This is a genomic window from Lachnospira pectinoschiza (assembly GCF_900103815.1).
Classification (GTDB): Bacteria; Bacillota; Clostridia; order Lachnospirales; family Lachnospiraceae; genus Lachnospira; species Lachnospira pectinoschiza_B.
Genome location: NZ_FNHZ01000004.1, coordinates 1 through 57,671, shown reverse-complemented (window position 1 = coordinate 57,671; position 57,671 = coordinate 1). Strand labels below are relative to the sequence as shown.

The window sequence follows — 57,671 nt, the reverse complement described above, 5'->3', positions numbered from 1 at the left end:
GCGGCTAAGGTTCTTTCAGAACATCTTAAAGGATTTATTAACCTTTCAGAGAACGCAGTTAAGGCTGAGATCATGGTTGAACCACAGGAAGACGAGTCTTCTAAGGTTCTTTCAATGAGCATCGAAGACCTTGAATTATCAGTTCGTTCTTCTAATTGTCTTAGAAGAGCTGGTATCAATACAGTTGAAGAATTATGTAATAAGACTTCAGATGATATGATGAAGGTTAGAAATCTTGGTAAGAAGTCATTAGACGAAGTATTACTTAAGCTTAAGGAATTAAACTTACATCTTAAGCCAAGTGATGATTAATTTTGATTAGTACATTTATGTATTAATATATCGCCAATTGCAGTAAGACCTAATGCGCGTGCGAGAGGTGGAACAGTGGGTTTTCCACTGCGTAACTAATAATTTGTAGTAGAAACATTGGTGCTATAAGACCTATGCGCGTGTGCTGATGTTACAAATGGAGGATTTTAAAATGGCAAAGTACAGAAAGCTCGGCAGAACATCTAGCCAGAGAAAGGCATTATTAAGAAACCAGGTTACAGCTCTTATCGAGAATGGTAAGATCGTAACAACAGAGGCTAGAGCTAAGGAAGTTAGCAAGATCGCTGAACACCTTATCACATTAGCTGTTAAGGAAAAGGATAACTTCGAAACTGTTACAGTTCAGGCTAAGGTAGCTAAGAAGGACGCTAACGGTAAGAGAGTTAAGGAAGTTGTAGACGGTAAGAAGGTTACAGTTTACGAAACAGTTGATAAGGAAATCAAGAAGGATATGCCTTCAAGACTTCATGCTAGAAAGCAGATGGACAAGGTTCTTTACACAGTAACAGAAGTTCCTACAGCTGCAGCTGGTAAGAAGAAGAACACAAAGAAGGTTGATCTTACTAATAAGCTTTTTGATGAAATCGCACCTAAGTATGCTGACCGTAAGGGTGGCTACACAAGAATCGTAAAGATCGGTTTAAGAAAGGGCGATGCAGCTATGGAAGTTATTCTTGAATTAGTTTAATTTAAGAACCATAGTATGATATAGCTAACAAGCGGATATGTTTTACATATCCGCTTTTTTATATTTCTAAAATTTTTATAGCCGTATTGAATAGAAATGATAAATCATATAAAATGTGATAAACTAAAAGGGATTGTAGTTAATGAGGAAATTAGTTACACATTAATTAGAAACGAGGAAAATAATTTGAATATAGTTAAGGCAGAAAACCTAACATTTGAATATATAAGACGTGACGAAGAAGGCAACGTTGAAAGCATTAATAAAGCTATCGATAACGTAAATATAGATATAAAAGAAGGGGATTTTGTTGCGGTTTTAGGACATAATGGTTCCGGCAAGTCTACATTTGCAAAACACCTAAATGCACTAGTAAGTCCAACAGAAGGAAGCGTTTGGGTAGACAGAATGAATACCCTAGAACATGAGAATACCCTAAGAATTCGTCAGACTGCAGGAATGGTATTCCAAAATCCAGATAACCAGATCATCTGCACACTAGTAGATGAAGAAGTAGGCTTTGGCCCAGAGAATATCGGTGTTCCAGAAGATGAAATCTGGGAACGTGTGGAAAAAAGCTTAAAGGCAGTAGGCATGTATGACTTCAGATTAGCTAATCCAACTAAGCTCTCAGGTGGACAAAAGCAGAGAGTTGCAATTGCAGGAATTGTAGCAATGAAGCCAAAGTGTATAGTCCTTGACGAGCCAACAGCTATGCTTGATCCAAACGGACGAAAAGAAGTAATAGAAGTTCTACACGAACTCAATAAAAAGGAAAATGTAACAATAATCCTAATTACACATTACATGGAAGAAGTAATCGACGCCGATGAAGTCTATGTAATGAATGAAGGCAAACTTGTGATGCAAGGAAAACCAAGAGATATATTTTCACAGGTAGAAAAATTAAAAGAACTACGCTTAGACGTGCCACAGGTTACAGAGTTAGCCCACGAATTACGCAAAGAAGGTCTCGATATCAAAGAAGGCATTCTGACAACTAAAGAGCTAATAACTGAGCTAGAAAGAATTAGAGGACTTAAAAATGTCAATAATAGTAGATAAGATAAATTACATATATGAAGCTGGCACAAGCTTTGAACGACATGCCCTAAAAGACGTTAGCTGCGTAATTGAAAAAGGCGAATTTATTGGCCTAATCGGACACACAGGGTCAGGAAAGTCAACCTTTATACAGCATCTAAACGGACTAAATAAGGCAACATCAGGTCACATTTATTATGATGGGCAAGATATTTATGAAAAAGGCTACAATATGAAAGAGCTAAGAAGCAAGGTAGGACTAGTATTCCAGTACCCAGAGCATCAGCTCTTTGAAAGCACCATCTTTAAAGATGTATGCTTCGGCCCTAAAAATCAAGGCCTATCAAAGCAAGAATGCGAACTAAGAGCCTTTGAAAGCTTGAAGCTAGTAGGACTAGATGAAAAATTTTACTACAATTCACCATTTGATTTATCCGGTGGACAAAAAAGAAGAGTAGCAATCGCAGGCGTCTTAGCCATGAAACCAGAAGTACTAATACTAGACGAACCAACAGCGGGCCTAGATCCAAAAGGCCGCGACGAAATATTTTCAGTATTAGAAAATCTACGAAAGACAGGCATCACAATCATACTCGTGTCCCACAGCATGGAAGATGTAGCCACACACGTAGACCGAATCATGGTAATGAACGACGGAATACTTAAATATGATGACACACCTAAGAATGTATTTAGACATCATAAAGAATTAGAAGAAATTGGCCTAGCAGCACCAAAAGTAACATATATTATGAACGATTTGAAAAATGCAGGATTTGACGTAGACACAGACGCCATCACTATAGAAGAGGCCAAGAAAAGCATATTGGAGATATTATGATAAGAGACATAACAATAGGACAATACTATCAAACAAATTCGGTGATACATAGCCTAGATCCAAGAGTAAAACTCATGGGGACACTTATTTTTATCATATCCCTGTTCCTCGGCATGAACATTCTCGTGTACATCGTGGCAACCCTAGCCCTAGCAGGCCTAATAATCGCCTCAAAAGTACCCTTTAAGTTCATCGTAAGAGGCCTAAAGGCAATCCTGATTTTGATACTAATAAGCGCGGCATTTAACCTATTTTTAACACCAGGAACCGTAATTTTTAAAGTGTGGAAAATAACCATCACAGACAGAGGCCTAAAAACCGCTATCTTTATGGTAATCAGACTTGTATATTTAATCATGGGCTCATCCCTAATGACCCTAACTACCACACCAAACAACCTAACAGACGGACTAGAAAAAGGATTATCCTTTTTAAAATATATCAAAGTCCCAGTACACGAAATCGCCATGATGATGTCCATCGCACTAAGATTCATCCCAATCCTAATTGATGAAACCGACAAAATCATGCGCGCGCAGCAAGCAAGAGGCGCCGACTTTGAAACAGGAAACTTCATAAAGCGAGCAAAAGCCATGGTGCCAATTTTAGTACCACTATTCATCTCCGCCTTTAGACGAGCAGACGACCTAGCAATGGCCATGGAAGCAAGATGCTATCACGGGTCTAATGGCAGAACCAAGATGAAACCATTAAAATATAGCAAAAAAGACTATTTAGCCTACCTAATACTCATCCTATACTTAGGAATCTGTATTAGCCTAAATATCATATTTTAAGAGGTAAGAATGAAAAGAATAAAGCTTACAGTAAGCTACGACGGAACCAACTATAGCGGCTGGCAGATACAGCCAAACGCTCCAACAATCGAGGCAGAACTAGACAAAGCCATAGCAAGTCTTACTGGTGAAAATGTGCACGTAATCGGAGCAAGTAGAACTGATGCGGGAGTGCACGGCAAAGGAAATGTAGCAGTATTTGACACAAGTTCCACAATACCAGCAGATAGATTTAGCTATGCCCTCAATAGATATTTGCCAGAAGATATACAGATACAAAAATCAGAAGAAGTAGATAAAGACTTTCATCCAAGACACTGTGACACAAAAAAGACCTACGAATACAAGATCTCAAACACAGAATTTTATCTACCACAAGAAAGAAGATATAGCTGGCACGTACAGGCAAAGCTAGACTTAGAAAAAATGCAAGAAGCCGCAAACTACCTAATAGGAGAACACGATTTTAAAAGTTTTGCAAGCGTGCATACACAGGCAGAAACAACCATTAGAACAATTTACTCAATAGAATTAATAGCTAAAGATAAAAAAGAAGGCAAAGACTATCAAGGCGAGATAATAATAAGAGTAAAAGGAAATGGCTTTCTATATAATATGGTAAGAATAATAGCAGGAACATTAGTAGGAGTTGGCAAAGGCCGATTTGAGTCACAATACGTCAAAGAAATGCTAGAAGCCCTTGATAGAACTAAAGCAGGGGAAACTGCTCCGCCACAAGGCTTAACCCTAGTAGAAATCCAGTATTAGGGCTTAAAAAAGTGGAACTTAATAATCTAAACTAAAGCGAAAAAATCATTGACACCATAAGCGCCGTGATATATAATTCTTAAATGTGGCGTGTAATACGCTGACATTAATTATGATTATGAATACTTAGCCAATGCCCCGGAGAAGTATTTGATAATAATTATGAAACATTAAAGTGCATTAAAGCAATTTAGGAGGAAACCATGAGTAACAAGACATTTATGGCTAGTGCATCTAATATCGAAAGAAAATGGTATGTTGTAGATGCTGCAGATTATACATTAGGTCGTTTATCATCACAGGTTGCTGCTGTACTTAGAGGTAAGAATAAGCCTGAGTACACACCATTCCTTGACTGTGGTGACAACGTAATCGTTATCAACGCTTCTAAGGTAAAGACAACTGGTAAGAAGTTAGATCAGAAGATTTATTACAATCACTCAGACTACGTAGGTGGTATGAAGGAAACAACACTTAAGGAAATGATGGCTAAGAAGCCTGAAAGAGTTATTGAATTAGCTGTTAAGGGAATGCTTCCAAAGGGACCTTTAGGACGTCAGATGTACACAAAGCTTCACGTATATGCAGGCCCAGAACATGAGCAGGCAGCACAGAAGCCAGAAGTATTAAAGTTTTAATAGGCATAATATAAGGAGGAAATAACAGTGGCAAAGAAAGCTAATGGAAAGTTCTACGGAACAGGTAGAAGAAAAAGCAGTATTGCTAGAGTATATTTAGTACCTGGTACAGGTAATATTACAATAAATAAGAGATCACTTGATGAATATTTTGGTCTTGAGACACTTAAGGTTGTTGTAAAGCAGCCATTAGTTCTCACAGAAACAACAGAGAAGTACGATGTAATCGTTAACGTTCATGGCGGTGGAACAACAGGTCAGGCAGGCGCTATCAGACATGGTATTTCAAGAGCACTTCTTCAGGTTGATTCAGACGAATATCGTCCATCACTTAAGAAGGCAGGTTTCTTAACAAGAGATCCACGTATGAAGGAAAGAAAGAAGTACGGCTTAAAGGCAGCTCGTCGTGCTCCACAGTTCTCAAAGAGATAATATTATTTTTATCACAAATATTATTGATAAAATTAGCAGACAATGGCGTCCACACATTAGCTGTGGACGCTGTTTTGCTATAAACAGATAGTTTTAAATACAAAATTAAAAATTAACAACCTTTGATGTAGAGAAGGATGGAAAATGATGATCAATGTTCTAAAACCTATGGAACAGAGATAAGAATCCTAAACTTTTAAAGGTTAGGGGTTGTATAAAAATGAAAAAAGGGAATTTATGCAAAGATGCAAAGCATCCTTGCATTGTTTTACATCAAAGCACTTTAACCGATTAAAGCGTTAAATGCATGAAACAAAACACACATTTGACTATTTTTAAACAAAATTACAAAACAACACATTTACTTGCACATTCACAAATTAATATCTATGGCTAAATTAATGAGTAAATAACCAATGTTATTTTGAAATTGATTTTTAAATAGTGAATGGCGTGCTATAGCTTTTGGTCCAACTCGTGGATTTTTAGAATAGCACAATAAAAAAATCGGAAAGGCAGTTGTTAATTATGAATTCAAAGACATTACTGTACATTTTAAAGAGACTGCTATTAGCAGTAGTAACTGTATGGGTAGTAATCACAGTTACATTTTTCGTAATGCATGCTGTACCAGGTGGCCCATTCCAGGGAGAGAAGTCCATGACAGAAGCAGCTCAAGCAGCACTTGAGGCTAAGTATGGATTAGACAAGCCACTTGCAACTCAGTATGTAACTTATCTAAAGGACGTTGTTACAAAGTTCGATTTCGGTCCTTCTTTAAAGCAGAAGGGTAGAGAAGTTGTTGATATCATTTCAGATGGCTTAAAGACATCAGCAAGATTAGGACTTGAAGCAGCATTCATCGCACTTATTATTGGCGTTGTATTAGGATCAGTGGCAGCGCTTAAAAGAAATAGTATATTTGATAGAATCATCATGGTAATTACTACGGCATTTGTATCTATGCCATCATTTATCATGGGTACATTACTCCTAACTATTTTCTCAATTAAGTTAGGATTATTCCCAGCTAATGGTGCAGCAACAAACGGCCTTGTTTTACCAGTCGTGACATTATCACTTTATCCAATGGCTTATATTACAAGACTTACTAGATCATCAATGCTTGACGTATTAGGTCAGGACTATATTAGAACAGCAAGAGCTAAGGGTGTATCCGGCGTTAAGATTATTTTCGGACACGCATTAAAGAATTCCCTTATTCCTGTAATTACTTACTTTGGACCAATGCTTGCAGGTATTGTAACAGGTTCCCTAGTAGTAGAACAGATCTTTGCAGTTCCTGGTATCGGTAGAGCATTCGTAAGCTCAATCACTAACAGAGATTATACAATGATTATGGGTACAACAATTGTACTTGCAACATTAATCGTTATTATGAACTTAGTAAGTGATATCTTATACAAGATCGTAGATCCAAGAATTAACTTAGATTAATTAGTAAGTTATAGTTTATAAAATTGGAATAAGGAGTGAAATTATGTCGAAGAACCCATTTAACAATCAGATTGACATGGAAAACTACATGGCAGACGATTTCGAAACAGCGACAGAAGACGAGAAGTCTTATATCGTTCAGATGAGACCAGCTTCAACATTCTTTAAAGATGGTGTAAAGAGACTCTTAAAGAATAAAGTCGCAACAGTCTGTTTTTTTATAATAGTAATAATAACATTAGCAGCAATTTTCTTACCAATGGTATGGCCATATTCATATGATACAATGCTTGGTAACACACCAGGACAGGCAGTAGATTCATCATATAATAACCTAAAGCCATTCGAATACGGAAAGACAGAATTAGCAAGAATTGACGCAGGCGAAAAGATTTTCCCACACATCTTTGGTACAGATTCTCAGGGTAGAGATTACTTCATCAGAGTTGTATACGGAACAAGAATCTCACTTGCAGTAGGTTTCTTTGCAAGTATTATCGTATTAATCATTGGTTTAACAATTGGCTCAATTTCAGGATATTTTGGTGGAAAGATAGATATGATTATCATGCGAATAGTTGATATCATCTACTCACTTCCAGATACACTTATGGTAATTTTATTATCATCAGTATTAAAAGTAACATTATCCACAGCATTAGAAGGAACACCGCTTGAAAAGCTCGGTTCCAACATGATAAGTTTATTTATCGTTTTCGGTTTACTTTATTGGGTATCAATGGCCAGATTAATTAGAGGTCAGATTTTATCTCTTAGAGAGCAAGAATACGTACTAGCATCTAAGGCTGCAGGCGCTAAGGGTAAGTGGGTAATCCTAAAGCATTTATTACCTAACTGCATCAGCTTAGTAATTATCTCAACAGCCCTTCAGATTCCAAGTGCTATCTTTACAGAGAGTTACCTTTCATTCTTAGGACTCGGTGTAAATGCACCTATGCCATCGCTAGGTTCACTTGCATCAGATGCCTTAAATGGTATTTCATCATATGCATATAGAATGGTTATTCCAGCAGTGGTTATTTCCTTAATCGTTCTATCATTAAACCTCTTTGGTGATGGTTTAAGAGATGCATTTGATCCAAAGTTAAATAAGTAAATAGGAGGCGTTTTGAGATGAGTTTATTAGAAGTAAAAGATTTACATACATCATTTTTTACAGACGCCGGTGAAGTTAAGGCAGTAAACGGAGTATCATTTAACCTTGACGAAGGCAAAGTACTTGGTATCGTAGGTGAATCAGGTTCCGGAAAGTCTGTAACAGCATATTCAATTATGCAGATTTTAGCAGGTGCAGGAAAGATTGTATCTGGATCAATAAAGTTTAGAGGACAAGAATTAGTTAATTCTGGTGAGTCCGTAATGAAGACAATTAGAGGTAATAAGATCTCAATCATCTTCCAGGATCCAATGACAAGCTTGAATCCAACATACACAATTGGAAAGCAGCTTATGGAAGCAATCCTTCTTCATACTGACCGTAATAAAGAACAGGCAAGAGAAAGAGCAATCGAGATGCTTACTCTTGTAAATGTAAACGAGCCAGAGAAGAGAATGAAGCAGTATCCACATGAATTCTCAGGTGGTATGAGACAGAGAGTAATGATCGCTATGGCGCTTGCCTGCGAACCAGATATTCTTATTGCCGATGAACCAACAACAGCCCTTGATGTTACAATTCAGGCACAGATCCTTGAATTAATGCAGAACATCCAGAAGAAGTTAGGCATGGCAATCATCATGATTACTCACGACTTAGGTGTTGTAGCACAGATGTGTGACGAAGTAATCGTAATGTATGCAGGTTCAATATGTGAACAGGGAACAGCAGATGCAATCTTCTATAACCCATGTCACGAATACACTAAAGGCTTAATTCGTTCAATCCCAACTGATGCAAACTCAGGGGAAAGATTAAAGCCAATTTCAGGAACACCAATCGACCTTCTTAATATGCCTAAGGGATGTGCATTTGCACCTAGATGTGAACAGGCATTAAAGATTTGTTTACGTGAGAAATGTCAAAGAATGCAGATTGATGCTGATCATCAGGCTGCATGTTGGATGAACGTTAAGAAGTTAAAGGAAGGCGGTGCTGTTAATGAGTAATGATAATGCAAAGACACTCGTTGAGGTAAAGCACCTTAAAGAGTACTTTAATATAAATGTTGGCGCTTTTAAGACAAAGCCTCTAAAGGCTGTAGATGATGTATCATTTACTATTAAAGAAGGCGAGACATTAGGTTTAGTAGGTGAGTCAGGTTGCGGTAAGACAACAGTTGGACGTACACTTTTAAATCTCTATAAGCCAACATCCGGAGAAATCTGGTTTGATGGTAAGGAAGTTAAGACAAAGAAGGATATTAAGGAATTCAGAAAGAAAGCAACAATGGTATTCCAGGATCCATATTCTTCACTTAACCCAAGAATGACAGTATCAGATATTATTGCTGAGCCTTTAGACATTCACAAGATGTATAAGACAAAGCAGGAAAGACAAGATAGAATTCTTGAGTTAATGAGCTATGTAGGCTTAAACAGTGAGCACGCATCAAGATATGCCCATGAATTCTCAGGTGGTCAGAGACAGCGTATCGGTATTGCAAGATCCCTAGCTGTAGATCCTAAGTTCATCGTATGTGATGAGCCTGTATCAGCCCTCGATGTATCAATCCAGGCACAGGTAATCAATATGTTTGAAGAATTACAGGATAAGTTAAATCTTACATACCTCTTCATCGCTCACGACCTCTTAGTCGTAAGACATATAAGTGATAGAATTGCCGTAATGTATCTAGGAAAGATGGTAGAATTAGCAGACGCTGATGAAATCTATAAGAGACCATTACACCCATATTCAAAGTCACTCATGAGTGCGGTTCCAATTCCAGATCCAAAGATTGCAAGAGAGAATCAGCGAATCGTATTATCAGGCGACATCCCAAGTCCACTAAATGCACCATCAGGTTGTCCATTTAGAACAAGATGTCCACATGCCACAGCAGCTTGTGCTGAAAGCATGCCAGAGTTTAAGGAAGTATCAAAAGGACATTTCGTAGCTTGTCATAGAGTTGGCGAAATTAACTAATAATAATACATAGTCTTGTTGTGTTAGCGAAAGCTAGCATAACAAGATTATGAAAATGCATAAAAACCTATATGCAAAAACTAACAATCAAGACATAAAAACCGATATGTCAGATTGTTATGAAAATGTATCACAACCGCAAATTTGACACATTTTCAAAAAGCATACAAAAGATATTAGAATCATAAATATTGAAGATAGAAATATTATTTTTGATATACAATTAAAAAGATGATATAATATCATTAATTTAAAAAAAGTTTGGGGAAACTTATCAATTAGGTCATACAATTCATAGTTGATTAATCTGCTGTAGACTATGGATTTTTATGATACACACATTTACAACCTTAAGGAGGAAAAGATTTATGAAGAAGAGACTTATGTCACTTATGCTTGTAGTCGGCTTAGTAGCAACAACAGTACTTTCTGGTTGCTCAGGCGCAAGCAAGAGTTCCGTAACAAACAAAGATGAAATCAATGTTTGCCTCGGATCAGAACCACAGACACTTGATCCAGCACTTAACTCTGCTGTGGATAGTGGTACAGTATTAGCACACCTTTTCTCAGGTCTTGCAAAATGGGAGCAGGACGATTCAGGAAAGGCAGTTCTTGTAGCTGATGCAGCTGAAGAATTAGTAGACGGCGTTGAGAACGCTGATGGTACAGTAACTTACACATACACATTAAAAGATGGCTTAACATGGTCTGATGGTGTTGCTGTAACAGCTAAGGATTTTGAATTTGCTTGGAACAGAGCTGCTTCAGTAGCACTTGCTGCTGATTATGGTTACATGTTTGATGTAATCGACGGTTACGATGAAGTTTGGGCAGACGATGCAACAGGAAGCGAAAAGCTTAATGTTAAGGCTACTGATGATAAGACATTAGTAGTAACACTTTCAAATGCAGTTCCTTACTGGAACGAATTACTTGCTTTCCCTTGCTACTACCCAGTAAGAGAAGATGTTGTAGCTAACGAAAGTTGGGCAACAGATCCTAGCACATATGTAAGTAATGGTGCTTACACATTAACAGACTGGAGTCACAACTCACTCATCACAGTTACAAAGAATGATAACTATGTTGATGCTAGCGAAGTTACAATGAAGACAATCAACTTCTATTTATCAGATGATGCTAACAACCAGTTAACAAACTTCCAGAACGGAAGCTGGCAGTTAATCGATGACGTTCCAACAAACGAAATCGAAAACTTAAAGACAAACTACGCTGATGAATTTGTAGTTGCAGGTCAGCTTGGTACATACTATGTATGCTGGAACATTAACGAAGAGTTACTTCCATCAACAAGCACATTAACAGGAACAGAAAAGACAGAAGCAGAAGCTGAAATCAGAAATGCATTCTCACTCTTACTTGATAGAAACTATGTAGTAGAAGGTATCGCTCAGGGCGGTCAGGTTCCTGCTTCATCATTCGTAGCTATGGGTATCACAGAAGCTGATGGTTCTGAGTTCTATGAGAACGCAGGTGATTCAGATTCTTACGATGGTTACTTTGATACATCAGCAGATGCATATGCAGATAACTGCACAGCAGCTGTTGAAACATTAAAGAAGTACTACACATACGACGAGTCAACAAAGAAGTTCACTGACGTACCAACACTTACATACCTTTACAATACATCAGAAGGTCATAAGGCAATTGGTGAATACGTTCAGAGTACACTCGCTAACTACGGTGTAAATATTCAGCTTGAAAACCAGGAATGGGCAACATTCTTAACAACACGTAAGTCAGGTGATTACTCAATCGCTCGTAACGGTTGGTTAGCTGATTACAACGACCCTATCACATTCCTTGATATGTGGACAACAGCATCAGGTAACAATGATGTTCAGTTTGGTAAGGGCGACAACGCAGATGTTAAGGCTTACTCATTAGACCTTACATCATACGGTTATGACTTAAATGTAACAAATGGTACATGGGCAGAAACTTATGACAAGCTCATCTCAATCATCAAGTCTTGTACAGATGATACAGTTCGTTATGAATTAATGCACAAGGCAGAAGATATGTTAATGTCTACAGGATGTATCACACCATTATACTTCTATACAGATCTTTACATGGTTGATGATTCAGTAGAAGGCTTCTTCTCAACACCACTTGGCTTCAAGTACTTTATGTACGTAACATACGCAGATTAATTTAATATTTAAGCCAATAAATAAAAAAGGCCTAGCTAGTGTAAACTAGCTAGGTTTTTTTCTTATTATGAAAATGTCACAAGCCCCGCAAACTCAAAATCCTTCGAAATTCATTCAGGTCTCACAACATCTATTCACCAAGACCTCTCTTAGCCCCTATAAACAACCTTACCATTACAAATAGTAAAGAATACCTTACCCGGCAATTCCCAGCCTATAAAAGGTGAATTAGAAGCCTTAGATGCAAATTCCTCCTCCTTAACAGTCCAAAGAGCATCCTCGCCAAAGATAACAATATCAGCAATCGCTCCAACACTAATAGAAGCAGGAGTCATACGATAGAACTTGTAAGGATTTGTACTCATAAGCTCAATAAGCTTCATCATAGAAATCTCACCAGTCTTAACCAAAGACTTCACACCAAGAGAAAGACTAGTCTCAAGACCAGTGATACCACTAGGCGCCTTAGCAAGCTCTCTTGCCTTCTCCTCCTTAGAATGAGGAGCATGATCAGTAACAATCATATCAATAGTGCCATCCTTAAGACCCTCAATAATTCTACGTCTGTCCTCCTCAGTACGAAGTGGAGGATTCATACGAGCATTAGTGCCATATTTAAGCACAGCCTCTTCAGTCAAAGTAAAATGATGAGGAGTAGCCTCTGCGTGAACATCAGCCCCCATTTTCTTAAAAGCACGAACAATATCCACAGAATTACCAGAACTAATATGCTGAATGCAGACACTAGCTCCAGTATCAAGAGCAAGCACGCAGTCCCTTGAAACCATAATATCCTCGGCAGTTCTAGAAGCCCCACCGTAGTTAAGCTTTTTTGAAACCTCACCCATATTTACACCAGGATGCTTAATAAAGAAAGGATCTTCCTCGTGAAGAGAAACCGGTAAATCAAGCTCGTAAGCCTTCTTTAAAGCCTCATAAAGCACCTTCTCATCCATAAGTGGAAGACCGTCATCAGTAAAACCACAAGCTCCGTTTTTAGCCAGTAAGTCCATATCCACTAGCTCCTTGCCCATCATGCCGCAAGTAACATTAGCAGTTTGTAAAATGTGTATATCAGTCTGCTCCCCCTTCTTGATACAATAGTTGAGAGTCTCTAAATTATCCACACTAGGCTTAGTGTTAGCCATAAGGATAACAGTTGTAAAACCGCCCCTTGCAGCTGCCTTAGCCCCAGACTCGATATCCTCCTTATAAGTAAAACCAGGATCTCTAAAATGTACATGAGCATCACAAAGGCCCGGAGCCACCACAAGACCAGTGGCATCGATGACCTCAAGCCCAGCACTAGCCCCGCTATTTTCACAAGCCCCGTAAACTCCAGCCTTTACATCCTCTTCCTTGATTTCCTTAGCCAGCTTCACAATTTTCTTGCCCTCAACTAAGACATCCATCACTTCATCAGTATTTGTAACAGGGTCCACGACCCTACCATTTTTAATTAAAATCATAATAACATCCTCCTGTTAAAGAAATAATACCATAAGCCACTGAATAAAGGTATAAAAATAATGATAAATAAAGCTCAAAAAATCTCAACTAAACAAGGAAAATCTCCGCTGATATATATTTGTAAAATATATAAATTAATGGTATAATATATACACTATGAATCGTGAATATACAAAGTGATAGGGGCAGATTATGAACAGTGAGGATATGAGAACGTTTGTATTGGACAACTTCGATGATGCCTTAAAGCAGGGGAAACTAAGGCTATATTATCAGCCGATAATTAGGGCACTCACAGGAGAAATATGCGCAATGGAAGGTCTAGCTCGTTGGCAAGATGACGAACTAGGACTAATTTCACCCGCCAATTTCATTCCAGTACTAGAAGAGGAAGGATTAATTTATAAGCTAGATAGCTATTTAATTAGGCAAATGTGTATCGAATATGATAAAGCATATAAAAACGGAGAGATATTGTTGCCAGTATCTCTTAATTTCTCGCGCAAAGATTTCGAAATGACAGACATTTTCAAAGTTCTCGAAGAAAATACTAAAGAATTTAAAGTCCCTAGAGACATGATAAATATAGAAATCACAGAATCCACAGCCGGAAGAAGTAAGGAATTTATTCAAAATAAGATAAAGAGACTCAGAAGCGAAGGCTATGAAGTTTGGATGGATGACTTTGGAAGCGAGTACTCATCCCTAAATGTTTTAAAAGACTTCGACTTAGATTTAGTTAAGATTGATATGTGCTTCCTTGAACTAAACACAGTAAAGGCAAAGCAAATCGTCCGCTTCATGATAGATATGCTAAAAACCATAGGTGTAAAAACTCTAGCGGAAGGTGTAGAAACTAAGGAACAGTACGATTTCCTAAGAGAAATAGGCTGCGATAAAATCCAAGGCTTCTATATTGGAAAACCAATGCCAGGGGTAGATGTAAAAGACTATTTGCGATTACGTGGTTTTAAATGTGAAGAGCACATAAATCTAAAGTATTATGATGATATTGCTAGGTTAAACATTTTAAGCCAGACTCCAGCCCACGACTTTATTAATGCTAAGAAGGGAAAAGTAGAAGCCACAGATAACATAGAATCCCTTGCAATTATTGAAGTAGATGACGGAGCCCTAGCCATTAAATACTACAATAAAAAATATCTTGAAGAGCTACAAAGCGTTGGGATTAGTAGTGTTGACGAGCTTGAAGGCATTTTATCAAACGACAATAACCTACTTAGAAAAAAGATAAAATTCATGCTAAATACAGTAGAGGAAGGCAACGAAGAATGCGTGGTAGACCACATTTTCAGAGAAAATTTCTGTATCATTCGAATCTGTAAAATCGCCGAGGAGAATAAAAGACGAAGCTATGCCACTAAATTTATTAACGTCAGCAACAACAAAGACATGCTTCGCCTCTACAACAGAAGTATCGATATTAGCGCCATTTACAATGCCTTTTCAAATGTGGACATTATAGATATTGAAAAAAAGAGAATCAAGAATATTTACACGAATATTCAAAATGTTGATCGAAATGATGATTCTGATTGTAGCAAGGATCTACTTCTCTTTATGAATAAACACGTATATCCTATGGATAGAGAGCAATTCCTTGATTTTTATGATGTTAGCACCATGTATGAAAGACTTATAAAAGCCCCAAACAACAAGCTAGAACTATTCTATAGAACTAGGGATATTGAAGGAGAGTACAAGTGGTGCAAGGGCGTGCTGATTCTTGCTAGTACCAATAACAAGAAGCGCGTCATTTCCTGCATTTACATAATCGAGAGAAACGACCTTCTTAATGTGCCTTTGGAGAAAATGCTACACGGCCTTGAAATCAAGAATGAGACCTTTACAGATGCCAACCTATGGCAGAATTTCATTTCAAACACAGATATTGGCATGTTCTGGAAGGACAAGGACAGACGCTTTGTAGGTGTTAACAGAGCCTTTCTTGATTACTATGGCTTTAAGTCCCAGGATAATGTCATAGGAAAAAATGACGAGGACATGGGCTGGCACATTGACCCAGAGAAATTTAAAAACGACGAAGAAGACATTTTAAAGCAAGGCATCCAAACCCATTCGGTTACAGGAACCTGCCTTAATAATGGCTCCATTAGAAATATTAAAGCAAGTAAAATGCCATACTATAGAGATGGTAAAATCGAAGGCTTAATTGGCTATTTCCTTGAAGTAGGAGACAGGGCAAAAGGCCTAGGAGACCAGGATTATAGAGACGATATAACCATTGCACTAAATATGAAGGGCCTCCTTGATAGCGCCCAACAGTTTGTAGATAGCTATATTATGCACCATTACGATTTTAATATTTTCTATATAGATATTGTGGATTTTAGACATTTTATTGATAATAATGGACACAAATTATCCATTAGAGTACTAGAAGAGGTGGCTCTAAAGATAAAAGAAAAGATAGGCACCACAGGGGTTTTAGCCCGCATCGGAGGAGATCATTTTGTCATTCTAAAAACTGTAGTTAACGAAGAAGAAGACAAAAAATTAATAGAGGAAATCCGAGAAGAAATCTATAATATAAGAAGAATAGATAACGTGCCATCCACAATTTATCTAAATATCGACGTAGATAAATTTTCAAATATGAAGAACCTAGACAACTTCATAGTTAACATTATCAGAAAGTCCGTAAGGGCTGATGAAGGGTAAATTGCTCTAAACTTTTACAAGCTAATTTTAGCTCTATCAAAATAGCGTGGAAAAGTTGGACCCTCCTAAGGGCAACTTATCTATAGATTAATGCCGTCATGCAAGTGTATGTGTATGGCGGCATTTTTATTTTTTTCCTAAACTATTTAATAATTAGTTAAATTTTGATAAAATACATAGGATGTGAATAAATAATGGAGTATAATTCAATTATTTGGAGGGAGTCACAATATGATAAAAAAATTTAAGTCCGCAATGAAAAGAATATTTAAATCAAAAGCCAATTTACTAGCAGTTGGAGTTACAATGCTAGTTTTACTAGTTGCCCTTGGGGCCACTTACGCCGTGCCTTACGCGGTGGAGAAGGCGCTTTATAGGAAAGAGAATCTAGCAACTAATGAAGTTCTAGATAAGACTTATCAGGAAAAAGAGGCAAAGCATCTTGAAGGCCTAGAAAGACTAGATAGAAACACAAGTAGAGGCTCTAATAGAAGAAAGATTATAGATTTAAAGAAGTGTCAAGAAGAAAGACAGAGGGCAAACGCTCAGTCAAGTACAACTAGTGCTAACGCTTTCTTTTGTGACTATGAAACAAGCAATAACGAAATCATTACTAATGTTGATGAAAATGAAGCACTAGCTAACGGCTATCAGCCAATCCGCACAGTTAAAGAGCTAGTAGAGGCAAGCAGTCATACAGATGGCAAGTACATCCTTTTAGCTGACCTTGATATGTCAGAAGTTGATTGGCAGCCTTGGGATTTTGCAGGAACTTTTGAAGGAAATGGACATGTAATCTACAACCTAAAGGTAACTAGCCTATCAAGCACAACAACTGTTACTTACGATGGAAACTATAAGACTTATGATACTTATAGCGCAGGCTTTTTTGGAAAGCTCTCAGGAAGCGTTTCAAATTTAGGACTTATTGGGGCAAATGTAACAATAAAGTCAGAAAATCATGCCATGCTTGGAATTCTTGCTGGTATCACAGAAAATGCCAAGATCGATAACTGCGAAATCTATGGTTATGTAGAACTTGAAACAAGCGCTGTAATGAACGGTGTTGGCGGTTTAGTTGGCTACGGCAATGGTAGTGCTAATAATTGTAGAATAAATGTGACATTAGTTTCAGTAGATACAGACAAGGAAGTTAAGGATGAAAACTTCCTAGGTGGCGTCCTTAGCGCAGGCTACCTTGATATTGATAACTGTACTGTAATCATTGATGGTTACGATTCAGACCACGGTTACGTTCATAGCGGTGGTCTTGTGGGAATGTATATTCTCTATCCTAGAACTACCGTCTATGAAGGCAGTATTACAGGAAATTCAATAACAGGTACTATTACTTTTTTTGAAGACAATACAGATAGAAGAGCCTACTGTAAAGGCCTTATTGGTGAAGTCATGAACTGGACCTTTGCAGCAGCTACAAACTATTATCAGGACTTTGTAAGAAATGAAATCTTTGAATACGACACAAATCTCTATCCAGAAGGAGACAGAAGCACAGCCGTAAAGACAGAAGAAATCATTGAGCCAAGCCCAATAAGTGTTGGCTATACAAAGGTGACATACACATCTACAGGTTATAGCTTTAACACAGACTACACTCTTTACGAAGTAAACGTTGATGAATGGGAAGTTCTTGTGGAAGCCACAAGTGAGCATTCAGGCATTAAGAAAGGCGTAGACACTGTTAATCAGCGAAACGTCTATATTGACTATGACTACGAAGAGGAAGTTTTAGCTGAAGATACCAGCCTTTCTAATGAGGAAAATGCATCTACAATCACTGAGGCAGTTAAGTCCCACGCTGATTTTATATTACCAGTAGTTGCAGTAATAGTAGTAATTATTCTATTAGTCTTAAGATTTACTGTATTTTCAAAGAAAACTAAGAAGAAATAGAGGTTGTAAATATGGAAGAAAGTAATTTTATTGACACAAGTAAAGACCTATTAAAATTCATTGAGGAGAGCCCATCAGCTTTCCACGTTGTAAATAATTTTGCTAAGATGCTTGAAGATGAAGGCTTTGTGCGCCTTAGCGAGAACACAGAATGGAGCCTAAGTCAGGCAAAAGGCTATTTTGTAACAAGAGGCGACTCAAGTATTATTGCCTTTAGATTCCCAAAGGATGGAGCGGTAGATTTTACTAATTTCCAGATAACTGCTGCCCACTCAGATTCTCCAAGCTTTAAGATTAAAGAGAATCCAGAGATGACTATGGATAGCAAGTATATTGTGGCAAATGTAGAAAAATACGGCGGTATGCTTATGGCCCCTTGGTTTGATAGACCCCTATCTGTGGCAGGCCGTGTAATCGTAAAGGAATCAGATACCTTTGAGTCTCGTTTAGTAAATGTAGACAGAGACCTCTGCCTCATTCCAAACCTTGCAATTCACATGAACCGCGAGGCTAATACAGGGCTAAATTACAATGCCCAAAAGGACATGCTTCCTCTAATGGGAGACATTGAGTCAAAGGACCTATTTAACACAGTAATTGCAGATTCAGCAGAAGCGGATGTTAACGACATTGTGGCAGCAGATCTATTTTTATATAATAGAATGCCAGGAAGCATCTGGGGCCTTGATAATGAGTTTATCTCAAGCCCTAAGCTAGATGATTTGCAGTGTGCCTACACTTGCATGAATGCCCTTATGAGAGCCGATAATTCCAATGGTGAAAGCGTAAATGTTTGCGCCATTTTTGATAATGAAGAAGTAGGAAGTACAACAAAGCAGGGTGCTGACTCAACATTCCTAACAGATACACTAGAGCGCATCTCAGACATGTGTGGAAAGCAAAGAGAAGGCTATAAGAGAGCCATTGCAAACTCCTTTATGATAAGCGCAGATAATGCTCATGGCGTTCATCCAAACTATCAGGACAAGGCAGACCCAACTAATAGACCATACCTTAACGGGGGCATTGTTATTAAATATAACGCTAACCAGAAGTACACAACAGATGCCCTATCAGCAGGCATTTTTAAGGAAATATGTAAGAGAGCAGGAGTGCCAACTCAGAGCTTTGTGAATCGTTCTGACATCGCCGGCGGCTCAACTCTTGGAAATATTGCTAATTCCCACCTATCCCTTAACACAGTGGATATCGGATTAGCCCAGTTAGCTATGCACTCACCATATGAGACAGCAGGAATTAAAGACACAAAGTACATGCTTGATGCCATGACTAAGTTCTATGAAACAAGCATCTACACCAATAGAAATGGTAGCATAAGCCTAAGATAAAAAGTTATATAGTTAGATAGAAAGAGTTTTAAAGTTATGAAGATATATTTAGCCCCTCTAGAAGGACTAACAGATTACACCCTTAGAAACCCCTTTGAAGAAGTTTACGGTCAGGGAAAAGTAGATAAGTATTTTACACCCTTTATCTCCCCTAATAGTTCCGAGCGCTTCCTAACCAAGGAGATGAGGGATATAGATAGGCTTAATAATACTAATAAAAATGTAATACCCCAGGTAATGACCAACAGTTCTAAGGACTTTATCTGGACCATTAAAAAACTTTATGAAGAATTCGGATATAAAGAAATCAATCTAAATGCTGGCTGTCCCTCAGGAACAGTAGTATCAAAGGGCAAGGGCTCTGGTTTTTTAGGAGACCTTGATAGAATGGAGAAGTTCTTTTATGAGACTTTTTCTGATTCCTTTATTTTAGATAATGATATTAAGATTTCCGTAAAGACAAGAATCGGCCTTAATGACAGTGAGCACTGGCCGGATATCCTTGAGATTTATAATAAATTCAAGTTAGAAGAATTAATTGTACATCCAAGAATTAGGTCCGATTTTTACAAAAATGATGTAAATTTAGAAGCCTTTAATTTAGCACTAAAGGAAAGTACTAATAAGATTGTCTATAACGGTGACATTTTCACAAGAACAGACTTCTTAGAATTTAAAGAAAGGTTCCCAGAGTGTGATGCAATTATGCTTGGCAGAGGTTTAATTGCAGATCCAGCACTAATTGATGTTTTAAAGGCTAAAGATCCTGTCGAGTTTAAGCGTGACCTAGAATACGATAAGGAAAGATTAGCTAAATTCCATAAAAGAGTTCTTGAGGAAAGACTAAAGATTATGTCAGGAGATAAGCATGCCATTCACCGCATGAAGGAAATGTGGTGCTATATGGAATATGTCCTAGATGATAAAAAAGACCTTAAATTAGTTAAGAAATCCCAGAAGATGGAAGAATACAAACTAGCCGTAAAGGTTTTACTTAATAACACCAATATTGAAGAGAAGGAACATATCTCTTTCTGGAAGAAACATTAGAGGCGTAAGCTAATTAAAATAGCAGGAAGTAAAAACTTCCTGCTTTATTTTTGTTAAATTCTTGTAGACGCTGTCATCACTAGCTTTCACACCCCGAATTTTCTCACATCCACAGCCAATATCCACTCTGTGAAATTCACAGCCCTTAATTTCCCAACTTCTTTGATTGCTGATTTCCGCAAATCTTTGCAGATAATAATCTTGGAAGGAATCTATTTCCCAATATGGCAAGCTTCATATAATTTGTTGGAATAATAATTGTCTTACCCTTAAACATCTCCTCCACTGCAACTCTTGCGCAGTACTTAGCACTAATACCCTTAAGGCTAAACTTAACATTAGCCACCTTATTAAAGTTAGTATCTACAGGTCCTGGGCAAAGGGCTGATACGCATACCCTAGAATGCTGATTTTTAAGCTCTGTAGCAATGGCAGTAGTAAGGCTAGTAACATAAGCCTTAGTTGCATAATAAGTGGCCATATAAGGACCAGCATATAAAAGTCCTGCGCTAGAAGCTACGTTTAAGATGTAACCATAATTCTTTCTCTTCATTTTCTTTAAAACAGCCTTTGTAAGCACATGCACCGCCTTAATATTAAGGTCAATCATGTTTAATTCCTTATCTAGACTTGTTTTTGTAAATTCGCCCATATCGCCGAATCCAGCGTTGTTAACAAAGATATCAATTTTCTTTTTGTTCACGTAACTAACAAGCTTTGATAAATCCTTTTCATTTGATAAATCAAGAGCTAAAGTCTTAGTTTTATTTGGAAGACTTGCGGCAAGTTCATCTAAAGCTTTCTTGTTTCTGGCCACTAATATAAGTCCGTATCCCTTTTTGCTAAGAATCTTAGCAATTTCCATGCCAATACCAGAACTGGCACCTGTAATAAGAGCAACTCCCATAAAAACCTCCATAATAATATCCATTTACTACAAAATAATTAAGGATTTATAAGTCCATGAAAATGTGGTAAAATAGATTATATTTATAAAATATAATATGATTATATCAGAAAAAATATGTGCATAAAAGTACATTTTTGGGAGGTCTATATGCTTATAAAGAATACTACAGTGTTTACTAAAGAAACACTTGAGGGTCTTAATAGAGCCAGTAATTTTACTAATGAAAAATACAAGAAATTCAAACTTATATATAACCTTGCAGGACTTATTTTTCTTATGCTTTTTGTAAGATATATGGTCCTAATTGTGACTAATGACGATAGTAAGGACATTTTCCTAACCATCTTTTATGCTGTGGCAGCAGCGGTTTTCCTATTTATTGGCATGTATCTTATGGATAGGGACAACAAGAGACGCTTTAATAACCTCTATAAGAACATGATAGGTGTGGAGTTTAACTATGAAATTGACTCAGATACCATTAAGGTTGAAGATGCCGATAAGGATGTGGACCTTTTAAAATGGGACGACGTCCTTAGAGTGGAAAAAGACCCGGATTACATCTACATTTTCTTTAGTAATGAGGACTGCCTAAGTCTATCTCGTAAAGGCTTTACAAGCGCTAGCGATAAGGATTTACTAGAACTAGCTAATGCTATTCTTTCCACTAGAACTGAGGCTAAGGAAACTAAGGCAAACAAGGATGTAATTAAGATTAACGAAGAAAGCATAGATGATTCTTATGTTACACAACTTGATATTGAAAATGAAGATCATCAGGCGAAATTGTAAAGCGGGGGATTGCTTACACTGCGTTCAAAATAAGACCTTAGAAAATTAAGGAAAGACAAAATAAAATAAAGTTTAATTAGAAATAACATAATATTATTAAGAAAAAGTGGGGAATTGCTTGACAATATCCCCACTTTATCACATAATACATAAGACACCGCATGATGTCAGACAACATTTGGGAGTTGTCTAATCACTTTAAATTTATGAGCTATTAGTGAGGAAGTAATAGCTTATATTTTTATATTCATGCAAGATATATAACAAGGAGGATCGCCCATGAACAATCAGGAAATGATGGAACTCACAACGGTCGATAATAGTGAGTTTGAGGAGTTAGTAAAGGAAGTTACTGCTTCAGGTTCAATAGACCAGAATTTATACATAGAGTACGATGTTAAGCGTGGCTTACGTGATAGTAACGGTAATGGTGTTCTTACAGGCCTTACAGAGATATCAGATGTACTTGGCAACCAAAGTATTAATGGACGAAAGATCCCTGTTGATGGAGAATTATATTTTCAAGGCTATAATGTAGAAGATTTAATTAAGAACTCTAAGACAGATAGATTCCGTTTCGAAGAGGCAACTTATTTATTATTATTTGGTTCATTACCAAAGGAAGAGAATTTAAAGAGATTTGTCCGTATCCAGACTGATTTGCAGGAACTTTCAGGAGCATTCATTCGTGATGTTATTATGAAGGCAACTTCAGACAACCTAATGAATTCCCTTATGAAGTCCATCTTAAGCTTATATTCTTATGATGAGCACCCAGATGACACTTCAGTACCTAACGTACTTAGACAGAGCTTACAGCTTATTGCTAAGATGCCACTTTTAACAGTTTATGCATATCAGGCTTTTAGACATTTCCGTCTTGATGGAACTCTTATGATTAAGAATCCAAAGAAGGGATATTCTACAGCCGAGAATATTTTATATATGTTAAGAGATGATGGTAACTTCTCTGAGCTTGAGGCTAAGGTACTTGATATCTGTCTTGTACTTCATGCAGAGCATGGTGGTGGTAATAACTCTACATTTACAACTCACGTAGTTACATCATCAGGAACAGATACATACTCAGCAATTGCAGCATCAATCGCTTCACTTAAAGGTCCTAAGCACGGTGGTGCTAACCTTAAGGTTCAGGAGATGTTCCATGATATTAAGGAACATGTAAGCGATTGGTCAGATACTGAGTCTATTAAGACTTACCTTAATAAGATCCTTGATAAGGAAGCCTTTGATGGAGCAGGTCTTATTTATGGTATGGGTCACGCAGTTTATACAAACTCAGATCCAAGAGAAGTAATCCTAAAGAGCTTTGCTAAGAAGCTTTCTGAAGAGAAGGGTATGACTAAGGAATTTGCCCTTTATGAGACAGTGGAGAAGGAAGCTGGCCAGCTTATTATGGCTAAGAGAAAAATGTTCAAACCAGTCTGTGCTAATGTAGATTTTTATAGTGGTTTGGTTTATACTATGTTAGGTATTCCAGAGGAAATGTTTACACCAATGTTTGCAACTGCAAGAATTTCAGGTTGGTGTGCTCATAGACTAGAGGAGTTAGTTAATGCAGGAAAGATTATTCGTCCAGCCTATAAGTACGTTGGTCATCACAGACCATATACAACAATAGATGAGAGATAACTCTTACTTTTGTAGAATGGACATAAATAATTTAATCTACAAGGATTAAATTTTAGAGGAGTCGAACATGTCAAGATATAAAGTTAAACCAATAACACATCCCTTTAATGCTGTAGTTGAGGTTCCAGGTTCTAAGAGTGTCACTAATAGAGCCCTTTTACTTGCAGCCCTATCTAACGAAGAGTGTACCCTTAATGGTGTATTATTTTCAGATGATTCTAGACATTTTATAACAAGTCTATTATCACTAGGTTTTAAATTACAGGTTAATGAAGTAGATCACTACGTTACAGTAGGAGGATGTGATGGAGATATTCCTAAGAAGAAAGCTACAATTGATGTTGGTTCAGCAGGAACAGCAGCTAGATTTTTAACATCAATGCTTGCCTTATCAGACGGAGAATATACAATCAATGCTTCCGAGCAGATGAAGAGAAGACCTATGCTTCCTTTATTTGAAGCACTAGAAAGCTTAGGAGCAAGTTTTACATATCTTGAAGAAAAAGGACATTTACCCGTTAAGGTAGTAGGTGCTAAAGCTAATGGTAAGACACCAGAAAGTGAAGTATCCATTGATATTAGCGAGAGTACTCAGTTTTTAAGTGCCCTCCTTATGACAGCACCAATGCTATCTAATGGCTTAAGAGTCTTAATTACCTCAAAGAAGACTTCAGGTTCTTATATCAATATTACTATGGATATGATGCGCCAGTTTGGTTGCGAAGTATTCCATGATGGCGCAAGTTATGATGTACCAGCAGGTGAACATTATAGATCAAGAACTTACCAGATTGAGCCAGATGTATCTGCAGCTTGCTATTTTTACGCAGCCGCTGCAATTACAGGAGGCAGAGCTTTAGTTAAGAATGTACATTCTAACGTAATGCAGGGAGACATGAAGTTCCTTGATGTCTTAAAGCAGTTAGGCTGTGCAGTAACTGAGGAGAGAGAAGGAATCTGTGTAACAGGTCCAGTTAATGGAGAGTTTAGCGGAATTGACGTAGATATGAATGATTTCTCAGATCAGTCTATGACCCTTGCGGCTATTGCTCCATTTGCAAAGACAGCCACTTGCATTAGAAACATCGAGCATATAAGACTTCAGGAGTCCGATAGAATTGCAAGTATGGTTTCAGAACTTAACAACCTAGGTATAGATGTTAAGGAAGGCAGAGATAGAATTGAAATTATGCCAGGCAAGCCAACACCAGGTCTTGTAGATACTCATGATGATCATAGAATGGCTATGTCCTTTGCCCTAATTGGCTTACTAATTGATGGCATTGAGATTGATAATTACGAATGCTGTGGTAAGACCTTTGAGAATTACTTCTATGTACTAGAAGCAGCTTGTAGACAATAGTCTAATTAAGCAATTTTATAAAAGCTAATAAAGAATTTATTAATAAATATAAACTGCTAAGTTTCTTATAAAAGCTCCAATTTTAGGCGCTTTTATAAAGTAAAACTTAGCAGTTTTTTTATTTTTCGAAAAAGTTTATAAATTTAGACTTGAATTAAAACAATACTTTAAGTATAATACATAAATTGTGGGAGAGAAAAATTTAATAGAATGAGGATATTATAATTATGGATTATGCATTTTTTAGCATAGACCAGATTAGGAGAATATCTACATACTCAATAGCTGTTGAATACATGAGTTTAAGCATAGCTTTGCTTATGTTATTTTTCATGTTATTTACAAGACCTAAGTTTAATACAGGATTTATATTATTATTTTCAGGTATTGTTGAATCAATTGTAGATATTATACTATTCTTTTATCTAATTAACCTGACAGATAGCGGAGATGTTAAAGGATTAACTATCTCTATTCAGGTTATAACATGGTTAGTAATAATTATATTTGGCTCAATTATGCAGTCACTATCTATATATGTAACTTTCTTAGGGCACAATAGACAGAGGCAGAAGAGATACATTGCCATATCATCTTGTTTTAATCAACTTGTCTATTTAATTCTAGCGGCTATTCTTTATGTTAATGGCTATTTAATTGAGGTTCAGAATAATAACCTACAGATAATTGGTCTAATTAAATTTTTAACTCTTTATGCGATACTAATGTATGCAACTGCATTATTATCGTCATATTTAAACAGAAGAAATATTGCTCGCTTTGTACTAACTAATATCTATATTTTTTCAAGCGTTGGTATCATTATTTTGCTATACCAGCTTTTTACAGATAAGACCATATTAATTAGTGCATCTTATGTTATTAGTTTTACTATCTTTTACGTGCTACATCATTCCAATCCAGTGGATGAGATAACAGGATGTCAGAACATTTCATCATTACAGACAGACTTACAATTACTATTTGCAACTAGAAGAGATTATGCTTATGCACATTTTACATATCCACAACTTGCTCACAGTGTTTTAAGCGAAACTAGATCTTATCGAATTGAATCGGCAGTAGCCATGGCTTGTAATTACATTTTCAAGAATATTAAGAATGTAAGTATGTATCGCTACAGTGCCACAGATTTTATAGTTGTAAAAAAATTACCGAGGGAAAGACAAAAAGAGGAGTACGATAAATTTATTGCTACTCTAGCAAATTTACAAGAGACTACTACAAGTGTTTACGAAGAACTAAGCTATGCGAAATATATAATAATGAGAAGTCATGAGAACATTAAGTCCATCAGAGACGTTAAAGAAATGATAGCTTATATAAATAATTATTATATTTCAAGATCCAATAAGAATGAATTAGTGGTTGCAGAAGAAGCTGACTATAAGGGCTATTTACTAGAAAGAAAGATAATCGAGATTTTTGAGGATATTCGTGAGAATAAGAATTACAAGGATTCTCGAATTATTTGCTATGCTCAGCCAATTCTAGACGTAAATTCCAATAAGTATAAGACTGCAGAGGCCTTAATTCGATTAAAGATTAATGGGGTTAATATTCCTCCAAGCAAGTTTATACCTATTGCAGAAACAAGGGGCTATGTTCATAGTTTAAGTTTAACTATGATACATAAAGTTGCAGAGGCTATTAATAAAGAATTAAAGGGCTATGATTTTGATGCCATTACAATTAATATCTCTGCTAGGGAACTATCAGATAAACATTTTGCCAGGGAAGTCCTAACGATATTAGATAGTTATCATATTCCTTATAATAAGATACGATTAGAGATTACAGAAAGCGCTATGTATGAGGATCAGGACGTTATTTATTGCAACATCAGATCCTTAAAGGATGTGGGTATTAGATTCTATCTTGATGACTATGGAACTGGCTATTCAAATCTTGATAGAATGACAGATAGCGAATTCTCAACCATTAAGTTTGATAAGAGTATTTTCTATAAGGCTATTGATAACAAAGATACAGAAGAGATGCTTGATGCCGTAATAGGTTTAGTAAAGAAGAGAGGTATTGTAACTCTTGTTGAAGGTGTTGAAACCATGAGCCAGGCAGAATTTGCCATGGATAAGGGCTTTGAACACATTCAGGGTTATTATTACTCTCGTCCAGTGCCAATCGAAAAGCTAGTTGATTATTTCGATAAAAAGCAATAAAATTAAGTAAAGATTAGAATCGTGATAATTAGCTTAATTGGGGGATTGGCTATGAAAGTATTGATTTATAAGTGGAAGGTCTTTAACCAAGAAGATATAGCCGAGGCTTTCTTTGACTATGGCTACGAGGTCGTAGAATACGAGGAACCCTCTGTCTATCTTGATGAGGAAAAGGGCCTGAAGTTTCATGATAATAATGAGCTTACTAATATAATTAAAGGAGTTGATATGGTCTTCTCCTTTAATTATTTTGCTCATATATCAGACATTTGCAACAAACTAGGCATAATCTATATAAGCTACACAGTGGATTCACCACTAATTTCCCTATATCATAATTCCATTTACAATCCTTGCAATTACATATTTGTCTTTGATAAATTTTTCTATTACCAGCTAAAGGAATTAGAGCTTCTGCATCTTTTCTACCTTCCTTTAGGGGCAAATGCAAAAAGGATTGAAAGTCAGCTAGAAAAGAGTAATATTCCTTCATGCCTTGATATAAAGGATTATAAATACGACCTATCCTTTGTTGGGGGCATGTATCACAGAAATTCCTATGACAATATTAAAGATAAATTAGATGAGGATTTAAGAAAATTTTTTAATGAGGTTTTAAAAGAGCAGCTCTTTAGCCCAGGCATGGATATTATTGATAATTCCCTATCTGTTGAGCTCTTAACAAAACTTCTTGAAATTACAGATTTTAAGCAAAGCGAGGGTTCTTTTTCAGATATCCTTACAGTCTTTACTAACACCTTTTTAGGCTTTAAACTAGCTAACATTGAAAGAGTGGTAATGCTTAATGCCTTAGCAGCAGCCCTAAAAAACTACGGCTACAAGGTGGACCTTTTTACAGACGACACAGATAATAATTTAGAAAATGTAATTCTTCACAACACCGTAGACTACAATACTAAGATGCCAGAAATCTTTAGACAATCTAAGATTAATCTTAATATAAGCCTTAGAAATATAAGAACAGGTATCCCTTTAAGAGTCTGGGATGTGCTAGCTTCTGGTGGCTTTTTGCTTACCAATAAACAGATAGAATTAGAGGATTATTTTAAGATAGGGGAGGACCTCGTGGTCTTTGAAAGCATAGATGAGGCAGTAACTAAGAGCCTTTACTATCTTGAGCATGAGAAGGAAAGAAAAGAAATTGCTAGGTCTGGTTTTGAAAGAGTTAAAAAATATCATAGCTATCGCCAAAGAATAGGGAATATCCTAGATTGCATAGCAGGAAATAAAGAGTAGTAAATAATAATAAAGAATAATCAGTAAGCACAATAAAAAAGGACCGGCATTAGCCGGCCCCAAATTAGCTTTAATCTTGATCCACTATTTTAGCTGAGAAGACACCATCGTATTCCTCAAAGGTATGTTCTTCAATTTTTCTCATCATAACTGTAATATAAGGATCCTTAAAGTTAAGAGCAAAATACATATTTCCAAGTACTTCATCAATAACCTGAATCTTAATATCTAAAAGAGAATCAGAACGAACACTAGCACTAGCTGCAACTCTTAAATCATAGTTTGCAAACTGTTGAATAATATTCTTGCCAAATCCAAATCTAAGGCTAAAGTCACCGTAGGCGTTAGTATAATTAAAGCAGCCCTCTGATTTGTCCTCATTTATATCAATTGAAAACTTCTTAATAGTGCATACATTTTCATCTAGTGCCTCATAGCTTCTCTTGTTTATATTATCGAGGAAGTTGGCACACTTACTAGCTTCAATCATAGAAGGCTCCATAATCTCAAGCTTTCTTGAATTAGCATAAGTCTCTAGCTCTTCATCAGAAACACTGTCAAAGACTTTGTTTAGCCCATCCTTATTTGATACATTTTCAAGCGCATCTAATTTATCAACAATTTCCTCCCAGAAACTATCATAGATTAGCTGAACGCCGCCCTTTCGACCTTGGGCATCTGCAGTAGTAATAAGAATAATGTCCTTATCTGGTACATAAACTGCCAACTGACCGCCCATGCCATACATTGCGTATCCCCCATGACTTGTGCGCCAGAACTGATAGCCATAGCCCTGCATCTCTTCTAAAGTATCAGACTTTGCCCAGTTATCAGAATGACAACTAATGGCATCCTCAATATATTCCTTTGGAAGAAGCTGCTTTCCAAACCAGTCACCCTTATGAACTACAAGATAGAAAACCTTTAGTAAATCAAGGCTTGAACAGTTAAGTCCAGAACCACCCATGCTCATATTAGTTGGGTCTGTTAAAACATAAGCCTCCTTACTAAACTCTAGCTCATTAAGGAATTTATCTCTTAAATAATCAAGGAAATTCTTACCAGAAAGTCTCTCAATTAAGATTCCTAAAGTGTGAGTCGAACTTGTATCATAGGCAAAGTTAGTGCCTGGCACATGAGTTGGCTTTGTTGTAAAAAATGAACCTAGCCAGTCAGAAACACCAGTAGCCTTATAGGTTGTAAATCTATGACAAGACTTCATCTCAAGCATATCCCTAATTGTCATCATCTTAAGGAAAGGATGCACCTCTCCCTCAGGCAATTTATCTGGGAAGAAATCCACGATGTGATCATCAAGAGATAATTTTCCTTCTTCAATTAAAAGACCAATTCCAAGGGATACAAAAGACTTAGTTACAGAAAACATTCTATGTAGCGAGTCCCTAGTATAAGGGGCATAGAAAGAATCATAGATTAATTTGTCATGACGCATTAGCATAATTGAATGCATCGGCAAATGTTTTTCTTCAAGGCGTTTAGAAAAATTCATAATATACTCATTAGGAATTCCAAGCTCTTTTGACTTAGCTTGTTTAAAAAATTCAGTCATAAGTTAGTAACCTCCATAAAAATCCCGCATTACATAAAACAATTATATGTATTAGCAAGTTACAAATCAAGTTTTCAACTTGAATATTGATGCATTTTATATTATATTAAAAATAGATTGTATACGATTTAATTTCAGAGGTATTTTATGGACACTATTTTGTCAAGATGTATAAAGGATTATGAAAATTTAGACGAGACCAGTAAAAGGTCTAGAGTTGGCATATTTACAGGAATTGTAGGTATTGTTGTAAACCTATGCCTTGTGATTTTAAAACTAGTAGCCGGTTTTATTACAGGGGCTGTCTCAATTACAGCAGATGCAGCTAACAACTTTTCCGATGCTGCCTCTTCAATTGTCACCTTAATAGGATTTAAAATGGCTGGAAAGCCGGCAGATAAAGAGCACCCTTATGGCCACGGCCGTATGGAATATATTGCAGGCCTTGTAGTAGCAGAGCTTATCCTACTTATGGGAGCGGAATTACTACACACTTCAGTTTTAAAGATAATTCATCCAAACAAGGTTATCTTTAGTGTTGTATCCATTGTAATCTTGGTATTTTCCATCCTTGCAAAAATCTTCCTAGCCCTTATTAATAACAAGCTAGGCCACAAATTTAATTCCACAACTATGCTTGCCACTGCTAGCGACTCAAGAAATGATGTCCTTGCAACATCTGTGGTTTTAATTTCAGTTATCCTTACAAGCTTTTCAAACTTTAACTTTGATGCCTATGCAGGTGCCCTTGTGGCAATCCTTGTACTAATCGCTGGAGTTTGCACTATTAGAGACACGGTTTCACCGCTACTTGGTAAAGCTCCCGATGAAAGAATGGTTTCAGGCATTAAAAGAATTGTTTTATCTAATAATAGAATTTATGGCTTCCACGACCTTATCGTTCACGATTATGGTCCTGGTAGAAAATTTGTATCCCTTCACGCAGAAATCGACAAGGACCTTGACCTAGTCACTGCCCACGACTGCGTGGATGCAATAGAAAAGCAGATATCAGAAGAGTTTAAGTGCTATGTAAGTATTCACGCAGACCCTATAGATATTGGCTATAAGAACAAGAACTAGATTGTTGAAAATGTATCTAGAACTTATAAAACCACCTTAATCTAGGTAGACTCTTAAATCCATCCACCATCAAACTGAATAATCTGACCAGTTAAATAGCTAGGTGACTCAAGTATTTTTCTTACAAGTTCTGCAACTTCGCTAGGCTCACCTAGTCTTCTTTCAGGAATTTCAAGGGCAAGTTCTTCTAGCTCTTCCTTTGATAAATGGCCATTCATCTCTGTATCAATGGCACCACAGGCAATGGCATTAACCTGGATATTACTTGGGGCAAGCTCTTTAGCTAAGGCCTTAGTAAAGGCATCCACGCCGCCCTTAGTAGCACTATAAGCCACCTCACAGCTAGCCCCGTAAAGCCCCCAGACAGAAGAGATGTTAATAATCTTACCTTCATGTCTTTTAATCATGTCATTTACAGCAAAGTGGCAGCAGTTATAAACAGAACCAAGATTAGTATTAAGAATCTCTTGCCACTCCTTATAAGACATATCTTGGAAAAGCCCCACCATAGAAATACCAGCATTGTTAATTAACACATCCACACTGCCAAATTCCTTTAAGGCAAGATCAAACATCTTTTCCACATCTTCGTAATTTCCCATGTCACCTGTAAAACTAATGACTTTATTAGAAATGCACGATAATTCTTTCTTAGTCTCCTCTAAAAGGCTTGAATTGTGAAAACTGCTAATAAGAATATTTGTATCAGGGCCAGCTAGGTTTTTAGCAATAGCTTTTCCAATTCCTCTAGAGGCACCTGTAATAATTATATTTCGACTCATTTTTTAGTCCTTTCTAGTATTTATCCCTATTTAAAGCGGATTTAATATTACATTTTATTTTCTAGATTATATCAAAAACTCCCTATTTATGCCATTAAAAATGTATAGCTATAATGATTGTGGAAAACTTATCCACAAAGCTTATGCTTTCTATTGTTGATAATGTTTATTATTTCTATTAGATTTTTATATCTAAAGTAAAGAAGAACGATTAAATATAACAAAAGTTACTATTGATTTTTATTTTTTTGTGCATCTTTTACAAAAAATATCCTTTCTACTAAAATTATTTAAAATAGTCTTGACATTATAAATGTGGAAACTTTAGACTTATCCACAGCGTAAAAGCCCTGATTTCAAGGGCTTTTGGACTTAACCACAAAGTTATCCACTTTATCCACAATTAAAAAGTGAATTATTAAACCTAAATTTATCCCCCTAAAAGTAGGAAATGAATTTTGTTAAAAAGTGAGAATCTAAAAATAGGGTTTGACATTTTAACTAAGAGATGAACCAGCAATTTTGCGGTACTCTAGTACTAGTTTTTAATTTAAAATGGTAAATAAGCATAGCTAATTGGTTCAATGGTATTAATTAAAAATATACTTATCCACACTGGTGGTAAATAATCCACAAGTTCAAAGCCAGTTAGGAGAAGACTTATAGGACTTGTCCACATTTTTAAAAAATATACTAGTACTTTGGAACTAAAATTTTAAATAAGTTATCAACATGGTGGGTAAAACTTGGTGGAAAAGCAGTTCCAAAATTTACATAAAGTTCATAAGTTCTAAACTTGTTTAAATACGTAAATATGATATAATATACACATAAAGATACAACATGTATCTAACAGTCGTGAAACTTACATATGGGATTTGTGTTAAGGAGGTTTTTAAGGGGTTAGGCATTTCAATTAACATTTATTCATGGGGACGGTAAGTCTAAAAATTAAATAAGAGATTTTGAAATAGTATATTTTGAATAGAAATTGAGATGTTTGATATTAGTACATGTGAAGTTGTTTTTCCCACGACAATCTAATGTAAAGGAGTTGGACATCATGCGTTTTATTATAACAGGTAGAAATATTGATATTACAGAGGGTTTGAAGTCAGCAGTAGAAGATAAACTAGGAAAGTTAGACAGATTTTTTGCTCCTGAGACAGAAGTCAATGTTACATTAAGTGTTGAGAAAGAAAGACAGAAGATTGAGGTTACTATTCCTGTAAAGGGAAATATCGTTAGAGCCGAGGAGGTAAGTAATGATATGTACGTTTCAATTGACTTAGTAGAAGAAGTCATTGAACGTCAGTTAAAGAAATATAAGAACAAGATTGTTGATAAGCAGAACAATCATGCAAGCTTCACTAAGGAATTCGTAGAAAAGGAAGTAGAGGATGAGGAAGAAGTAAAGATCATCCGTACTAAGAGATTCGGCATTAAGCCAATGGATCCAGAAGAAGCTTGTGTACAGATGGAATTACTTGGCCATGACTTCTTTGTATTCTTTAATGCAGAGACAGAAGAAGTTAATGTTGTCTATAAGAGAAAGGGCAACACATATGGTCTTATTGAACCAGAATTAGACTAGTATTAACTAGTAATTCTACTTATATTAGTGAATTGGCTAAGTCAATCCTAATTAAACAAAAACTGTTTAGGTAATCTAAAGACTGGGTTGGTTATCTAAAATTAGAGGAAGAGGAAGACTTAGTTATATAATTAATATTTATGGGCATACTTAAATTTTTAAGTATGCCCTTTATCTTTATTTTTTATCTTTGTTACATATCTGTATTCTTTATCTTTATTTAATATTCATAGCCCCCTGAAAACTTGCGTATAACCTAACAAAATGTTACAATTACAAACGTGTGAAAACTTGTTAATTGTGCAAATTTTCCAATTTCGTTTTTGCCTTAATTTGGCTGAAACGATGCACTAGAGGAATTAAAAGGAGCGTAAAATAATGGGATTAGCTCAGAAAATTTTTGGTACTCACAGTGAACGTGAGCTTAAAAGAATTACTCCAATTGCTGATAAGGTAGAGGCGCTAAGAGATGAATTTAGCAAATTATCAGATGAGCAATTACAGGCTAAAACAAGAGAATTCAAGGATAGATTAGCTAAAGGGGAAACATTAGACGACATTTTACCAGAGGCTTTTGCAACAGTAAGAGAAGCTTCTAAGAGAGTTCTTGGTATGGAACATTATAGAGTACAGATCATTGGTGGTATTATTCTCCACCAGGGACGTATTGCTGAGATGCGTACTGGTGAAGGTAAGACACTTGTTTGTACATTACCATCTTACCTTAATGCCCTTACAGGAGAAGGCGTTTTAGTAGTAACAGTTAATGACTACTTAGCAAAGCGTGATGCTGAATGGATGGGTAAGATTCATGAGTTCTTAGGTTTAAAGGTTGGTATCGTTCTTCACGACCTTAAGCCAGATGAAAGAAGAGAAGCTTATGATTGTGATATTACTTATGTAACTAACAACGAACTTGGTTTTGATTACCTTCGTGATAACATGGCAATCTACAAGGAACAGCTTGTATTACGTAAGTTAAATTACTGCATTATCGATGAGGTGGATTCCATCCTTATTGATGAGGCTAGAACTCCTCTTATTATTTCAGGTCAGTCAGGTAAGTCTACTAAGATTTACGAACTTTGCGATTTACTTGCTCGTCAGTTACAGCAGGGTGAATACAAGGGCGAGATGACTAAGATGCAGTACATGATGCAGGAAGATATTGAAGAAGATGGCGACTTTATCGTCAATGAGAAGGATAAGGTTGTTAACTTAACAGAACAGGGTGTTCACAAGGTTGAGCAGTTCTTCCACATCGACAACTACGCAGACCCAGAAAACTTAGAGATTCAGCATAATGTAACATTAGCTCTTCGTGCTAATTACCTTATGCATAGAGATAAGGATTATGTAGTTAAGGATGATGAAGTATTAATCGTTGATGAATTTACAGGACGTATCATGCCAGGTCGTCGTTATTCAGATGGTCTTCATCAGGCTATTGAAGCTAAGGAGAAGGTAAAGGTTAAGAGAGAAAGTAAGACTCTTGCTACAATCACTTTCCAGAACTTCTTTAATAAGTTTGCTAAGAAGGCAGGTATGACAGGTACTGCTATTACAGAGGAGAAGGAATTTAGAGATATCTATGGCCTTGATGTAGTAGAAGTTCCAACTAACAAGCCAGTTCTTAGAAAGGATTTAAACGATGCAGTATTTAAGACTAAGAAGGGTAAGTTCGCAGCAGTAGTTAACGCTGTTAAGGAAGCTCATGCTAAGGGACAGCCAGTCTTAGTAGGTACAATTACAATTGAGACATCAGAATTACTTAGCAAGATGCTTACAAAGGAAGGTATTCCTCATAACGTATTGAATGCTAAGTTCCATGAGCAGGAAGCTGAAATTGTTGCTCAGGCCGGTGAACACGGTGCCGTAACAATCGCTACTAACATGGCAGGTCGTGGTACTGATATTAAGCTTGATGAAGAAGCAAGAGCAGCAGGCGGTCTTAAGATTATTGGTACAGAAAGACATGATTCAAGACGTATTGATAACCAGCTCCGTGGTAGAGCAGGTCGTCAGGGTGATCCTGGTGAATCAAGATTCTATCTATCTCTTGAAGATGATTTAATGAGACTCTTTGCACAGGAGACTTTAATTAATACCTTTAATAGACTTGGTGTTGATGAGTACGAACAGCTTGAGCATAAGATGCTTAGCCGTGCCATTGAATCAGCTCAGAAGAAGATTGAAATTAACAACTATGGTATCAGAAGTCACTTACTTGAATACGATCAGGTAATGAATGAACAGCGTGAAATTATGTATGCTGAAAGACGTAAGGTTCTTGATGGTGAGAACATGCGTAAGTCAATCATTAAGATGATTACTGACTTTGTTGAAAATGTAATTAATCGTACAGTCAACGAAGATGCCGATTACGAAGATTGGGATTATGAAGCTATTAATGAATTATTAATTCCTACAATTCCACTTCCAAAGGTTTATCCAGATGAGAATATAAAGACTAAGAACGAGCTTATGCAAGACCTTAAGGAAAAGGCTGTAAGACTTTACGAAGAAAAGGAAGCTCAGTTCCCAGAAGCAGAGCAGATTCGTGAATTCGAGCGTGTTATCCTACTTAAGGTAATTGATAGAAAGTGGATGGATCACATCGACGATATGGATCAGTTAAAGCAGGGTATCGGTTTACAGGCTTACGGTCAGAAAGACCCAGTTGTTCAGTATAAGATGATGGGTTATGACATGTTCAACGAAATGACAGAAGGCATTACAGAAGATACAGTAAGACTTCTTATGCATGTACAGGTTGAGCAGAAGGTTGAAAGAGAACAGGTTGCTAAGGTTACAGGAACTAATAAGGACGACGGTCCATCTGTTAAGGCACCAGTTAAGAGAGTAGATAAGAAGATTTACCCTAACGACCCATGCCCATGTGGAAGCGGTAAGAAGTATAAGAATTGCTGCGGTAGAGCATAATAACAGTGATAATTATTTTTAGATATAAAGGCAAGGACATTTAACTGTCCTTGCTTTTTACAATTATTTTTGATAAAAAGATAATAAGTAAATTAAAGGAAGAGATAAGTTAAAGGAGCCGATATGGTTGAATACGATCAGTTTAAATTAAAATTAGAGGCCTTAGAAAAACCTCTTAATGGAATCAAAGAATCCCTAGATCTTGATTCTAAGGCAAAAAGAATAGAAGAGATAGAAGCAGATATGGAAGCTCCAGGCTTTTGGGACAATCCCGACAAGTCCAATAAAGAGATGAAGGAATTAAAGAGCTTAAAGTCTAGCTTTGAGAATTACGACGCCCTAAAGCAAAGTCTTGAAGACATTAAGACTTTAATTGAAATGGCAGAAGAAGACGAAGATACTTCCCTTGTAGCAGAAGTAGAAGAGGAACTTAGTAAGCTAGAAACTAACATGGATAATCTAAGAATTGAAACTCTTTTATCCGGCGAATATGATAGCTGTAATGCCATTCTTACTCTTCATGCAGGAGCAGGTGGAACTGAGAGCTGCGACTGGTGTCAGATGCTTTATAGAATGTACACAAGATGGGCAGAAAAGCATGATTATAGCTATGAAATCATTGATTACCTTGATGGTGAAGAAGCAGGAATTAAGTCTGTAACTATTGAAATCTCAGGTGATAATGCCTATGGCCATTTAAAGTCAGAACATGGCATCCACAGACTAGTTAGAATTTCTCCATTTAATGCAGCAGGCAAGAGACAGACATCTTTTGTTTCCTGCGATGTTATGCCAGATATTGACAAGGATATCGACATTGAAATTAACGACGATGATTTAAGAATAGATACTTACCGCTCAAGTGGTGCCGGTGGACAGCATATCAACAAGACAAGTTCTGCCATTAGAATTACTCACCTTCCAACAGGAATCGTAGTACAGTGTCAGAATGAGCGTTCTCAGCATCAAAACAAAGACAAGGCTATGCAGATGTTAAAGTCTAGATTGTATTTACTTGCTCAAGAGGAAAATGCAAAGAATGCCGCAGATATTCGAGGAGACGTTAAGGATATCAATTTCGGAAGCCAGATTAGAAGTTACATTTTACAGCCATATACTATGGTAAAAGACCACAGAACAGCCAAGGATATTGGAAACGCTCAGATGGTTCTTGATGGTGATATCGACCCATTTATCAATGCTTATTTAATCTATATAAGCACAGGCCAGAAGGCCAACGAAGAAACTGACAATTAAATATGAATTCTAATATATTCTCACTATTAATAAAATGTGCTATAATATTTTTAGTTATAAACGGGAGAAATAAAAGCTACAAATCCTTATAAAGGAAAGCTAATTCAAGGAGGATAATACATGGCAAGTTACATCAAACCAGTTGTTTTCTCATTAAATGGACATCTCTTTGGCGTGGATATAAGTCTAATCCTATCAATTGAAAAACAGGTAAAAGCGGTAAGAATACCTAATGAATCTCCTTGTGTAGAAGGTATTATTAATCTTCGAGGAGACATAATTCCTCTTTATGATTTAAAGAAGAAGTTCACTTTTGCCGGGGATAGTGCTAATCCAGCCGATAAGAGTATAATCGTTATAAGAACTAAAGATACTAAATTAGCTATAACAGTAGATAGCGTTTTACACATAGGGGATGTGGAAAGCGCTAACATTAGCGAAATGCCCGAATTAGCTAAAAAACCAGGGGAAGAGGTTTTTGACAGAGTAGCCAACATTAATGGTAAATTAGTGGTTTTACTAAACGTAGATGCCATTCTTTCAAAGGAAGAATTATCAGACATCGAGAAGGTGAAGGAGGCCGCTAATAAAGAGGTGGAGAATGAACAAGACTAAATTTAAAAGAAGTGCAGGAATTTTAATGCCCATAAGCTCCCTGCCATCGCCTTACGGCATAGGAAGCTTAGGAAAGGCAGCCTATGAATTTGTAGATTTTGTAAAGGAGAGCAAGCACAAGTACTGGCAAGTTTTGCCCCTTGGCCCAACAACCTACGGCGACAGCCCTTACCAGTCCTATTCAGCTAATGCAGGAAATCCATATTTTATCGACCTAGACATCTTAATTGAGGAGAAGTTACTCTTAAAGTCCGAGGTATTAGCCCTAGACTGGGGCGATGGCTTTGTCCCTGTTGAAGTAACAGAGCAACAAGCTCTACTAGGACAGTATGAGAAAGCCTATGATATTAAACTAGGGGACAGTAGATACGTTAGTTATGAGAAAATGTATAAAAACCGCTACACAATTCTAAGAACTGCCTTTAAGCGTTTCCTTGAGCTTATAAAGACAGACAAAAGTAAAGCGGATGCATTTTCAAAATTCATAAAGGAAACTAAATGGCTAGAAGACTACGCTCTTTATATGGCCCTAAAGGCTGAAAACGACCACAAATCCTGGGCAAGCTGGGAGGATGATCTTCGTTTTAGAAAAGAAAAGGCCTTAAAGGCAAAGGAAGAAGAGCTAAAGGATGAGATATGTTTCTGGCAATTTATTCAGTATAAGTTCTTTGAGCAGTGGGATAAATTAAAGGCCTATGCCAACAGCTTTGATATAGAAATTATTGGGGATATTCCAATCTATATGGGCTATGACAGCGTGGATGTCTGGGCAGGCCAAGAACAGTTTCAATTGGATGAGAACTTAACGCCAACTAAGGTTGCAGGAGTTCCACCAGATGATTTTAGTGCCGATGGCCAGAAGTGGGGAAATCCGCTCTACGACTGGGATAAGATGGCAAAAGATGATTTTAAATGGTGGAGAGATAGGGTAAAATGGCAGACCAAGCTCTACGATGTTATAAGAATCGACCATTTCCTAGGCATTATAAAGTACTATACAGTTCCTGAGGCTGACGAGAATGCAAAGAATGGAAGCTACAAAAAAGGACCAGGACAAGCCCTTCTTGATGCCATTAACGAAGAACTTGGGGATAAGAAGCTTATAGCAGAAGATCTAGGCGTCTACCTAGAAGAGGTCAATGAAATTCTAGAATATAACGGATATCCAGGTATGAAGGTCCTTGAATTTGCTTTTGGTGGCAGCAGGGATAATCCACATTTGCCTTATAACTATGAGAAAAATTGCGTAGTTTATGGAGGCACCCATGATAACGAAACCATTGTGGGCTTCTTTAAAGATAGGCCAGATAGCGAGCTTGCCTATGCTTTTGACTATTTAGGAACTAAGAATAGGGAAGAGCTTTTGGATAAAATGTTTAGAGCTGCCTATAGTTCAGTGGCAGTCCTTACAATTTTTGGCGTCTGGGACATTTTAGGTCTTGATAATCATGCAAGAATTAACATGCCTTCAAGCACAGGCACTAACTGGAAGTGGCGTATGACTAAAGGTGCTCTTGATGAAAAATGTCTTAACGTAATGAAATATTACGCTAGCGTTTTTGATAGAGAACGTGTATGATAATAGAAGAAAACTAATAATCAAAGTACAATTCGTCTTTAACTGGGCGGATTGTACTTTTTAAAATGTAAAAAAATCCATAAAATTATTTTATAACCCTAAATTTTCCAAAACAACATAAAATAGTACTAAAGTACCATTTACTTATGATATATAGCTGATATAATAAAGATAGAAAGAGAACTTAATATGTTGGCAAACTTAGCGAAAGCTAAGGACGCAAAGCCAAGGGTCTAAACCTTCAAGGATGAAGGAATGATAGCCGGTTGCACTTTATTTCGATTAACTTTTAATAACTAGAAGTTTACAGGGATGTAAAAAGCTAGTTATGTTAGAGTTTTAATGAAGTTTATTCTGCACCCGGTAAGGGTGCTTTTTTATTTTAAACAACTGTTTAAGTAATCTTTAAGTTAACAAGGAGGTTAACTTACTAGGGATTGGACAAGGAAGTCGCATAAGACAGGGAGGTCGAATAAGACTCGGGGAGTCAGATAAGCAGGATGGCTTAAGATTTTTACGTAAGAAGTTTATCTAGTACTCATATGTAACATTTAAAACTTGGCGTGGAGAATGGGAGATATGATTATGAGGAATTCTAGAAAAAATGTAAAGTTTTTATCAATTATTGCAGCACTTTTAGTTATGGGAACAGGTGCATTTATCGCAATTAACGTTGCAGGAAGCAACAATTCAAAAAAGAGCGCATCAGTGAGTGTGGCAGCAGCGAATACAACTGATACAAGCAATAGCGGATCAGTTGCAGGAGAAAGCGAGTTAGCTACAGGAACAGGGAAAATCAATGTAGACGAGCAGGAGACAGATATGGGATATAAAGCAGTAGTAGGCTCAACTGGCAGCGCTAATGAATCAACAACACAAAGTCAGACTGAAGCCCCAACACAAGAAGAAACAACACAGGCAGCAACAGAGGCCCCAACACAAGCGCCAACACAGGCAGCTACACAGGCGCCAACACAAGCAGCTACACAGGCAGCAACAGAGGCTCCAACACAAGCTCCTACTCAGGCAGCAACAGAATTAAGTATTAATGCTCATAGATCAGACGATGAGTATCATAGTATGGCAGCAACTAATGCAGGTGTTTATTCATCATATATTCAACAGGTTTATAACCTTATTAACGAGGAAAGAGCAGCCGTTGGTCAAGCAGCAGTATCATTCGATAGCAGTTTAACAATAATGGCTTGTCATAGAGCAGTAGAGAATGCTGACAATAATTTCTTTGACTATTCAGGTGGACATCATAGAAGACCATTCTATGCAGCAGATGGAAGTTATAAAGAAGCTAAGACAATATGCTATTACTATGGACAATATGGTAGCTTTGGAGAGGTAATGGGAAGATATCAATCAACTCCAGCAGCTATTGTACAAGGATGGCATGACTCACAAGCCCACTATAATTGTATGGTAAGTTCTAAGTATACAAGAGTAGGCGTGGGAGTTGCACAAGACTCAGCAGGTAAGTACTACTGGGTAGCAATATTTATGAATTAGTGTTACAAGTTTGCGTATAAGCTAAATTTGAATATCCTACAAGATGAAACCTAAGTTAGGAAATAGCCTGATTTAAAGTCATCGTTAAGAGAAGACTTTAACCAATGGTTAAAGTAGAAGTTACCTAATTTTACAGTGCTTAAGCGACAGGACATGTGCTTGTCCCCAAATGTTGATAAGGCAGACTGTCGCTTAGCATTTAAAAATTTATATAACTTTGCTATTAAGTCTTAGGACTTTTTAGATGTAGGATATGGCAATCCTCCCCCCGCCGTATCTTGCATATATAAAGGCAATGGGAGTTCCCCTAAGCCCCTATTGTCTTTCCCTCTCCCCCAAGGATCCGGGGCTTTCCCCAATCATAGCCCCGGAGTTACCTAAAGGAAGAAGGAACCCCAGACAATTTTATATTGTTTTAAAAATAAAGCTGTTGCTTTGTTTTTAAATACACCCCTCGTGTTTTTCTCTCCCGTTTCACGAGGGGTTTTTTATGCGAAAAATTATTATTTTTCTGCTAATTTCCCTTGCATAATTCCAATATATATGTTAATATTCTTTCTACGAAAGACAGTTGTCTTTCGTAGAAAAACAAAAACATGGGTGAAATTATGGATGAGAACATTAAGTATTATGTTGTTAAGCAAAAGGCCCTGCCAGAAGTTTTATTAAAGGTGGCTGAAGCTAACAAACTTATAGAATCAAGTAATATAAGCGTAGCAGATGCTACAGAACAAGTGGGGATTAGTAGAAGTTCTTATTACAAGTATAAAGATGATATTTTCCCATTTAGAGATAATGTTAAGGGTAAGACCATTACCTTCGTATTATCAATGAATGATGAAACTGGAATTCTTTCTCTTGTTTTAAAGAAAGTGGCAGATTTTAAGGCTAACTTATTAACAATTCATCAGACAATTCCAGTTAATGGTGTTGCATCATTAACCTTAAGTGTAGAAATCTTACAAGAAACCCTCGACCCATCAAAGATGATTGAGGAGATCGAATCCTTACACGGAGTAAGATATCTAAAGATTTTAAGTTCAGATGCAACTTTATAAAGTTTAGATAGTAAAGAATTTGATTATAGTGAATTAGATAATTATTGATAATAGTTATATAGGCGATATGTAGTAAATGTTGATTAGGAGGACAAGGTAAATGGCAAAGGTTGCAGTATTAGGATACGGCACAGTAGGTTCTGGCGTAGTAGAAGTTCTAGAACGTAACGCAGATTCAGTAAAGCTAAAGGCAGGAGAAGAGGTAGTAGTTAAATCAGTTCTTGATTTAAGAGATTTCCCAGGAGATCCAATTCAAGAAAAGATTGTACATGACATTGATTTAATCGTTAATGATAAGGAGATCGATGTAGTAGTAGAAGTTATGGGCGGCGTAGATGTACCCTACAAGTTTGTTAAGGCTTGCTTAGAGGCTGGAAAGAGTGTGTGTACCTCTAATAAGGCTTTAGTTGAAGCAAAGGGACCAGAACTAATTGCCCTTGCTAAGTCAAAGAATGTTAACTTTATGTTTGAAGCATCAGTTGGCGGTGGAATTCCAATTATCCGTCCGCTTAACACAAGCCTTACAGCAGATAAGGTTAACAAGATTACAGGCATTATGAACGGAACAACTAATTACATTTTAACTAAGATGAGCATGGAAGGTGCTTCTTATGAAGATGTTTTAAAGGAAGCACAGGAACTTGGTTATGCAGAACGTAATCCTGAAGCTGATGTAGAAGGACATGATGCATGTCGTAAGATTTCAATTCTTACATCCCTTTATTCAGGAAAGACAGTAAAGTTTAAGAATGTAACTTGCGAAGGTATAACTAAGATTTCTAACGAAGACTTTGCTTATGCTAAGAAGCTTGGTTGTGTAATTAAGCTACTTGCAAGCAGCTATGTAAAAGATGGCAAGGTTTATGCAATTACAGCTCCATTTATGATTGATAAGAACCATCCATTATATAACGTAAACGGCGTTTTAAATGGCATTTATGTAAATGGTAACATGGTAGGAGATTTAATGTTCTTTGGTTCAGGCGCTGGTAAGCTACCAACAGCAGCTGCAGTATGTGCAGACGTTGTAGATTGTGTAAAGAATCTAAGCAATCACCAGGAAGTCTTCTGGTCAGAAGAAGAATTAGATTTAGGTGATACTAATGATGAAGTAAGAGCTTTCTTTGTAAGAGTTAAGGGTAAAGATACTAAGAAGGCAATGGATGCATTTTCAGGAGAAATCAACATAGTTGAATTAAGCGATTTAACAGATGAGTATGCATTCTTTACTGAGAAGATGACAGAAAAAGAATTTAATGAGTCAGTTTCTAAACTTGATATGATTACAAGAATTAGAGTTGATGATACAGTTTTAAATTAATTTTGTAAAAATGTGACACAAATATTTTTGTAAAAATAAGACATAGACTTTTGCAAAAATAAGACATATAAATGGGATTTATGAAGGAGAAACAATGATTAAAGTAGTTAAATTTGGTGGTAGTTCACTTGCTAGTGCTGAACAGTTTAAAAAAGTAGGTAATATTATCAGAGCAGAAGAAGAAAGAAGATATGTAGTTCCTTCTGCACCAGGAAAGAGATTTTCAGAGGATACTAAGGTAACAGATATGCTTTACAAATGTTACGCAGAAGCTGAAAATGGAAAGAATATAGATAAGTCTCTTCAGGCAATTAAGGAGAGATATGACGAAATCATCAAGGGACTTGGTTTAAAGCTAAGCTTAGCGGACCAGTTCAAGACTATAAAGAAAAATTTTGAGAATCTTGCAGGTAGTGATTATGCAGCATCACGAGGTGAGTATCTAAATGGTATTATAATGGCTGAATACCTAGGATATGAATTTATCGATGCAGCAACAGTGATTTTCTTTGATAAGAACGGGGAATTCGATTCAGAGAAAACTAATGAAACATTACAAAAGAAACTTGCCAAGGTTGAAAGAGCCGTTATTCCGGGATTCTACGGCGTATCAGCTAATGGTAAAATCAAGACCTTCTCAAGAGGTGGATCAGATGTTACAGGCTCAATTGTTGCGCGTGCTGTTAAAGCAGATGTTTATGAGAACTGGACTGATGTTTCTGGATTTATGGCTGCTGACCCAAGAATAGTTAAGAACCCTAAGTCAATTGATGTAATTACATACAGGGAGTTAAGAGAGCTTTCATATATGGGAGCTTCAGTACTTCATGAATCGGCAATTTTCCCTGTACGTAAGGAAGGTATTCCAATCAATATTCGTAATACTAATGCACCACAGGATAAGGGAACTATGATTGTTGGTACAACATGCAATGTGCCAAGTTATACAATTACAGGTATTGCCGGTAAGAAGGGTTTTGTTTCTATCAGCATCGATAAGGAATTAATGAACTCTGAAATCGGTTTTGGTCGTAAGGTATTACAGGTATTTGAAGATAATGGAATTTCCTTTGAGCACATGCCTTCAGGAATCGATACAATGACAGTTTTTGTTCATCAGGATGAATTTGTGGAGAAAGAGCAGAAAGTACTTGCTGGCCTTCATAGAGCAGTTAACCCTGATACAATCGAATTAGAGTCAGACCTAAGCTTAATCGCAGTTGTTGGACGAGGAATGAAGAATAATTCGGGTATTGCAGGCGCTATTTTCTCAGCACTTGCTAAAGAAAAGATTAACATCAAGATGATCGACCAGGGTTCATCAGAGCTTAATATTATCATTGGTGTTAGAAACAAGTATTTTGAAGATGCAATTAGAACTATTTATGGAGTATTCGTACAGGAGGAAGCGTAATTTAGACTGGTTACATATTCAAGAAGAAGCTTAGTGGCTTTAGCTTCTTATAACTAATAAAAAGTGAATAAAAATTACCTAAATTAGTATGTGTTAAATGGGCGGACCCTTAAGGGTTCGCCTTTTTGAATGTTTATCATGTTGCTTGTCGTTGTTTTTGCCTCAACAGGAACACATTTTTATTGCCATAATTTTTTCGTATTGTTATAATTATACAAGTTGACGTTATGTCTAAGACAATTTGAAAAGAGGATTATTACAACATGGATATTAATAAGAAGATTGCAGAAGAATTGGAAATTAAAGTATCTCAAGTTGAAGCCGCAGTATCATTAATAGATGAAGGTAATACAATTCCTTTTATCGCAAGATACCGTAAGGAAGTTACAGGCTCCCTTGATGATGAACAATTAAGAGTTTTAGATGAAAGACTTAAGTATTTAAGAGGATTAGAGGATAGAAAGGCTTCTGTAATATCAAGCATTGAAGAGCAGGGCAAGCTTACAAGTGAACTTAAATGTGCAATCCTTGCAGCAGAAACTTTAGTGCTTGTTGAAGATTTATATAGACCTTATAAGCAGAAGAGAAGAACAAGAGCAACACAGGCTAAGGAAAAAGGCCTTGAGCCACTTGCTACATTTATCTATGAACAGAAGGCTAGTCATTCAGTAGAAGAAGAGGCAGCTAATTATTTATCTGAAGAAGAAGGCAAGGAAGTTAAGAGCACTTCTGAGGCTATTTCTGGTGCGCTTGATATTATTGCTGAATCTATTTCAGATGTGGCAGATTATAGAACTTATATAAGAGATATTACTTCAAAAGAAGGTAAGATTGTATGCGCTGCTAAGGATAAGGACGCAGAGTCTGTATATGAGAATTACTATGATTATAATGAGGCAGTAGCAACAATGCCAGGTCATAGAATTTTAGCTATTAATAGAGGTGAAGCAGAAAAGTTTATTACAGTAAAGGTTGAAGCACCTGTTGACAGAATCTTAAGATATCTTGAAAAGCAGATTATTACTGAGAATAACGAATATACAACAGAATATTTAAAGAAGGCAATTGAAGATGCATACCAGAGATTAATAGCACCATCAATTGAAAGAGAAATAAGATCTGATATGACAGAAAAGGCTGAAGATGGCGCTATTAAGGTCTTTGGCAAGAACTTAGAGCAGCTCCTATTACAGCCACCAATTGCAGGTAAGACTGTACTTGGCTGGGATCCAGGTTATGCTCATGGATGTAAGCTAGCTGTTGTAGATGCTACAGGTAAGGTCCTTGATAATAAGGTAGTTTACCCAACAGAACCAAGAAATCAGGTAGATAAGGCTAAAGAGATAGTTGCCGATTTAATTAAGAAGTATAATGTTAATCTTATCTCTTGCGGTAATGGAACAGCATCCCGTGAATCAGAGCAGATTATTTCAGATATTATTAAGGAAAATGGCTTTAATGTAGACTACATCATCACAAACGAAGCAGGTGCTTCTGTTTATTCTGCATCTAAGCTAGCAACAGAAGAATTCCCAGATTACGATGTAGCAGCTCGTGGTGCAATTTCAATTGCAAGACGTGTTCAAGATCCACTTGCTGAACTTGTAAAGATTGAACCTAAGGCTATTGGTGTAGGTCAGTATCAGCATGATATGAATCAGAAGAAGCTTGGAGAAACTCTTTCAGGCGTAGTAGAAGATTCTGTTAATAAGGTAGGCGTTGATCTTAATACAGCATCCGCTTCCCTTCTTGAATACATTTCAGGTGTATCAAAGACGGTAGCTAAGAATATTGTAGATTTCAGAGAAACTAATGGTAAGTTTACTAACAGAAAGCAGTTACTTAAGGTATCTAAGTTAGGACCTAAGGCTTATCAGCAGTGTGCCGGTTTCATGAGAATTTCAGATGGAGACAATCCACTTGATGCAACAAGTGTTCATCCAGAAAGCTACGAGGCAGCAGCTAAGTTATTAGAAGATTTAGGCTATGATTTAAATTCAATTACTAAGGGTGAATTAACAAACCTTAAGAGTAAGGTTTCTAATCTTAAGGAAATGGCAGACAAGTTAGGTGTAGGTGAAATTACACTTGAAGATATTATTAAGGAACTTGAGAAGCCAGGACGTGATCCAAGAGATGAAATGCCAGCTCCAATCCTTCGAAAGGATATCATGGATATTAAGGACTTAAAGCCAGGCATGATCCTTAAGGGTACAGTAAGAAATGTAATCGACTTTGGTGTTTTCGTAGATATCGGTGTTCACCAGGATGGTTTAGTACACATTTCTCAGATGAGTGCAACTAAGAGAGTAAATCACCCACTTGATGTTGTATCAGTAGGTGATGTAATTGATGTTCGTGTTATGGAGATTGATACAGCTAAAGAAAGAATTGCACTTTCAATGATCCTAGATGAAGCAGAAGCTAAGGCTAAGGCTGAGTTTAAGGAAAATGCTAAAAAGCAGGGAAAGAAGCCATTTAATAAAAACTTTAATAAGAACAGACAGAATAATAAAAAGAAGCCAGGTGAGCTTAACTTAAGCGGCCTTGCTAAGTTTATGAATAAGTAATTACATTTAGCGCAAATCGTCAAGACTCGCTCGCGAGTCTTGCGCGCCGGATTCGGGTAGGACCACTTGTCTTACCCGATTTTTTAGTCTAACTTATCTTTATTTTAGTAAAAATTAATACGAAGTCTGTCTAATTTATGCTAGTATAATAGAAGTGACATTTTTCAAACTAATTAAGGAGGATTATTATCCGTGGACAAGACAATTGAATTTGATAGTCAGGTAACAAAAAAAGACCTTATAGATTTTAAGTTATATCACAATTTTCACAGCTTTAATGGCTGGTTTGGCGTAGTAGCAGGAATTGTATTTTTAGCATTTGGAATCATCTCAATTGGTAATACAACTATTACATATACTTTGATGTTATTCCTTTTTGCAGTTATGTTTGGCATTTATCCAATAATTAATATGATGCTTGCAGCAAGAAAGCAAAGTAAATTAGAAATATTTACAAAGCCAATGCATTATGTTGTTAGCACTGATAAGATTACTTTAAGTCAGGGAGAGTTGACGGAAGATTTATCTTGGGATAATATCTATAAGATAAAGTTTAGTGGTAAGAATCTCCTTTGCTATAGCAGCCAAGCAAGAGCTAATATATTAACTATTGAAACAATGGGAGAAGATGCAATTGCTTTTGTTGATATTGCTAAGGAAAAGCTAAAACCATTCCAGGTAAAAGTTAATAAGCAAAAGTTAGAGAAAGTAGTAAAGTAAAATGATAAAAGAAACATTTAATTCAAAAGAGACCTTTGAATTTGGCTTTGAATTAGGACAAAAGGCAGCTTCAGGTGAAATCTATTGCTTAGAAGGTGACTTAGGCGTAGGAAAGACAGTCTTTACACAAGGCTTTGCAAAAGGCCTTGGAATTGATGAACCTATTAACAGCCCAACATTTACTATAGTTCAAGAATATCATGAAGGAAGAATTCCTCTATATCATTTTGATGTTTATAGAATCGCAGACGTAGATGAAATGGACGAGATAGGCTATGAAGAATATTTCTTTTCAGACGGTGTCTGCCTAATTGAATGGGCAAGCTTAGTAGAAGAGATAATCCCTGAAGAAGCTATTAAGATAAGCATAAAGAAGGATTTAGAAAAAGGCTTTGATTACCGTTTAATTGAAGTTGAGGGAAAGGTCGAATAGTAATGAAGATTTTAGCAATAGAAAGTTCTGCAGTAACTGCCTCAGTAGCTATTGTAGAAGATGACAGCGTTTTAGCTAATTACACAATTAATCATAAGAAGACACATTCACAGACACTCCTACCAATGATAGATGAAATCTGTAGAATGACTGAAACAGACGTAGATGATTTAGATGCCATAGCAGTATCTGTAGGCCCAGGTTCCTTTACAGGCCTAAGAATCGGTGTAGCTACAGCTAAGGGAATTGCCCTAGCTAAGGATAAGCCGATGATTCCAGTGAAGACTCTTGAGGCCCTTGCTTATAACCTATATGGTCAGACTAAGACAATCGTGCCAATTATGGATGCTAAGAGAAAGCATGTATATAGCGCAATTTATAAATTTGAAGAAGGCAAGTTAGTTGAACTTAGAGAAACTAACCTAATCTCAATTGAAGACTTAACAAAGGAACTTAACGAATCCTATAATGACGTAGTATTCTTAGGAGACGGTATCAAAGTAGCAAGAGATTACTTTAATGAAAATCTATCTATTAACCACTGCGAAGCCTCTCCTCTAGACAGACTTCAGGACGCAGCAAGTCTTGGCCTTAGAGCCCTTGACTTAGCAAAAGAAGGAAAGATAGTTTCCTCAGATGATGTTAAGCCAGATTATTTAAGACCATCACAGGCAGAAAGAGAACTTGCAGCTAAGAAAGCTAAGAATAATTAAGGTGATAATTTTGAATAATATAGACATAGACATTTTAAAAGAAGAAGACCTAGATGAGGTTTCAAGAATCGAAGAAGAAACCTTTTCAACACCTTGGTCAAGAGATTCTTTTAAAGATACTATAGACAATGACAACACCCTTTATCTTGTAGCTTATAAAGACGGAGAAGTTGCAGGATATGCCGGCTTATGGCAAAGTCTAGACGAAGGCGAGATAACTAATGTAGCCATAGACTCTAGATTTAGACGTTTAGGAATAGCCTATAAGCTTATGAATATTTTAGAAGAAAAAGGACATGAAAGAGGCATCAATGCATTTTTCCTAGAAGTAAGAGAATCCAATGATAAAGCTATAAAGCTATATGAGAAGCTAGGCTTTAAACACTTAGGAAAGCGCAAGAACTTCTATGAGAAACCAAGAGAAGACGCTCTTATTATGTCCAAGATAATAAATAACGACAATAATTAATAATTAATGAAAACCAAGATAACTTGCAATAGAAAGGTAAGAAAATGTTAGATGTATGTTTGCTAGGAACAAGCGGTATGTTGCCCCTTCCGGGAAGATGGTTAACATCAATGATGTTAAGATATAACGGCAGCAGTTTACTTGTAGATTGTGGAGAGGGAACACAGATAGCAATAAAAGAAAAGGGCTGGAGCTATAACCCTATAGATGTAATTTGTTTTACACATTTCCATGCCGATCATATAAGTGGCTTGCCAGGTTTACTATTAACCATTGGTAACTCAGAAAGAACAGCCCCCCTAACTATAATTGGTCCAAAGGGCTTGCAAAGAGTAGTTAACTCCCTTCGAGTAATCGCCCCTGAATTACCCTTTGAAATAAAATGTATCGAAATCACAGAGCCATCTGCTCACTTTAGTATCAATGGCTATGAGATAGATGCCTTTAAGGTAAATCACACAGTAGCCTGCTATGGCTATTCAATTAGCATACCACGAATTGGAAAGTTCGACCCAGTAAGAGCACGTGAATTAGAAATTCCAGTTCATTTTTGGAATAAATTACAGCATGGCGAAGATGTAGTGGTTAACGATAAGACCTTTACATCCGATATGGTAATGGGAGCTAGTAGAAAAGGCATCAAGGTAACCTATTGTACAGATACTCGCCCAGTGCCAGCAATTGTTGAAAATGCTAAAAATTCCGACCTCTTTATTTGCGAAGGCATGTACGGAGAGAACGATAAAGATCACAAAGCAAGGGAATACAAGCACATGACCTTTAAAGAGGCAGCAAAGCTTGCAAAAGAAGCTAAAGTAGAAAGACTCTGGCTTACTCACTATTCCCCATCTTTAGTAAGACCTTGGGACTACGTAGATTCAATTAAACACATTTTCCCAAAGGTAATTGCAGCTAAAGATCAGCAAAGCATAGAACTTAATTTTGAGGATGACTAATAATAAAAATTGTGATATTATATTTTTAGAATAACACGTGAAATTATGTATATCGTTGGGGGACGAATACTATGAAAAAATACCTTAGAACCGTAATCGTAATAGGTGTGCTAGCAATAGCTGCGGTAGGTTATTATTTTTATCTAGCTAATAAAGATATAACCCAACAAGCAGTCGAACAGGCAGCTGCCAGCGATGAGGCCTCAGCATTAATCAATAGAGATATAGAAAAGACCTATCCAGAGTCACCAAAAGAGGTGGCAGCTCTCTATGCCCGCATTAGTAAATGCTACTATGACAAGGACACTAAAGAAGAGTTAATTGATGGTCTTGCAAAGCAAGCAAGAATCCTTTTTGATGATGAGTTAAACCAAAAGCATCCATATAATGAATTTCTTGCTGGTCTAAAAGAGGAAATATCACAATTTAAAGAATCCAATATTTATATAAGCGGCTACACCGTTCAAACCGCCTCTGGCACTAGGTATGGAACCTTTGAAGGAAGACAGTATGCCACAATACATGTTCTCTATTATTTTAGAGAAGGCTCAACCCTTCGCAGTTCCTACTATAAGTACACCATGCGCAAAAACGACGCTGGCCAATGGAAGATTCTCTTCTGGGAGTTAGATGTAACAGAGGAAGAGTAAAAAAAGAAACTTGCGAATAAGCAAGAATCGTAATAGAATAATTTAGATAACTGGGGCTTAGTCAGGAAATCTGGCTAAGCCCAAAATATGTCATTTACTTTAGGAGTATTTATGAGTAATTTAACAAGTGAAGATATAAAAGCAGATACAGAAAATTTGAATAAAAAGGACATCACAATCCTAGCAATTGAAAGTTCTTGTGATGAAACTGCTTGTGCAATTGTAAAAAATGGACGTGAAGTAATCTCAAGTGTAATTAACACTCAGATTGCCATTCACACAGAATACGGCGGAGTAGTTCCTGAAATTGCCTCAAGAAAGCACATTGAAAATATTAACCCAGTAATAAAGAAAGCCTTAGCAGACGCTAACATGACTTGGGATGATATAGATGCAATCGCAGTAACATACGGTCCAGGCCTTGTGGGCGCCTTACTAGTAGGTGTGGCAGAAGCAAAGGCTCTCGCATGGGCTCTTAAAAAGCCATTAGTAGGTGTTCACCACATCGAAGGTCACATCTCTGCAAACTTTATTGAATACCCAGAGCTTGAGCCACCATTTGCAGGTCTTGTAGTATCTGGCGGTCACACACATTTAATAAAGGTTCTTGATTATGGCGAATACGAAATTGTAGGTAGAACAAGAGATGATGCCGCAGGAGAAGCCTTTGATAAGGTAGCTCGTGCAGTAGGTCTTGGTTACCCAGGTGGCCCAAAGATCGATAAATTAAGTAAGGAAGGCAATCCAGACGCAGTACAATTCCCAAGAGCACATGTGGATGATGCGCCATACGACTTCTCCTTTAGTGGAATCAAGTCAGCCGTCCTAAATTACATAAATCAGGCAGAGATGAAGCACGAGGAAATCAACAGAGCCGACCTAGTTGCTTCCTTCCAGAAGGCAGTAGTAGATGCCCTTGTATCAAGAGCCATCATGCTAGCTAAGGAAAGCGGCCTAAAGAAGCTTGCCATCGCAGGTGGTGTTGCAGCCAACTCTTGCCTTAACGAAACCCTAAGAAAAGAGTGCGAAAAAGAAGGCATCGAGTTTTACTCACCATCTCTTGTACTCTGCACAGATAACGCCGCAATGATAGGTGCCGCAGCATATTACGAATACATCAAAGGCACAAGACATGGCCTCGACCTAAATGCAGTGCCAAACCTAAAACTAGGCGAAAGAATTTAACTTAACAAGGCAGCAGCCCTAATACATACAAGCTACAATACTAATAAGCTATAATAACAAACTAGTCACAATAGGAGCGCAAACTATGAATTATTGCATACTTTTATCCGGCGGAAAAGGCAAAAGAATGGGTTCAAATACCCCAAAGCAGTATCTTGAAATACTAGGACATCCCCTGATTTACTACTCACTTAAAGCATTTCAGGAAAGCCCGCTAATCGACCGAATTATAATTGTTTCCTCACCAAACTACGAGAATTACTTCAAAGGAATCATAAAAGAGTATAATTTCGACAAAGTATATGGAATCGCCAAAGCAGGACAAGAGCGCTACGACTCAGTGTTCTCCGGTTTATCAATGATTCCTAATGCTGATATTTCCGATGAAAATGTATGCCTCATCCACGATGGCGCCCGCCCACTAGTGACAACTGACATAATAGAAAACTGCGTAGCCGACGCTCTTAAATATAAGGCAAGCGTTGCAGCAGTAAAAGCAAAAGACACAATCAAAGTGGCCAACAAAGAAGGCTTTGCCATAAAGACCCCAGATAGAGCCAGCCTCTATCAGATCCAAACACCGCAAAGCTTTGGTCTTAAGCTTGTAATAGATGCTTATAAGAAAATGTATGAAGCCCAGGAAACTAACGGCGTAACCGATGATGCTATGGTAGTATCAAAGTTTGCAGGCGTAGATTCATTTTTAACAGAATCAAGCTATAAGAATATAAAAGCCACTACCCCAGAAGATTTAGCAATTATAGAGTGCTTCTTATCAAAGAATAAGACTGATTAATGTCAATTAAATGCTTTAAAAAGCATTTATTATACAACTGTAATTTAAATTAAAGAGTTAATATAACTATGCTTGACTAAAGAAAACAATGATACTATAATCTAATAAAAAATTATAATAATGAGGGAGGTCCCATGAACCAATTTAATTTAAAAAGAACTAATATTGTAGGTTTTTGCGCAGCAATCCTAGCATTTTTTTTCGCTTTCTTACCAATTAAGAGAGTAGTTTTAAGTGCAGATGAATTAGAGGATTGGATTGAAGAAGGTTATAAGACATCATACAATCTTATAAATTATAACTTCTTTGGAACATTATTCTTAATCGTTATCATTGCATTAATTGTGCTTTTTGTAATTCAGGCACTTGGTAAGTCAAATCCAGTATTAAATGCAGTAACAACAATCGTTACAATTGCAGCATTTGTAGTATTTATCCTTGCTGTAATCGTAAGCAACGACGATGTTAAACAGGCAGAAGAGCTTATTGACGCCTACAAGGCATGGTTTGGTGATATCATCCAGATCAAGTTTGGTGCAGGCTTTGTATTAGAACTTATTGTAACTATTATTTTAGCAGCATCATACTGGATTAACGAATGTGTTATCATTCCTTACGTATATAAGGCAGTACAGTATAGACCAGTATTAAACCCATTTGCTGCACTTACTAATGGACGTCCAGGTTACGGTGCAACTAATGCACAGTTCCAGGGTCAGCCACAGTACGGTCAGCCAGGACAGTTCCAGGGTCAGCCACAGCAGTATGGCCAGCCAGGACAGTTCCAGGGTCAGCCACAGCAGTATGGTCAGCCAGGACAGTTCCAGGGCCAGCCACAGCAGTACGGCCAGCCACAGTACCAGCAGCCACAGCAGCAGTACGGCCAGCCACAGCAGCAGTATCAGGCACAGCCACAGCAGACTCAGCCACAGCAGGCTCAGCCTCAGAATCCACAGGCTACACAGGCAAATCCTAATCAGCAGAACCAGTCCTTTGGCGGCTTCAACAATCAGCAGTAATCTGATTAGGCAATTATAGAATTTAATACAAATTGTATCTAATAAATAAAGGGAATTGTTCACTTATAAAGATAGGTGGGCAATTCCCCTTTTTATTTTGTGAAAAATTCACCTAGTTTTTAACAATTTAAAGCACTATAATTTTATGGCATTTACATTTATAAAAAATGAAAGAAAGGAAAACAAAAATGAAATATGTTAGACAGTTTCTAATTATTATTTTCATATCATTTGTGGGCGAGCTAATACACTACTATATTGACCTACCAATCCCTGGCAGCATTTATGGTATGCTAATATTATTTGTTTTACTTCAGTTTAAAGTTATAAAAGTTGAGCACGTAAAAGACATAGCCGACTTTTTAATAGAAGTTATGCCACTAATGTTTATCCCAGCAGGCGTAGGCCTACTTGAAAAATGGGGCCTCATAAAAGGGGTATGGCTCCCACTCACCATTACAATTATCGGCTCAACCCTAATTGTTATGGTAGTTTCAGGAAGAGTCTCACAATTAGTAATTAGGAAAAAAGAAAGATTAAATCAGGAGAGTTAATTAATCATGGAAGTATTAGAAAGTTCAGTGTTCTTTGGAGTAACCATAACCCTGATCACATACGCCATTGGCGTTTTAATAAAGAAGAAGCTTAAAATAGCCATATTCAATCCACTCCTTATCTCCATAGCTCTAATAATCATCTTCCTTGCCTTTACAGGAATCGACTATCAAAGCTATTCAGAAGGAGCAGATTTTATATCCTATTTGTTAACACCAGCTACAGTTTGCCTTGCAGTTCCAATGTATGAGCAAATGGACAGCTTAAAAAAGAACGGTCTTGCCATCATGGCAGGCATCCTATCAGGCACCATAACTAGCATGCTCTGCGTTCTAGCCTGCACAACAATCTTTAAGCTAAACCACGAAACATACGTAACCCTATTACCAAAATCCATTACAACAGCAATCGGTATCGGCGTTTCGGAAGAGATGGGCGGCGTCATCACCATCACCATCGTTGCAATCATCGTAACTGGCATCTTTGGCAATATGTTTGCAGAACTCATATGCAAACTCTTTAAAATCCACCACCCAATCGCAAAAGGCGTCGCCATCGGCACCTCAAGCCACGCCATGGGTACATCAAAAGCAATGGAGCTCGGAGAAGTAGAAGGCGCCATCAGTAGTCTCTCCCTCGCCGTCGCAGGAATCCTCACGGTTATCCTTGCACCCCTCTTTGCTTCAATCTTATAATTATGAAAATGTATCTATATATGAGATACACCCAAAACGTGAATATTACATATATATGAGATACACCCATATCATGAATATTACATATATATGAGATACACCCATAACGTGAATATTACATATATATGAGATACACCCATATCATGAAAATGTACTTATATAGAAAGACAACATTCATATAATAATCAAGGCAGCTATACTACTTGCTAATTTAATGATCCTAAATGCGTATCAAATATCTACCCTTTGTATGTATATTGATAGTCATCTGCAATTCGAATCTTTTTATTTAGCATACACATAGCTGCTTTTTATATTTCTAGTAGTCTATTTAACCCACAAAAAGCAATTAAATTTCAAATTTAAATTAAGAAAAAACAAAAGAAAACACCACAAAAAGCCCTAAAATCAAAGAGAATCCCAAATTTTTTTTAATCCTCCAAATCTCTTTTAAAAGCAGCAAAAATTAAGCAACAATAACACTAGCCTAAGCTCACTTTTATTATGAAAATGCTAACCAAGCTAGTGTTTATCTAGCTTTGCGACGTTTTCGCCTTATTTTCTTATAATTTGATGTCAAAATTACTGATAAATAGACTGTCAAAAGGATTTGTAAAGTATAGAAATTATCGCAAAAAATCTAAAAAAAACTCGAAAAATGTGTTGACAAAAAATGTTATGAATGTTAATATTATCAAGTCGCTGCGATACAGCAACGACAACAAAACAAAAAACATTAAGAAATGTTCTGGAGAGGTACCGAAGTGGTCATAACGGGGCGGTCTTGAAAACCGTTTGTCTTCACGGGCGCATGGGTTCGAATCCCATCCTCTCCGCTCAAATTTAAAATCACAGATTTTAAATTTGCCTATCAAATCCAAAGGATTTGATTTGAACCTTGACAACTGAACAGAATGACAACCTTGAAAATTCTTTGAAATATTCAAGCGAGTAATCAATCGTAAAACAAATTTTGTTTTGAAATGATTATCCTTAATAACAGTAATGTTAAACGGAAACGAAACTATTAAGCTAGTTCGTTCAGAACTAAGCTAAGGTAAAACTTTTTATGAGAGTTTGATCCTGGCTCAGGATGAACGCTGGCGGCGTGCTTAACACATGCAAGTCGAACGAAGCAACTTATCACGATTCCTTCGGGATGACGATTTGTTGACTGAGTGGCGGACGGGTGAGTAACGCGTGGGTAACCTGCCTTATACAGGGGGATA

At 36.8% G+C, this 57,671-nt stretch carries 48 protein-coding genes, 1 tRNA gene, 1 rRNA gene and 1 riboswitch (1 of these 51 running past the window's edge); of the genes, 46 read left to right on the top strand and 4 right to left on the bottom strand.

All coding sequences use genetic code 11. The features are described 5' to 3' along the window. The 13 genes from BLQ66_RS07275 to BLQ66_RS07215 form a co-directional block, all read left to right on the top strand. On the top strand, window positions 1–312 hold the end of the coding sequence (locus BLQ66_RS07275; RefSeq protein ID WP_027430824.1) for a DNA-directed RNA polymerase subunit alpha. Its footprint begins 657 nt before the window's first position; only the last 312 of its 969 coding nucleotides appear in the window; the start codon falls outside the window, past its left edge; the stop codon is at window positions 310–312. 172 nt (window positions 313–484) lie between these two features. Next, the gene (locus BLQ66_RS07270; protein ID WP_074521610.1) at window positions 485–1,021 is read left to right on the top strand and encodes a bL17 family ribosomal protein; all 537 of its coding nucleotides are present in this window, start codon (window positions 485–487) and stop codon (window positions 1,019–1,021) included. Between the two features lie 186 nt (window positions 1,022–1,207). After that, window positions 1,208–2,086: an energy-coupling factor transporter ATPase gene (locus BLQ66_RS07265; protein WP_027430822.1), complete on the top strand. Its 879-nt coding sequence runs from the start codon at window positions 1,208–1,210 to the stop codon at window positions 2,084–2,086. Then, window positions 2,067–2,906 (top strand): energy-coupling factor transporter ATPase, encoded by an 840-nt coding sequence (locus tag BLQ66_RS07260; protein ID WP_027430821.1) that lies wholly within the window; start codon window positions 2,067–2,069, stop codon window positions 2,904–2,906. The genes BLQ66_RS07265 and BLQ66_RS07260 overlap by 20 nt, the downstream gene beginning before the upstream one ends. After that, on the top strand, window positions 2,903–3,703 hold the full coding sequence (locus BLQ66_RS07255) for an energy-coupling factor transporter transmembrane component T family protein (protein ID WP_074521609.1): 801 nt from the start codon (window positions 2,903–2,905) through the stop codon (window positions 3,701–3,703). Before BLQ66_RS07260 ends, BLQ66_RS07255 begins: the two co-directional genes overlap by 4 nt. A 9-nt stretch (window positions 3,704–3,712) precedes the next feature. Next, window positions 3,713–4,471: a tRNA pseudouridine(38-40) synthase TruA gene (gene truA / locus BLQ66_RS07250; protein ID WP_074521608.1), complete on the top strand. Its 759-nt coding sequence runs from the start codon at window positions 3,713–3,715 to the stop codon at window positions 4,469–4,471. Between the two features lie 203 nt (window positions 4,472–4,674). Beyond that, complete coding sequence (rplM, locus tag BLQ66_RS07245; RefSeq protein ID WP_027430818.1) at window positions 4,675–5,109, top strand: 50S ribosomal protein L13; 435 nt, start codon at window positions 4,675–4,677, stop codon at window positions 5,107–5,109. 27 nt (window positions 5,110–5,136) lie between these two features. Beyond that, the gene (rpsI, locus tag BLQ66_RS07240; RefSeq protein WP_074521607.1) at window positions 5,137–5,541 is read left to right on the top strand and encodes a 30S ribosomal protein S9; all 405 of its coding nucleotides are present in this window, start codon (window positions 5,137–5,139) and stop codon (window positions 5,539–5,541) included. A 528-nt stretch (window positions 5,542–6,069) separates the two neighbouring features. Further along, the gene (locus tag BLQ66_RS07235; RefSeq protein ID WP_074521606.1) at window positions 6,070–6,999 is read left to right on the top strand and encodes an ABC transporter permease; all 930 of its coding nucleotides are present in this window, start codon (window positions 6,070–6,072) and stop codon (window positions 6,997–6,999) included. Between the two features lie 43 nt (window positions 7,000–7,042). After that, a complete protein-coding gene (locus BLQ66_RS07230; protein ID WP_027430815.1) occupies window positions 7,043–8,116 on the top strand; it encodes an ABC transporter permease in 1,074 nt (357 codons plus the stop codon). Window positions 8,117–8,133: 17 nt separating this feature from the next. Next, a complete protein-coding gene (locus BLQ66_RS07225; RefSeq protein WP_074521605.1) occupies window positions 8,134–9,126 on the top strand; it encodes an ABC transporter ATP-binding protein in 993 nt (330 codons plus the stop codon). After that, window positions 9,119–10,105, top strand: a complete 987-nt coding sequence (locus BLQ66_RS07220; RefSeq protein ID WP_074521604.1) for an ABC transporter ATP-binding protein — start codon at window positions 9,119–9,121, stop codon at window positions 10,103–10,105. The genes BLQ66_RS07225 and BLQ66_RS07220 overlap by 8 nt, the downstream gene beginning before the upstream one ends. Before the next feature lie 368 nt (window positions 10,106–10,473). Continuing rightward, complete coding sequence (locus BLQ66_RS07215; protein ID WP_074521603.1) at window positions 10,474–12,285, top strand: peptide ABC transporter substrate-binding protein; 1,812 nt, start codon at window positions 10,474–10,476, stop codon at window positions 12,283–12,285. Between the two features lie 149 nt (window positions 12,286–12,434). Here the strand turns inward: BLQ66_RS07215 and BLQ66_RS07210 are convergent, their stop codons facing one another. Further along, window positions 12,435–13,754, bottom strand: coding sequence for a dihydroorotase (locus BLQ66_RS07210; RefSeq protein WP_074521602.1), 1,320 nt, complete (start codon window positions 13,752–13,754; stop codon window positions 12,435–12,437). A gap of 193 nt (window positions 13,755–13,947) precedes the next feature. Here BLQ66_RS07210 and BLQ66_RS07205 point away from each other — a divergent pair, with 193 nt between their 5' ends. The 4 genes from BLQ66_RS07205 (at window position 13,948) to BLQ66_RS07190 (ending at window position 20,771) form a co-directional block, all read left to right on the top strand. After that, entirely contained in the window at window positions 13,948–16,458 is a 2,511-nt protein-coding gene (locus tag BLQ66_RS07205) for a bifunctional diguanylate cyclase/phosphodiesterase (RefSeq protein WP_074521601.1), read from the top strand. Window positions 16,459–16,689: 231 nt separating this feature from the next. Continuing rightward, the gene (locus BLQ66_RS07200) at window positions 16,690–18,372 is read left to right on the top strand and encodes a hypothetical protein (protein ID WP_074521600.1); all 1,683 of its coding nucleotides are present in this window, start codon (window positions 16,690–16,692) and stop codon (window positions 18,370–18,372) included. Window positions 18,373–18,383: 11 nt separating this feature from the next. After that, window positions 18,384–19,721: a M18 family aminopeptidase gene (locus tag BLQ66_RS07195; RefSeq protein ID WP_074521599.1), complete on the top strand. Its 1,338-nt coding sequence runs from the start codon at window positions 18,384–18,386 to the stop codon at window positions 19,719–19,721. 36 nt (window positions 19,722–19,757) lie between these two features. After that, window positions 19,758–20,771, top strand: a complete 1,014-nt coding sequence (locus BLQ66_RS07190) for a tRNA dihydrouridine synthase (protein WP_074521598.1) — start codon at window positions 19,758–19,760, stop codon at window positions 20,769–20,771. 145 nt (window positions 20,772–20,916) lie between these two features. Here BLQ66_RS07190 and BLQ66_RS07185 read toward each other — a convergent pair whose 3' ends face one another. Beyond that, window positions 20,917–21,678: an SDR family NAD(P)-dependent oxidoreductase gene (locus BLQ66_RS07185; RefSeq protein ID WP_143452990.1), complete on the bottom strand. Its 762-nt coding sequence runs from the start codon at window positions 21,676–21,678 to the stop codon at window positions 20,917–20,919. 150 nt (window positions 21,679–21,828) lie between these two features. On the opposite strand from BLQ66_RS07185, the gene BLQ66_RS07180 reads away from it, so the two are divergent. The 5 genes from BLQ66_RS07180 (at window position 21,829) to BLQ66_RS07160 (ending at window position 28,947) form a co-directional block, all read left to right on the top strand. Further along, window positions 21,829–22,473, top strand: a complete 645-nt coding sequence (locus BLQ66_RS07180; protein ID WP_074521596.1) for a YcxB family protein — start codon at window positions 21,829–21,831, stop codon at window positions 22,471–22,473. A gap of 279 nt (window positions 22,474–22,752) precedes the next feature. Then, entirely contained in the window at window positions 22,753–24,126 is a 1,374-nt protein-coding gene (locus BLQ66_RS07175) for a citrate/2-methylcitrate synthase (protein ID WP_083330303.1), read from the top strand. 67 nt (window positions 24,127–24,193) lie between these two features. After that, a complete protein-coding gene (aroA, locus tag BLQ66_RS07170; protein ID WP_074521595.1) occupies window positions 24,194–25,489 on the top strand; it encodes a 3-phosphoshikimate 1-carboxyvinyltransferase in 1,296 nt (431 codons plus the stop codon). A 227-nt stretch (window positions 25,490–25,716) separates the two neighbouring features. Next, window positions 25,717–27,690: an EAL domain-containing protein gene (locus BLQ66_RS07165; RefSeq protein WP_074521594.1), complete on the top strand. Its 1,974-nt coding sequence runs from the start codon at window positions 25,717–25,719 to the stop codon at window positions 27,688–27,690. 51 nt (window positions 27,691–27,741) lie between these two features. After that, window positions 27,742–28,947: a CgeB family protein gene (locus BLQ66_RS07160; protein ID WP_074521593.1), complete on the top strand. Its 1,206-nt coding sequence runs from the start codon at window positions 27,742–27,744 to the stop codon at window positions 28,945–28,947. Between the two features lie 70 nt (window positions 28,948–29,017). Here BLQ66_RS07160 and BLQ66_RS07155 read toward each other — a convergent pair whose 3' ends face one another. Beyond that, window positions 29,018–30,517 carry a serine hydrolase domain-containing protein gene (locus tag BLQ66_RS07155; RefSeq protein WP_074521592.1) on the bottom strand — a complete coding sequence of 500 codons (1,500 nt, stop codon included), beginning with the start codon at window positions 30,515–30,517 and terminating at the stop codon, window positions 29,018–29,020. A gap of 147 nt (window positions 30,518–30,664) precedes the next feature. Here BLQ66_RS07155 and BLQ66_RS07150 point away from each other — a divergent pair, with 147 nt between their 5' ends. Next, window positions 30,665–31,600, top strand: coding sequence for a cation diffusion facilitator family transporter (locus BLQ66_RS07150; RefSeq protein WP_074521591.1), 936 nt, complete (start codon window positions 30,665–30,667; stop codon window positions 31,598–31,600). A gap of 53 nt (window positions 31,601–31,653) precedes the next feature. On the opposite strand, the gene ymfI is transcribed toward BLQ66_RS07150, so the two are convergent. Continuing rightward, a complete protein-coding gene (ymfI, locus tag BLQ66_RS07145) occupies window positions 31,654–32,382 on the bottom strand; it encodes an elongation factor P 5-aminopentanone reductase (protein ID WP_074521590.1) in 729 nt (242 codons plus the stop codon). Window positions 32,383–33,445: 1,063 nt separating this feature from the next. Between ymfI and hpf the strand changes: the two genes are divergently transcribed. The 23 genes from hpf to BLQ66_RS07030 form a co-directional block, all read left to right on the top strand. Continuing rightward, window positions 33,446–33,976, top strand: coding sequence for a ribosome hibernation-promoting factor, HPF/YfiA family (hpf, locus tag BLQ66_RS07140; RefSeq protein WP_027432185.1), 531 nt, complete (start codon window positions 33,446–33,448; stop codon window positions 33,974–33,976). A 378-nt stretch (window positions 33,977–34,354) separates the two neighbouring features. Continuing rightward, window positions 34,355–36,919, top strand: a complete 2,565-nt coding sequence (gene secA, locus BLQ66_RS07135; protein ID WP_074521589.1) for a preprotein translocase subunit SecA — start codon at window positions 34,355–34,357, stop codon at window positions 36,917–36,919. A gap of 123 nt (window positions 36,920–37,042) precedes the next feature. Next, a complete protein-coding gene (gene prfB / locus BLQ66_RS07130) occupies window positions 37,043–38,176 on the top strand; it encodes a peptide chain release factor 2 (protein ID WP_074521588.1) in 1,134 nt (377 codons plus the stop codon). Between the two features lie 120 nt (window positions 38,177–38,296). Further along, complete coding sequence (locus BLQ66_RS07125) at window positions 38,297–38,791, top strand: chemotaxis protein CheW (RefSeq protein ID WP_074521587.1); 495 nt, start codon at window positions 38,297–38,299, stop codon at window positions 38,789–38,791. Further along, window positions 38,778–40,370: a 4-alpha-glucanotransferase gene (gene malQ, locus BLQ66_RS07120; RefSeq protein WP_074521586.1), complete on the top strand. Its 1,593-nt coding sequence runs from the start codon at window positions 38,778–38,780 to the stop codon at window positions 40,368–40,370. Before BLQ66_RS07125 ends, malQ begins: the two co-directional genes overlap by 14 nt. Window positions 40,371–40,554: 184 nt before the next feature. Next, a riboswitch (cyclic di-GMP riboswitch) is annotated at window positions 40,555–40,644 on the top strand. 311 nt (window positions 40,645–40,955) lie between these two features. Beyond that, complete coding sequence (locus tag BLQ66_RS07115; RefSeq protein WP_074521585.1) at window positions 40,956–41,888, top strand: CAP domain-containing protein; 933 nt, start codon at window positions 40,956–40,958, stop codon at window positions 41,886–41,888. A gap of 608 nt (window positions 41,889–42,496) precedes the next feature. Beyond that, window positions 42,497–42,946, top strand: a complete 450-nt coding sequence (locus tag BLQ66_RS07110) for an ACT domain-containing protein (protein ID WP_074521739.1) — start codon at window positions 42,497–42,499, stop codon at window positions 42,944–42,946. A gap of 100 nt (window positions 42,947–43,046) precedes the next feature. Next, window positions 43,047–44,267, top strand: a complete 1,221-nt coding sequence (locus BLQ66_RS07105) for a homoserine dehydrogenase (protein ID WP_074521584.1) — start codon at window positions 43,047–43,049, stop codon at window positions 44,265–44,267. Between the two features lie 94 nt (window positions 44,268–44,361). Next, window positions 44,362–45,681: an aspartate kinase gene (locus BLQ66_RS07100; RefSeq protein WP_074521583.1), complete on the top strand. Its 1,320-nt coding sequence runs from the start codon at window positions 44,362–44,364 to the stop codon at window positions 45,679–45,681. A gap of 263 nt (window positions 45,682–45,944) precedes the next feature. Further along, complete coding sequence (locus BLQ66_RS07095) at window positions 45,945–48,251, top strand: Tex family protein (protein WP_074521582.1); 2,307 nt, start codon at window positions 45,945–45,947, stop codon at window positions 48,249–48,251. Between the two features lie 192 nt (window positions 48,252–48,443). Then, on the top strand, window positions 48,444–48,971 hold the full coding sequence (locus BLQ66_RS07090) for a hypothetical protein (RefSeq protein ID WP_074521581.1): 528 nt from the start codon (window positions 48,444–48,446) through the stop codon (window positions 48,969–48,971). 1 nt (window position 48,972) lies between these two features. Beyond that, the gene (tsaE, locus tag BLQ66_RS07085) at window positions 48,973–49,404 is read left to right on the top strand and encodes a tRNA (adenosine(37)-N6)-threonylcarbamoyltransferase complex ATPase subunit type 1 TsaE (protein WP_027432173.1); all 432 of its coding nucleotides are present in this window, start codon (window positions 48,973–48,975) and stop codon (window positions 49,402–49,404) included. Window positions 49,405–49,406: 2 nt separating this feature from the next. Then, a complete protein-coding gene (gene tsaB / locus BLQ66_RS07080; RefSeq protein ID WP_074521580.1) occupies window positions 49,407–50,117 on the top strand; it encodes a tRNA (adenosine(37)-N6)-threonylcarbamoyltransferase complex dimerization subunit type 1 TsaB in 711 nt (236 codons plus the stop codon). A gap of 10 nt (window positions 50,118–50,127) precedes the next feature. After that, complete coding sequence (gene rimI / locus BLQ66_RS07075; protein ID WP_242869335.1) at window positions 50,128–50,586, top strand: ribosomal protein S18-alanine N-acetyltransferase; 459 nt, start codon at window positions 50,128–50,130, stop codon at window positions 50,584–50,586. Between the two features lie 44 nt (window positions 50,587–50,630). Next, window positions 50,631–51,542: a ribonuclease Z gene (locus tag BLQ66_RS07070; RefSeq protein WP_074521579.1), complete on the top strand. Its 912-nt coding sequence runs from the start codon at window positions 50,631–50,633 to the stop codon at window positions 51,540–51,542. Window positions 51,543–51,613: 71 nt separating this feature from the next. Continuing rightward, on the top strand, window positions 51,614–52,192 hold the full coding sequence (locus tag BLQ66_RS07065; RefSeq protein WP_074521578.1) for a DUF6715 family protein: 579 nt from the start codon (window positions 51,614–51,616) through the stop codon (window positions 52,190–52,192). A gap of 111 nt (window positions 52,193–52,303) precedes the next feature. Next, entirely contained in the window at window positions 52,304–53,377 is a 1,074-nt protein-coding gene (gene tsaD / locus BLQ66_RS07060; protein WP_074521577.1) for a tRNA (adenosine(37)-N6)-threonylcarbamoyltransferase complex transferase subunit TsaD, read from the top strand. An 85-nt stretch (window positions 53,378–53,462) separates the two neighbouring features. Then, window positions 53,463–54,173: a 2-C-methyl-D-erythritol 4-phosphate cytidylyltransferase gene (gene ispD, locus BLQ66_RS07055; protein ID WP_074521576.1), complete on the top strand. Its 711-nt coding sequence runs from the start codon at window positions 53,463–53,465 to the stop codon at window positions 54,171–54,173. Between the two features lie 134 nt (window positions 54,174–54,307). Beyond that, window positions 54,308–55,192, top strand: a complete 885-nt coding sequence (locus tag BLQ66_RS11905) for a hypothetical protein (RefSeq protein WP_074521575.1) — start codon at window positions 54,308–54,310, stop codon at window positions 55,190–55,192. 188 nt (window positions 55,193–55,380) lie between these two features. Then, the gene (locus BLQ66_RS07045; RefSeq protein ID WP_027432165.1) at window positions 55,381–55,746 is read left to right on the top strand and encodes a CidA/LrgA family protein; all 366 of its coding nucleotides are present in this window, start codon (window positions 55,381–55,383) and stop codon (window positions 55,744–55,746) included. Between the two features lie 3 nt (window positions 55,747–55,749). Beyond that, window positions 55,750–56,442, top strand: coding sequence for an LrgB family protein (locus tag BLQ66_RS07040; RefSeq protein ID WP_074521574.1), 693 nt, complete (start codon window positions 55,750–55,752; stop codon window positions 56,440–56,442). A 750-nt stretch (window positions 56,443–57,192) separates the two neighbouring features. Then, window positions 57,193–57,278 (top strand) — tRNA-Ser (locus tag BLQ66_RS07035). Between the two features lie 229 nt (window positions 57,279–57,507). Next, window positions 57,508–57,671: ribosomal RNA gene (locus BLQ66_RS07030) — 16S ribosomal RNA — on the top strand; the annotation flags it as partial.

Bases quoted from the DNA above. Each gene is read 5' to 3' on its own strand.
- BLQ66_RS11905 (WP_074521575.1), top strand. From the start codon at position 54,308: ATGAACCAATTTAATTTAAAAAGAACTAATATTGTAGGTTTTTGCGCA.
- BLQ66_RS07255 (WP_074521609.1), top strand. From the start codon at position 2,903: ATGATAAGAGACATAACAATAGGACAATACTATCAAACAAATTCGGTG.
- BLQ66_RS07200 (WP_074521600.1), top strand. From the start codon at position 16,690: ATGATAAAAAAATTTAAGTCCGCAATGAAAAGAATATTTAAATCAAAA.
- BLQ66_RS07215 (WP_074521603.1), top strand. From the start codon at position 10,474: ATGAAGAAGAGACTTATGTCACTTATGCTTGTAGTCGGCTTAGTAGCA.
- BLQ66_RS07190 (WP_074521598.1), top strand. From the start codon at position 19,758: ATGAAGATATATTTAGCCCCTCTAGAAGGACTAACAGATTACACCCTT.
- BLQ66_RS07110 (WP_074521739.1), top strand. From the start codon at position 42,497: ATGGATGAGAACATTAAGTATTATGTTGTTAAGCAAAAGGCCCTGCCA.
- prfB (WP_074521588.1), top strand. From the start codon at position 37,043: ATGGTTGAATACGATCAGTTTAAATTAAAATTAGAGGCCTTAGAAAAA.
- ymfI (WP_074521590.1), bottom strand. From the start codon at position 32,382: ATGAGTCGAAATATAATTATTACAGGTGCCTCTAGAGGAATTGGAAAA.
- BLQ66_RS07270 (WP_074521610.1), top strand. From the start codon at position 485: ATGGCAAAGTACAGAAAGCTCGGCAGAACATCTAGCCAGAGAAAGGCA.
- BLQ66_RS07175 (WP_083330303.1), top strand. From the start codon at position 22,753: ATGAACAATCAGGAAATGATGGAACTCACAACGGTCGATAATAGTGAG.
- BLQ66_RS07165 (WP_074521594.1), top strand. From the start codon at position 25,717: ATGGATTATGCATTTTTTAGCATAGACCAGATTAGGAGAATATCTACA.
- BLQ66_RS07220 (WP_074521604.1), top strand. From the start codon at position 9,119: ATGAGTAATGATAATGCAAAGACACTCGTTGAGGTAAAGCACCTTAAA.
- rplM (WP_027430818.1), top strand. From the start codon at position 4,675: ATGAGTAACAAGACATTTATGGCTAGTGCATCTAATATCGAAAGAAAA.
- BLQ66_RS07260 (WP_027430821.1), top strand. From the start codon at position 2,067: ATGTCAATAATAGTAGATAAGATAAATTACATATATGAAGCTGGCACA.
- BLQ66_RS07210 (WP_074521602.1), bottom strand. From the start codon at position 13,754: ATGATTTTAATTAAAAATGGTAGGGTCGTGGACCCTGTTACAAATACT.
- secA (WP_074521589.1), top strand. From the start codon at position 34,355: ATGGGATTAGCTCAGAAAATTTTTGGTACTCACAGTGAACGTGAGCTT.
- BLQ66_RS07185 (WP_143452990.1), bottom strand. From the start codon at position 21,678: ATGGGAGTTGCTCTTATTACAGGTGCCAGTTCTGGTATTGGCATGGAA.
- BLQ66_RS07195 (WP_074521599.1), top strand. From the start codon at position 18,384: ATGGAAGAAAGTAATTTTATTGACACAAGTAAAGACCTATTAAAATTC.
- tsaD (WP_074521577.1), top strand. From the start codon at position 52,304: ATGAGTAATTTAACAAGTGAAGATATAAAAGCAGATACAGAAAATTTG.
- BLQ66_RS07235 (WP_074521606.1), top strand. From the start codon at position 6,070: ATGAATTCAAAGACATTACTGTACATTTTAAAGAGACTGCTATTAGCA.
- tsaE (WP_027432173.1), top strand. From the start codon at position 48,973: ATGATAAAAGAAACATTTAATTCAAAAGAGACCTTTGAATTTGGCTTT.
- tsaB (WP_074521580.1), top strand. From the start codon at position 49,407: ATGAAGATTTTAGCAATAGAAAGTTCTGCAGTAACTGCCTCAGTAGCT.
- BLQ66_RS07100 (WP_074521583.1), top strand. From the start codon at position 44,362: ATGATTAAAGTAGTTAAATTTGGTGGTAGTTCACTTGCTAGTGCTGAA.
- ispD (WP_074521576.1), top strand. From the start codon at position 53,463: ATGAATTATTGCATACTTTTATCCGGCGGAAAAGGCAAAAGAATGGGT.
- BLQ66_RS07095 (WP_074521582.1), top strand. From the start codon at position 45,945: ATGGATATTAATAAGAAGATTGCAGAAGAATTGGAAATTAAAGTATCT.
- BLQ66_RS07225 (WP_074521605.1), top strand. From the start codon at position 8,134: ATGAGTTTATTAGAAGTAAAAGATTTACATACATCATTTTTTACAGAC.
- BLQ66_RS07150 (WP_074521591.1), top strand. From the start codon at position 30,665: ATGGACACTATTTTGTCAAGATGTATAAAGGATTATGAAAATTTAGAC.
- BLQ66_RS07105 (WP_074521584.1), top strand. From the start codon at position 43,047: ATGGCAAAGGTTGCAGTATTAGGATACGGCACAGTAGGTTCTGGCGTA.
- truA (WP_074521608.1), top strand. From the start codon at position 3,713: ATGAAAAGAATAAAGCTTACAGTAAGCTACGACGGAACCAACTATAGC.
- BLQ66_RS07045 (WP_027432165.1), top strand. From the start codon at position 55,381: ATGAAATATGTTAGACAGTTTCTAATTATTATTTTCATATCATTTGTG.
- BLQ66_RS07065 (WP_074521578.1), top strand. From the start codon at position 51,614: ATGAAAAAATACCTTAGAACCGTAATCGTAATAGGTGTGCTAGCAATA.
- BLQ66_RS07160 (WP_074521593.1), top strand. From the start codon at position 27,742: ATGAAAGTATTGATTTATAAGTGGAAGGTCTTTAACCAAGAAGATATA.
- BLQ66_RS07230 (WP_027430815.1), top strand. From the start codon at position 7,043: ATGTCGAAGAACCCATTTAACAATCAGATTGACATGGAAAACTACATG.
- hpf (WP_027432185.1), top strand. From the start codon at position 33,446: ATGCGTTTTATTATAACAGGTAGAAATATTGATATTACAGAGGGTTTG.
- BLQ66_RS07180 (WP_074521596.1), top strand. From the start codon at position 21,829: ATGCTTATAAAGAATACTACAGTGTTTACTAAAGAAACACTTGAGGGT.
- BLQ66_RS07205 (WP_074521601.1), top strand. From the start codon at position 13,948: ATGAACAGTGAGGATATGAGAACGTTTGTATTGGACAACTTCGATGAT.
- BLQ66_RS07115 (WP_074521585.1), top strand. From the start codon at position 40,956: ATGAGGAATTCTAGAAAAAATGTAAAGTTTTTATCAATTATTGCAGCA.
- malQ (WP_074521586.1), top strand. From the start codon at position 38,778: ATGAACAAGACTAAATTTAAAAGAAGTGCAGGAATTTTAATGCCCATA.
- BLQ66_RS07070 (WP_074521579.1), top strand. From the start codon at position 50,631: ATGTTAGATGTATGTTTGCTAGGAACAAGCGGTATGTTGCCCCTTCCG.
- aroA (WP_074521595.1), top strand. From the start codon at position 24,194: ATGTCAAGATATAAAGTTAAACCAATAACACATCCCTTTAATGCTGTA.
- BLQ66_RS07155 (WP_074521592.1), bottom strand. From the start codon at position 30,517: ATGACTGAATTTTTTAAACAAGCTAAGTCAAAAGAGCTTGGAATTCCT.
- BLQ66_RS07125 (WP_074521587.1), top strand. From the start codon at position 38,297: ATGGCAAGTTACATCAAACCAGTTGTTTTCTCATTAAATGGACATCTC.